The organism is Vannielia litorea, assembly GCF_900142295.1.
In the GTDB taxonomy this organism is placed as follows: domain Bacteria; phylum Pseudomonadota; class Alphaproteobacteria; order Rhodobacterales; family Rhodobacteraceae; genus Vannielia; species Vannielia litorea.
Map to the genome: position 1 here is coordinate 379,250 of NZ_FSRL01000002.1, position 52,935 is coordinate 432,184.

The 52,935-nt window shown below is 67.7% G+C and carries 63 protein-coding genes (2 of these 63 only partly in view); 12 read left to right on the plus strand and 51 right to left on the minus strand.

Going from position 1 to position 52,935, the window contains the following annotated elements:
- Nucleotides 1-573: the 5' portion of a GntR family transcriptional regulator gene (locus BUR94_RS19835; protein WP_074258156.1), read on the minus strand. The gene continues 177 nt to the left of window position 1, outside the view; 573 of the gene's 750 nt are visible here — the first part of the coding sequence; it begins with the start codon at nt 571-573; the stop codon falls past the left edge of the window.
- A 145-nt stretch (nt 574-718) separates the two neighbouring features.
- Here BUR94_RS19835 and BUR94_RS19840 point away from each other — a divergent pair, with 145 nt between their 5' ends.
- Complete coding sequence (locus BUR94_RS19840; RefSeq protein ID WP_074258157.1) at nt 719-1,921, plus strand: cytochrome P450; 1,203 nt, start codon at nt 719-721, stop codon at nt 1,919-1,921.
- Between the two features lie 24 nt (nt 1,922-1,945).
- On the opposite strand, the gene BUR94_RS19845 is transcribed toward BUR94_RS19840, so the two are convergent.
- The 6 genes from BUR94_RS19845 to dapA all read right to left on the minus strand — a co-directional run bounded on the left by BUR94_RS19845 (nt 1,946) and on the right by dapA (nt 6,661).
- Complete coding sequence (locus BUR94_RS19845; protein WP_074258158.1) at nt 1,946-3,130, minus strand: amino acid aminotransferase; 1,185 nt, start codon at nt 3,128-3,130, stop codon at nt 1,946-1,948.
- Between the two features lie 72 nt (nt 3,131-3,202).
- Nucleotides 3,203-4,051, minus strand: coding sequence for a 3-mercaptopyruvate sulfurtransferase (gene sseA, locus BUR94_RS19850; RefSeq protein ID WP_074258159.1), 849 nt, complete (start codon nt 4,049-4,051; stop codon nt 3,203-3,205).
- Nucleotides 4,052-4,120: 69 nt separating this feature from the next.
- Nucleotides 4,121-4,735 (minus strand): LysE family translocator, encoded by a 615-nt coding sequence (locus BUR94_RS19855; RefSeq protein WP_074258160.1) that lies wholly within the window; start codon nt 4,733-4,735, stop codon nt 4,121-4,123.
- Between the two features lie 46 nt (nt 4,736-4,781).
- Nucleotides 4,782-5,258: an SsrA-binding protein SmpB gene (smpB, locus tag BUR94_RS19860; protein ID WP_074258161.1), complete on the minus strand. Its 477-nt coding sequence runs from the start codon at nt 5,256-5,258 to the stop codon at nt 4,782-4,784.
- A gap of 63 nt (nt 5,259-5,321) precedes the next feature.
- On the minus strand, nt 5,322-5,792 hold the full coding sequence (tsaA, locus tag BUR94_RS19865; protein WP_074258162.1) for a tRNA (N6-threonylcarbamoyladenosine(37)-N6)-methyltransferase TrmO: 471 nt from the start codon (nt 5,790-5,792) through the stop codon (nt 5,322-5,324).
- Entirely contained in the window at nt 5,789-6,661 is an 873-nt protein-coding gene (gene dapA, locus BUR94_RS19870; protein WP_074258163.1) for a 4-hydroxy-tetrahydrodipicolinate synthase, read from the minus strand. Before dapA ends, tsaA begins: the two co-directional genes overlap by 4 nt.
- A gap of 152 nt (nt 6,662-6,813) precedes the next feature.
- Here dapA and BUR94_RS19875 point away from each other — a divergent pair, with 152 nt between their 5' ends.
- Nucleotides 6,814-8,958, plus strand: coding sequence for a lytic transglycosylase domain-containing protein (locus tag BUR94_RS19875; protein ID WP_074258164.1), 2,145 nt, complete (start codon nt 6,814-6,816; stop codon nt 8,956-8,958).
- Between the two features lie 150 nt (nt 8,959-9,108).
- Here the strand turns inward: BUR94_RS19875 and BUR94_RS19880 are convergent, their stop codons facing one another.
- Together BUR94_RS19880 and mnmC2 are read right to left on the minus strand one after the other, a co-directional pair.
- Nucleotides 9,109-9,972, minus strand: coding sequence for a DMT family transporter (locus BUR94_RS19880; RefSeq protein WP_074258165.1), 864 nt, complete (start codon nt 9,970-9,972; stop codon nt 9,109-9,111).
- Nucleotides 9,969-10,637: a tRNA (5-methylaminomethyl-2-thiouridine)(34)-methyltransferase MnmC2 gene (gene mnmC2, locus BUR94_RS19885; protein WP_074258166.1), complete on the minus strand. Its 669-nt coding sequence runs from the start codon at nt 10,635-10,637 to the stop codon at nt 9,969-9,971. The genes BUR94_RS19880 and mnmC2 overlap by 4 nt, the downstream gene beginning before the upstream one ends.
- A gap of 55 nt (nt 10,638-10,692) precedes the next feature.
- On the opposite strand from mnmC2, the gene BUR94_RS19890 reads away from it, so the two are divergent.
- Nucleotides 10,693-11,718 (plus strand): NAD(P)/FAD-dependent oxidoreductase, encoded by a 1,026-nt coding sequence (locus BUR94_RS19890; protein ID WP_074258167.1) that lies wholly within the window; start codon nt 10,693-10,695, stop codon nt 11,716-11,718.
- Nucleotides 11,719-11,733: 15 nt separating this feature from the next.
- Here BUR94_RS19890 and BUR94_RS19895 read toward each other — a convergent pair whose 3' ends face one another.
- The gene (locus BUR94_RS19895) at nt 11,734-12,723 is read right to left on the minus strand and encodes a glutathione S-transferase family protein (protein ID WP_074258168.1); all 990 of its coding nucleotides are present in this window, start codon (nt 12,721-12,723) and stop codon (nt 11,734-11,736) included.
- Between the two features lie 213 nt (nt 12,724-12,936).
- Between BUR94_RS19895 and BUR94_RS19900 the strand changes: the two genes are divergently transcribed.
- Nucleotides 12,937-13,287: a hypothetical protein gene (locus BUR94_RS19900; protein ID WP_074258169.1), complete on the plus strand. Its 351-nt coding sequence runs from the start codon at nt 12,937-12,939 to the stop codon at nt 13,285-13,287.
- A 6-nt stretch (nt 13,288-13,293) separates the two neighbouring features.
- Here BUR94_RS19900 and BUR94_RS19905 read toward each other — a convergent pair whose 3' ends face one another.
- Genes BUR94_RS19905 through def (BUR94_RS19925) form a run of 5 tightly spaced genes read right to left on the minus strand, consistent with a single transcriptional unit; the run spans nt 13,294 to nt 15,937 of the window.
- Nucleotides 13,294-13,530: a hypothetical protein gene (locus tag BUR94_RS19905; RefSeq protein WP_074258170.1), complete on the minus strand. Its 237-nt coding sequence runs from the start codon at nt 13,528-13,530 to the stop codon at nt 13,294-13,296.
- Nucleotides 13,530-14,432 carry a methionyl-tRNA formyltransferase gene (fmt, locus tag BUR94_RS19910; protein WP_074258171.1) on the minus strand — a complete coding sequence of 301 codons (903 nt, stop codon included), beginning with the start codon at nt 14,430-14,432 and terminating at the stop codon, nt 13,530-13,532. Before fmt ends, BUR94_RS19905 begins: the two co-directional genes overlap by 1 nt.
- A gap of 33 nt (nt 14,433-14,465) precedes the next feature.
- Nucleotides 14,466-14,957 (minus strand): peptide deformylase, encoded by a 492-nt coding sequence (def, locus tag BUR94_RS19915; RefSeq protein WP_074258172.1) that lies wholly within the window; start codon nt 14,955-14,957, stop codon nt 14,466-14,468.
- Entirely contained in the window at nt 14,954-15,406 is a 453-nt protein-coding gene (locus BUR94_RS19920; protein WP_074258173.1) for a peptide deformylase, read from the minus strand. The genes def (BUR94_RS19915) and BUR94_RS19920 overlap by 4 nt, the downstream gene beginning before the upstream one ends.
- 9 nt (nt 15,407-15,415) lie before the next feature.
- On the minus strand, nt 15,416-15,937 hold the full coding sequence (def, locus tag BUR94_RS19925; RefSeq protein WP_074258174.1) for a peptide deformylase: 522 nt from the start codon (nt 15,935-15,937) through the stop codon (nt 15,416-15,418).
- 93 nt (nt 15,938-16,030) lie between these two features.
- On the opposite strand from def (BUR94_RS19925), the gene BUR94_RS19930 reads away from it, so the two are divergent.
- A complete protein-coding gene (locus BUR94_RS19930; RefSeq protein WP_074258175.1) occupies nt 16,031-17,212 on the plus strand; it encodes a MalY/PatB family protein in 1,182 nt (393 codons plus the stop codon).
- Nucleotides 17,213-17,355: 143 nt separating this feature from the next.
- On the opposite strand, the gene rnhA is transcribed toward BUR94_RS19930, so the two are convergent.
- The 9 genes from rnhA to ispH form a co-directional block, all read right to left on the minus strand.
- Nucleotides 17,356-17,805, minus strand: coding sequence for a ribonuclease HI (rnhA, locus tag BUR94_RS19935; RefSeq protein ID WP_074258176.1), 450 nt, complete (start codon nt 17,803-17,805; stop codon nt 17,356-17,358).
- A gap of 5 nt (nt 17,806-17,810) precedes the next feature.
- On the minus strand, nt 17,811-18,458 hold the full coding sequence (locus BUR94_RS19940; RefSeq protein ID WP_074258177.1) for a CDP-alcohol phosphatidyltransferase family protein: 648 nt from the start codon (nt 18,456-18,458) through the stop codon (nt 17,811-17,813).
- Nucleotides 18,451-18,819, minus strand: a complete 369-nt coding sequence (locus BUR94_RS19945; RefSeq protein WP_074258178.1) for a hypothetical protein — start codon at nt 18,817-18,819, stop codon at nt 18,451-18,453. Before BUR94_RS19945 ends, BUR94_RS19940 begins: the two co-directional genes overlap by 8 nt.
- The gene (locus BUR94_RS19950) at nt 18,819-19,769 is read right to left on the minus strand and encodes a phosphatidate cytidylyltransferase (protein WP_074258179.1); all 951 of its coding nucleotides are present in this window, start codon (nt 19,767-19,769) and stop codon (nt 18,819-18,821) included. Before BUR94_RS19950 ends, BUR94_RS19945 begins: the two co-directional genes overlap by 1 nt.
- Complete coding sequence (locus BUR94_RS19955; protein ID WP_074258180.1) at nt 19,766-20,461, minus strand: lysophospholipid acyltransferase family protein; 696 nt, start codon at nt 20,459-20,461, stop codon at nt 19,766-19,768. The genes BUR94_RS19950 and BUR94_RS19955 overlap by 4 nt, the downstream gene beginning before the upstream one ends.
- 10 nt (nt 20,462-20,471) lie before the next feature.
- Complete coding sequence (locus BUR94_RS19960; RefSeq protein ID WP_074258181.1) at nt 20,472-21,080, minus strand: class I SAM-dependent DNA methyltransferase; 609 nt, start codon at nt 21,078-21,080, stop codon at nt 20,472-20,474.
- Nucleotides 21,077-21,682, minus strand: coding sequence for a LysE family translocator (locus BUR94_RS19965; protein WP_074258182.1), 606 nt, complete (start codon nt 21,680-21,682; stop codon nt 21,077-21,079). Before BUR94_RS19965 ends, BUR94_RS19960 begins: the two co-directional genes overlap by 4 nt.
- A 3-nt stretch (nt 21,683-21,685) precedes the next feature.
- Nucleotides 21,686-22,195 (minus strand): hypothetical protein, encoded by a 510-nt coding sequence (locus BUR94_RS19970; RefSeq protein ID WP_074258183.1) that lies wholly within the window; start codon nt 22,193-22,195, stop codon nt 21,686-21,688.
- A gap of 136 nt (nt 22,196-22,331) precedes the next feature.
- Complete coding sequence (ispH, locus tag BUR94_RS19975; RefSeq protein WP_074258184.1) at nt 22,332-23,282, minus strand: 4-hydroxy-3-methylbut-2-enyl diphosphate reductase; 951 nt, start codon at nt 23,280-23,282, stop codon at nt 22,332-22,334.
- A 134-nt stretch (nt 23,283-23,416) separates the two neighbouring features.
- Between ispH and BUR94_RS19980 the strand changes: the two genes are divergently transcribed.
- Nucleotides 23,417-23,890: a c-type cytochrome gene (locus tag BUR94_RS19980; protein ID WP_074258185.1), complete on the plus strand. Its 474-nt coding sequence runs from the start codon at nt 23,417-23,419 to the stop codon at nt 23,888-23,890.
- 25 nt (nt 23,891-23,915) lie between these two features.
- Here BUR94_RS19980 and BUR94_RS19985 read toward each other — a convergent pair whose 3' ends face one another.
- A complete protein-coding gene (locus BUR94_RS19985) occupies nt 23,916-24,515 on the minus strand; it encodes a hypothetical protein (RefSeq protein ID WP_074258186.1) in 600 nt (199 codons plus the stop codon).
- A 76-nt stretch (nt 24,516-24,591) separates the two neighbouring features.
- On the opposite strand from BUR94_RS19985, the gene BUR94_RS19990 reads away from it, so the two are divergent.
- Nucleotides 24,592-24,984 carry an META domain-containing protein gene (locus tag BUR94_RS19990; RefSeq protein WP_074258187.1) on the plus strand — a complete coding sequence of 131 codons (393 nt, stop codon included), beginning with the start codon at nt 24,592-24,594 and terminating at the stop codon, nt 24,982-24,984.
- An 18-nt stretch (nt 24,985-25,002) separates the two neighbouring features.
- On the opposite strand, the gene recO is transcribed toward BUR94_RS19990, so the two are convergent.
- The 11 genes from recO to BUR94_RS21080 all read right to left on the minus strand — a co-directional run bounded on the left by recO (nt 25,003) and on the right by BUR94_RS21080 (nt 31,650).
- A complete protein-coding gene (gene recO / locus BUR94_RS19995; RefSeq protein WP_074258188.1) occupies nt 25,003-25,728 on the minus strand; it encodes a DNA repair protein RecO in 726 nt (241 codons plus the stop codon).
- Nucleotides 25,728-26,054 (minus strand): DUF1491 family protein, encoded by a 327-nt coding sequence (locus BUR94_RS20000; protein WP_074258189.1) that lies wholly within the window; start codon nt 26,052-26,054, stop codon nt 25,728-25,730. The genes recO and BUR94_RS20000 overlap by 1 nt, the downstream gene beginning before the upstream one ends.
- On the minus strand, nt 26,051-26,962 hold the full coding sequence (era, locus tag BUR94_RS20005; protein WP_074258190.1) for a GTPase Era: 912 nt from the start codon (nt 26,960-26,962) through the stop codon (nt 26,051-26,053). Before era ends, BUR94_RS20000 begins: the two co-directional genes overlap by 4 nt.
- Nucleotides 26,963-27,020: 58 nt before the next feature.
- Complete coding sequence (locus BUR94_RS20010; protein ID WP_074258191.1) at nt 27,021-27,821, minus strand: endonuclease/exonuclease/phosphatase family protein; 801 nt, start codon at nt 27,819-27,821, stop codon at nt 27,021-27,023.
- Complete coding sequence (gene rnc, locus BUR94_RS20015; RefSeq protein WP_074258192.1) at nt 27,821-28,501, minus strand: ribonuclease III; 681 nt, start codon at nt 28,499-28,501, stop codon at nt 27,821-27,823. The genes BUR94_RS20010 and rnc overlap by 1 nt, the downstream gene beginning before the upstream one ends.
- On the minus strand, nt 28,498-29,220 hold the full coding sequence (lepB, locus tag BUR94_RS20020) for a signal peptidase I (protein ID WP_074258193.1): 723 nt from the start codon (nt 29,218-29,220) through the stop codon (nt 28,498-28,500). The genes rnc and lepB (BUR94_RS20020) overlap by 4 nt, the downstream gene beginning before the upstream one ends.
- 4 nt (nt 29,221-29,224) lie before the next feature.
- Nucleotides 29,225-30,019 (minus strand): signal peptidase I, encoded by a 795-nt coding sequence (lepB, locus tag BUR94_RS20025; protein ID WP_074258194.1) that lies wholly within the window; start codon nt 30,017-30,019, stop codon nt 29,225-29,227.
- A 196-nt stretch (nt 30,020-30,215) separates the two neighbouring features.
- On the minus strand, nt 30,216-30,626 hold the full coding sequence (gene acpS, locus BUR94_RS20030) for a holo-ACP synthase (protein WP_074258195.1): 411 nt from the start codon (nt 30,624-30,626) through the stop codon (nt 30,216-30,218).
- The gene (locus tag BUR94_RS20035; protein ID WP_139301369.1) at nt 30,623-31,078 is read right to left on the minus strand and encodes a hypothetical protein; all 456 of its coding nucleotides are present in this window, start codon (nt 31,076-31,078) and stop codon (nt 30,623-30,625) included. The genes acpS and BUR94_RS20035 overlap by 4 nt, the downstream gene beginning before the upstream one ends.
- The gene (locus BUR94_RS20040) at nt 31,075-31,494 is read right to left on the minus strand and encodes an ABZJ_00895 family protein (RefSeq protein WP_074258196.1); all 420 of its coding nucleotides are present in this window, start codon (nt 31,492-31,494) and stop codon (nt 31,075-31,077) included. The genes BUR94_RS20035 and BUR94_RS20040 overlap by 4 nt, the downstream gene beginning before the upstream one ends.
- Before the next feature lie 30 nt (nt 31,495-31,524).
- Nucleotides 31,525-31,650: a hypothetical protein gene (locus BUR94_RS21080; protein ID WP_281249232.1), complete on the minus strand. Its 126-nt coding sequence runs from the start codon at nt 31,648-31,650 to the stop codon at nt 31,525-31,527.
- A gap of 92 nt (nt 31,651-31,742) precedes the next feature.
- Between BUR94_RS21080 and BUR94_RS20045 the strand changes: the two genes are divergently transcribed.
- On the plus strand, nt 31,743-32,642 hold the full coding sequence (locus BUR94_RS20045) for a LysR substrate-binding domain-containing protein (RefSeq protein WP_074258197.1): 900 nt from the start codon (nt 31,743-31,745) through the stop codon (nt 32,640-32,642).
- A 101-nt stretch (nt 32,643-32,743) separates the two neighbouring features.
- On the opposite strand, the gene BUR94_RS20050 is transcribed toward BUR94_RS20045, so the two are convergent.
- From BUR94_RS20050 to folK, 5 genes are all read right to left on the minus strand, one after another.
- Nucleotides 32,744-33,487, minus strand: coding sequence for a pyridoxine 5'-phosphate synthase (locus BUR94_RS20050; protein ID WP_074258198.1), 744 nt, complete (start codon nt 33,485-33,487; stop codon nt 32,744-32,746).
- A gap of 106 nt (nt 33,488-33,593) precedes the next feature.
- Entirely contained in the window at nt 33,594-34,265 is a 672-nt protein-coding gene (locus tag BUR94_RS20055; protein ID WP_074258199.1) for a DUF2062 domain-containing protein, read from the minus strand.
- A 42-nt stretch (nt 34,266-34,307) separates the two neighbouring features.
- Nucleotides 34,308-36,425 carry a RelA/SpoT family protein gene (locus tag BUR94_RS20060; RefSeq protein WP_074258200.1) on the minus strand — a complete coding sequence of 706 codons (2,118 nt, stop codon included), beginning with the start codon at nt 36,423-36,425 and terminating at the stop codon, nt 34,308-34,310.
- Nucleotides 36,426-36,449: 24 nt separating this feature from the next.
- Nucleotides 36,450-36,803, minus strand: coding sequence for a DNA-directed RNA polymerase subunit omega (gene rpoZ / locus BUR94_RS20065; RefSeq protein ID WP_074258201.1), 354 nt, complete (start codon nt 36,801-36,803; stop codon nt 36,450-36,452).
- A 124-nt stretch (nt 36,804-36,927) separates the two neighbouring features.
- Complete coding sequence (gene folK / locus BUR94_RS20070; RefSeq protein WP_074258202.1) at nt 36,928-37,491, minus strand: 2-amino-4-hydroxy-6-hydroxymethyldihydropteridine diphosphokinase; 564 nt, start codon at nt 37,489-37,491, stop codon at nt 36,928-36,930.
- Nucleotides 37,492-37,628: 137 nt separating this feature from the next.
- On the opposite strand from folK, the gene BUR94_RS20075 reads away from it, so the two are divergent.
- Nucleotides 37,629-38,204, plus strand: coding sequence for a LabA-like NYN domain-containing protein (locus tag BUR94_RS20075; RefSeq protein ID WP_074258203.1), 576 nt, complete (start codon nt 37,629-37,631; stop codon nt 38,202-38,204).
- Nucleotides 38,205-38,247: 43 nt separating this feature from the next.
- Here BUR94_RS20075 and BUR94_RS20080 read toward each other — a convergent pair whose 3' ends face one another.
- Nucleotides 38,248-39,924, minus strand: a complete 1,677-nt coding sequence (locus tag BUR94_RS20080; protein WP_074258204.1) for an acyl-CoA dehydrogenase family protein — start codon at nt 39,922-39,924, stop codon at nt 38,248-38,250.
- 146 nt (nt 39,925-40,070) lie between these two features.
- Between BUR94_RS20080 and BUR94_RS20085 the strand changes: the two genes are divergently transcribed.
- Both BUR94_RS20085 and BUR94_RS20090 read left to right on the plus strand, forming a co-directional pair.
- Nucleotides 40,071-40,841 (plus strand): sulfite exporter TauE/SafE family protein, encoded by a 771-nt coding sequence (locus tag BUR94_RS20085; RefSeq protein WP_074258205.1) that lies wholly within the window; start codon nt 40,071-40,073, stop codon nt 40,839-40,841.
- 131 nt (nt 40,842-40,972) lie between these two features.
- On the plus strand, nt 40,973-41,989 hold the full coding sequence (locus tag BUR94_RS20090; RefSeq protein WP_074258206.1) for a PAS domain S-box protein: 1,017 nt from the start codon (nt 40,973-40,975) through the stop codon (nt 41,987-41,989).
- A 22-nt stretch (nt 41,990-42,011) separates the two neighbouring features.
- Here BUR94_RS20090 and mmsB read toward each other — a convergent pair whose 3' ends face one another.
- The 5 genes from mmsB to BUR94_RS21085 all read right to left on the minus strand — a co-directional run bounded on the left by mmsB (nt 42,012) and on the right by BUR94_RS21085 (nt 46,969).
- Entirely contained in the window at nt 42,012-42,884 is an 873-nt protein-coding gene (gene mmsB / locus BUR94_RS20095; RefSeq protein ID WP_074258207.1) for a 3-hydroxyisobutyrate dehydrogenase, read from the minus strand.
- The gene (locus tag BUR94_RS20100; protein WP_074258208.1) at nt 42,881-43,936 is read right to left on the minus strand and encodes an enoyl-CoA hydratase/isomerase family protein; all 1,056 of its coding nucleotides are present in this window, start codon (nt 43,934-43,936) and stop codon (nt 42,881-42,883) included. Before BUR94_RS20100 ends, mmsB begins: the two co-directional genes overlap by 4 nt.
- Nucleotides 43,933-45,072, minus strand: a complete 1,140-nt coding sequence (locus BUR94_RS20105) for an acyl-CoA dehydrogenase family protein (protein WP_074258209.1) — start codon at nt 45,070-45,072, stop codon at nt 43,933-43,935. The genes BUR94_RS20100 and BUR94_RS20105 overlap by 4 nt, the downstream gene beginning before the upstream one ends.
- A 189-nt stretch (nt 45,073-45,261) precedes the next feature.
- Nucleotides 45,262-46,488, minus strand: a complete 1,227-nt coding sequence (locus BUR94_RS20110) for a flavin monoamine oxidase family protein (protein WP_074258210.1) — start codon at nt 46,486-46,488, stop codon at nt 45,262-45,264.
- A 166-nt stretch (nt 46,489-46,654) separates the two neighbouring features.
- Nucleotides 46,655-46,969, minus strand: coding sequence for a hypothetical protein (locus tag BUR94_RS21085; RefSeq protein WP_074258211.1), 315 nt, complete (start codon nt 46,967-46,969; stop codon nt 46,655-46,657).
- Between the two features lie 306 nt (nt 46,970-47,275).
- Between BUR94_RS21085 and BUR94_RS20340 the strand changes: the two genes are divergently transcribed.
- On the plus strand, nt 47,276-48,994 hold the full coding sequence (locus BUR94_RS20340; RefSeq protein ID WP_139301370.1) for an AIPR family protein: 1,719 nt from the start codon (nt 47,276-47,278) through the stop codon (nt 48,992-48,994).
- 93 nt (nt 48,995-49,087) lie between these two features.
- Here the strand turns inward: BUR94_RS20340 and BUR94_RS20125 are convergent, their stop codons facing one another.
- From BUR94_RS20125 to BUR94_RS20140, 4 genes are all read right to left on the minus strand, one after another.
- Nucleotides 49,088-50,221, minus strand: a complete 1,134-nt coding sequence (locus tag BUR94_RS20125) for a carboxylate-amine ligase (protein ID WP_074258213.1) — start codon at nt 50,219-50,221, stop codon at nt 49,088-49,090.
- A gap of 101 nt (nt 50,222-50,322) precedes the next feature.
- Nucleotides 50,323-50,898, minus strand: a complete 576-nt coding sequence (locus BUR94_RS20130; protein WP_074258214.1) for a DUF3859 domain-containing protein — start codon at nt 50,896-50,898, stop codon at nt 50,323-50,325.
- A complete protein-coding gene (locus BUR94_RS20135) occupies nt 50,895-51,497 on the minus strand; it encodes a DUF3859 domain-containing protein (protein ID WP_084193230.1) in 603 nt (200 codons plus the stop codon). Before BUR94_RS20135 ends, BUR94_RS20130 begins: the two co-directional genes overlap by 4 nt.
- Before the next feature lie 12 nt (nt 51,498-51,509).
- Nucleotides 51,510-52,935, minus strand: the 3' portion of a protein-coding gene (locus tag BUR94_RS20140; RefSeq protein ID WP_074258216.1) for a phosphoenolpyruvate carboxykinase. 173 nt of this gene lie beyond the right edge of the window; 1,426 of the gene's 1,599 nt are visible here — the last part of the coding sequence; its start codon lies beyond the right edge, outside the window; the stop codon is at nt 51,510-51,512.

Consider the following 52,935-nt stretch of genomic DNA (forward strand, 5'->3'; position numbering starts at 1 on the left):
CTGGCTCTGGGCCACGATCAGGGATTGGCGGAAGGCGAGCTGCGCCGCCTGGCGGCCGAGAAAGGCGGAAGGTGACGCAAGCGGCAGGCGGTGGGCGCGCAGCAACTCGCGCGCGATGATCGGCGAGGCCGGCAGGCGGACGACGGCGGCATGGAAGGCCGCGTTCAGCTCGGCGTAGCGTTCGAAGTCGAGGGCCCGGGCGCCGGAGCTGATGACCAGCTCGATCGCGTCGACGCAGGCTTCGGCCTCGGCGAGGGCTTCGGGGCAGGGCCCGCGCTCGGCGGCGAGCCGGAGGGCGGTGCCTTCGAGCACGCCGCGCAGCTCGATCGCATCGGCCACATCCTCGCGCGTGAGGGCGCGCACGGTGCACCGGCCCGATGCGCTGCGCTCCAGCAAGCCCTCTTCCACCAGCTGCGCGAGGGCCTCGCGGATCGGCGTTCGGGACAGGCCCAGCATGTCTGCAGCTGCGGTTTCCGACAGGTGAGCGCCTTTGGCAAGGGCCCCGGAGAGGATCCGGTCGCGCAGGGCGCGGGTGGCGTGGTCGATCGTTCTGAGCTTTCCGTCATCCGGCATGGGCTTTCCTCCCGCTGTCGAAATGTATACCGTTAAGAGTGCGTGTCCAAGCATCAACGCGTTTGATATGGAGAAATTCTGCAAACAGTATACAATATGGAGCGAAACGGGCGAGTCGGAGGGGCGGCCCGGCAGGGAGGACAAGATGAGCGACGCTGCAATCGAAGTTAAGGCAGCCGGCAAGCCGGTGCCGGTGGATGACACGATCACCCTGGAGGCGCTGACCCGCGACCCCTATCCGATCTACAAGCGCCTGCGCGCCGAGACGCCGGTGGTGCGGGTGCCGAAGATGAACCGGATCCTGCTGACCAAGTGGGCCGACACGAAATATGTGAAGGACAATCCGCAGATCTTTTCGTCCAACGACCCGATCACGCCGATGCATCGCGCCTTCCGCGCCCATACGCTGATGCGCAAGGATGGCGAGGCCCACAAGTGCGAGCGGATGGCGATGCAGGGCGCTTTCAGCCCCAAGGTGATTACCCAAGACTGGGTGCCGCGCTACGAGCAGGTGGCCGAGGAATACCTCGACCGGTTGCCGCGCGACGAGGTGGTCGATCTCTTTCCGATGCTGGCCGCCCCCTATGCCGCCCGCGGGCTGGCGGTGCTGCTGGGCACCGAGGAGGCGAGCGACGAGGAGATGATCCGCTGGAGCCAGGCGCTGATCGACGGGGCCGGCAACTTCGGCGAGGACGAGGCGATCTTCGCCCGCTCCGAGGCCGCCAATGACGAGATGGACGCGCTCTTCACCCGCATCGAGGCACGGCACCGCGAGCACCCCAACAACTCCGCCTTTTCGGTCATGCTGAACGCCGAGAACCCGATTCCGCTCAGCCAGATCTGGGCTAACATCAAGATCGCCATCGGCGGCGGCATCAACGAGCCGCGCGACGCGCTCTGCACCATCCTCTACGGGCTGCTGAGCAACCCCGACCAGCTGGAGCGGGTGAAGGCGAATGGCGACTGGGTGAAGGCCTTCGAGGAGGGCGTGCGCTGGGTGGCGCCGATTTCCGTATCGGGGCGCTACGTGCTGGAGGATACCGAAATCCGCGGATACCACATTCCGGCGCATTCCACTGTGATGACGATCCAGGCCTCGGCCAACTGGGACGAGGAGGTGTTCGAGGATGGCCACCTTTTCAAGGTCTACCGTGAGAGCAACCCGCACCAGAGTTTCGGCAACGGGCCGCACTTCTGCCAGGGCACCCACGTCGCCCGCCGCGCGGTCGGCCAGGTGATGCTGCCCAGGATCTTCGAGAAGTTCCCCAACATCCGGTTGGCCGGAGACGTGGAATGGAAGGGTTGGGGTTTCCGCGGTCCGATCAATCTGCCGGTCCTGCTGGGGTAGCCGTGCGACGGGGCAGGCGCCGCCCTACAGAACGGCGGCGATGGCCTCGGCGGCGAGGGGCACGGTGGCATCGGTGAGGCCGGCGATGTTGATGCGGCTGTCTTCCACCATGTAGAGCCCGTGGTCGCGGCGCAGCGCCAGCACCTGATCGGTCGTGAGGCCGAGCAGGGTGAACATGCCGCGGTGGGATTGCAGGAAGCCGAAGCGGTCGGACCCGGTGAGGCGGCGCAACTCGCCCGCAAGCGCAGTGCGGTTGGCCTTCATCCGGCCCCGCATGCCGTCGAGTTCCTCCTGCCAGTCGGCGCGAAGCCCGGCATCGCTAAGGATGGTCGTTACCACCCGCGCGCCGTGGTCGGGCGGAAAGGCGTAGTTCTGGCGGTTCAGCCAGGCCAGCGCGGCATGGGTGAGGTCGCGTGCCCGGGCGTCGGTGCAGGGGGCCAGCACGCAGCCCACACGCTCGCGGTAGAGGCCGAAGTTCTTGGAGGCGGAAATGGTGATGATGGTCTCGGGCAGGGCGGCGACCATGTCGCGCAGGCCCGCCACATCGGCCTCCACCCCATCGCCGAAGCCTTGGTAGGCGAGGTCGACAAAAGGGGTCAGGTTGCGCTCGGCAAGGAGCCGCGTGAGGGCTGCCCAGTCCTGCGCCTTGAGGTCGGCCCCGGTGGGGTTGTGGCAGCATCCGTGGATCAGCACCACGTCCCCCGGAGCGGCCATGCCGATATCGGCCAGCATGCCCTCTAGGTCGATGCCCCCGGTCTCGGCGTCGTAGTAGCGGTAGTCGGCACGGGGAATGCCCAGGGTGTCGAGGATCGAGCCGTGGTTGATCCAGCTCGGATCGGGCAACCAGATGCGGCGTTGCGGGTTGCCTGCCAGCCTCATCAGCTCGAACCCCTGCCGCACGGCCCCGGTGCCGCCCGGGGTGCCGCAGGCGGCGTAGGGGATGGTCTCGGCCAGGTCACCGAGCACGAGCCCTGCCATGGCGCGGTGAAAGGCCGGGTCGCCCGCGAGCCCGACGTATCCCTTGCTCTCCTGGGTTTCCACCAGCCGCGTTTCGGCCTGCTTGACCGCCGAGAAGACCGGCGTGCGCCCGCCGGAATCGCGGTAGACGCCCACGCCGAGGTCGACCTTGCCCACGCGCGGGTCGTCGGCGAAGAGCTTCATCAGGCGAAGGATCTTGTCTTCCTCGCGGGGCGGGAGGGACTCGAGCATGGCGAACTCCGGTTTGGGTGCGCGGCGGTGGCGCAAGCGGCGGCGGGCGACGAGGGGGCGGGCAGGGGCCCCTCAGCCGGACTCGATCGCCAGCCCGTCGTAGAGGCCCCATTCGGCCCAGCTGCCATCGTAGAGCGCGTGGCGCGGGTGGCCCAGGATCTCGAGCCCGAGCGAGAGCACGGCCGCGGTCACACCGGACCCGCAGGAGGTGATGACGGGCTTCGACAGGTCCACGCCCGCATCCTCGAAGACTTCGCGCAGCTTCTGGCCGCGCTTCATGGTCCTGTCGGCGTTCAGCAGGTTGTCGAAGGGGAGGTTCAGGGAGCCGGGGATGTGCCCGGCGCGCAGCCCTTCGCGGGGCTCGGGCGCGGCACCGGCGAACCGCTCGGGCGAACGGGCGTCGACGATCTGCCAGTCGCCCAGCTTGGAGGCGGCGGCCACCTGGGTCACATCCTTAACCATGTCGGCCTGGCGCTGCACGGTCATGTGCCGGTCACGGGTGATCGGGGCCATGTCCTCGGTCTCGCGCTCCTCGGCCTGCCACTTGGGAAAGCCGCCGTCGAGCACGGCGACATCGCTCTTGCCCATCAGCCGGAAGAGCCACCAGACGCGCGCGGCCGAAAGCAGCCCCGCGCCGTCGTAGACAACCACCTGGTGGCCATCGCCCACGCCCATCGCGCGCATCCGGCTCATGAACTTTTCCACCGGCGGTGCCATGTGGGGCAGCTCGGAGCGGGCATCGGAAATCTCGTCGATGTCGAAGAAGCGGGCACCCGGGATATGTGCGGCACCGTACTCCGCCTTGGCGTCGCGGTTCATCGCCGGCAGGTACCAGGAGGCATCGAGCACCCGCAGGTCGGGGTCCTTCAGATGCTTGGCGAGCCAGTCGGTGGAAACCAGCGTCTTGGGGTCATCGGTCATGGGTGCCTCCGCTGTCGCGTCGCAGGCGTGGTTACCGCCGCGCGGGCCAACTGGCAAGGGCGGCGAGGGTCACGCTGCGGCCCGCGTCGGCGCGCGTGCGAGCAGCAGAAGCAGGCCGAAGCCCACCATGGTGCCGCCCGAGGCGCGTTGCAGCCAGTGCATCCGGGTAGAGGCCAGCCGCGCGGCGAAGCGCCCGGCGATGGCATAGGCTGTAACGGCGCAGCCCTCGAGCAGCAGGAAGGCGGCGCCGAGCAGGGCGTAGTCCGACCAGTAGCTCCCGGCCCGCACGAACTGGGGGAAGAAGGCAGCGAAGATCAGGATCGCCTTGGGGTTGCCCAGCGCCACCAGCGCCTCGCGGCGGGCGGCGCGGACGAGGTTGGGCGCGGGCGAGCCGAGCGCGTGGCTGTCGGGCCTGGTGCGGAGCAGTTTGAGGCCGATCCAGATCAGATAGGCCGCGCCGAGGATCTTCACGGCGGTAAAGGCGGTGGCCGAAACGGTGAGCAGCAGCCCGAGGCCAAGGGCCGAGGCCGCGATCATCGGCGCGAAGACGGCCAGCCGGGCCAGCGCGGCGGTAAAGGCGAAGCGGACACCGCTCTGCGCGCCGTGGGTCAGCGCCAGCAGGTTCGACGGCCCGAAGGTCAGGTTCAGCGCGAAGCAGGCGGGAAGAAAGAAGGCCAGGTCCATGGCGGCGAAGCTGGGCTGACGGCGCGGACGGCGCAAGCGGATTCGGTCAGCCGCCCTGCTTCAGCAGCCGTTGCTTCTGCCGGTTCCAGTCGCGCTTGGCCGCCGTATCGCGCTTGTCGGCCAGCTTCTTGCCCTTGGCGATGCCGATCTTCATCTTGGCGATGCCGCGATGGTTGAAGTAGAGCACCAGCGGCACGAGTGTCATGCCCTTGCGCTGGGTGTCGTTCCAGAGCCGGGCGAGCTCCTTCCTGGAGCAGAGCAGCTTGCGGCGGCGGCGCTCCTCATGGCCGAAGGTTTTGGCCTTGTCGTAGGGCGCGATGTAGCCGTTCACCAGCCAGAGCTCGCCGTTTTCCACGGCGGCGTAGCTCTCGGTGATCTGGGCGGTGTTCTCGCGCAGCGACTTCACCTCCGAGCCTTCGAGGATGATCCCCACCTCGAGGTCTTCCTCGATGGCATAGTCGTGCCGGGCACGCCGGTTCTCGGCGATCACCTTGTAGTTAGGATTGTCATCTTTCTTGGCCATGGGGGAGGGATATAGGGGCTCGCAGCCCTGCTGGAAAGGGCCGAACGGCGCGCCCGCCCCGGCTCAGGTCGCGGGGGCGTCCACGGTCGCGATCCAGGGCTTGATGTCGACCACCGGGGTGCCGTCGAAGGCATCGGTGGCGTCAATCCTCAGCGTGGTGCCCTCGATGCCCTCGATCCGCACGCAGCCCAGCGCCACCGGGTTGGGCCTTGCGGGCGAGCGGAGCGCAAAGGTGCCGCGCGGCTCCTCGGCGTGCCTGGGGTGCTGCACCAGCAGGTCGCGCCGGGCCTCGCCCGTCCAGTAGAGCAGCATCACCCAATCGCCTGCCTTCAGCCCGGCCAGGGCGGGCGCGAACTCGGGCTTCATCTCGATCCGCGCGTTGCCGCCGCCCTGCTCCCGCGAGAGCCGCAGGTTCTTGGGCGCCGTGCCCTCGGCCCAATCCGACCGGATCACGCCGACAAAATGCAGCCCCGCCTGCGGGTCCAGGGCCGGGTCGTAGCCCAGCCGGACCTCGCCCTCGCGGGGTGGCTTCAATTGATCAGCCCGGCAAACCGCATCGCGTCGCGGATCTGCCCCTTGACCGGTTCTGTCACGCCCACGTGGGGGCGGCGCACGTCTTCCGCGCATTTGCCCAGCACCGAGAGGCCATACTTGGCGCCGCAGAGCCCCGGCTCGGCGAAGATCGCGCGGTGCAGCGGGATCAGCTTGTCCTGGTAGGTCAGCGCCTTGGCGTAGTCGCCCGCGAGGCAGGCGGCCTGCATCTCGGCGCAGAGGCGCGGGGCCACGTTGGCGGTGACGGAGATGCAGCCCACGCCACCCATGGCGTTGTAGCCCACCGCCGTCGGGTCTTCGCCCGAGAGCTGGATGAAGTCGGGGCCGCACATCTGCCGGGTGATCGCCACGCGGGCGAGATCGGCGGTGGCGTCCTTCACCCCGATGATGTTGGGGTTTTTCGCCAGCTCGGCCATGGTGGCCGGGCTCATGTCAATGACCGAGCGCGGCGGGATGTTGTAGATGATGATCGGCAGGCCAACTTCGGCCGCGGCCTCGAAATGCGCGATCAGGCCCGCCTGTGTGGGCTTGTTGTAATAGGGCGTCACCACCAGCGCGGCGGCGGCGCCCGCGGCCTTGGCGGCCTCGACCAGGCGCACCGTCTCTCGGGTGGAGTTGCTGCCCGCGCCTGCCACCACCGGCACCCGGCCCGCGGCGGCCTTCACGCAGGCGGCGACCACGGCATCGTGCTCGTCATGGCTGAGGGTAGGGCTCTCGCCGGTGGTGCCCACGGGCACGAGACCGGAGGAGCCCTCCTCGATCTGCCAGTTCACCAGCGCTTCGAAGGCGGGCAGGTCGAGCTCGCCGTCCTTGAAAGGCGTCACCAGTGCTGGAAGCGATCCCTGGAACATCTCTGCGCCCTCCTCGTTTGCGGCCACATCCCTATGAGAGCGGTGCTATAGTGCCGACCGGGCGCAATGCCAAGTTGTTGTATTGTTCATTAACCATGTCGCGCTACACTTGAGCCAACCGCCCCTTGCCTGCTCCGGAGCTTGCCCGAGCCATGCATCGCTATGTCCTGTCGCTTCTTGCTGCCGCCTGCCTGATGGCCGGGCCGGTGGCGCTTGCGCAGGCCGAACCCGAGGCCGAGGACGGGCCGGAAGTGGTGCAGGACGCGGTGCTGGAGGTGGAGGAGGAGGCCACCGAGGCGGCGGCTGCTGCCGAGACGGAGGCTGCGCCCGACCCCGAGGAGGAGGCCGAGGCGGCGTTGCCCCGGGCAGAAGCCCTCGAAGGGGTCGCCCTTGCCGCCAAGCCACCGCCCGCCCGCCCGAAGCAGGCCACGGCCTTCACCCTCATGATGCGGGCGCTGGAGCGGGGCGACTGGGAGCAGGCTGCATTTTCTGCAGCGCTGGAAGGGCCCGCGATGGAGCGTTACGCACATTGGGCAAAGCTGCGGGGCGGGGGCGGAAGCTTCGACGACTATGTCGCCTTCACCGCCGATCACGCCGACTGGCCTTCGATGAGCTACATCCACGACAGAGGAGAGGCCTCGATCGGTCGGGGTGAAGACCCGGACAAGGTGGTGGCCTACTTCGGAAGCAAGGTGCCGGAGACGGCGCTGGGTGTGCTGCACCTCGTCGAGGCCCATGTGGCGCGCGGCGAGGACGGGGACGCGGCGGCGCTGGCGGTGCTGGCGTGGCGCACGCGCACGCTGAACGCGGAGGTCGAGCAGGCCTTGCTGGAGCGCTACCCGGCGATTCTCGCGCCCCACCACGAGGCCCGGCTCGACGACCTGCTCTGGCGCGACAGCCGGACCGCCGCGCTGCGCCAGATGGGTCGCGTGAGCGAAGACTGGCAGAAACTTGCCGAGGCCCGGATGGCCCTGCGCACCCGTGCTGCCGGTGTGGATGCCAAGATCGAGGCGGTGCCTGCCAGCCTGCAGTCGGATGCCGGGCTGGGCTGGGAGCGCTACAACTGGCGGGTTCGCAAGGGGCTGCACGAGGGCGCCGAGGAGCTGATGGTGGAGCGATCGACCTCCGCCGAGGCGCTGGGCCGGCCCGAACTGTGGTCGAACTATCGCCGCATCTACGCGCGCGGCCTCTTGCGCGACGGCAAGGTGGCCGACGCCTACGCGCTGGCCTCCCGCCATTTTCTGGCCGAGGGGTCCGATTTTGCCGATCTGGAGTGGCTCTCCGGCTGGATCGCCCTGCGGTTCCTGAAGGATCCCGAGCTGGCGCTCTGGCATTTCGAGCGGTTCGGCGAGGCGGTGGAAACCCCGATCAGCCTGGGCCGGGCGGGCTACTGGCTGGGACGGGCCTACGCCGATCTGGGCAATGCCGAAAAGGCCCGCGATGCCTATGCGATGGGCGCTCAGTATCAGACCAGCTACTACGGTCTGCTCGCCGCCGAGGCGGCAGGCCTGCCGATGGACGTGACGCTCACGGGGCGCGAGGTCTTTCCGCCGGTCGAGGACACCAGCCTTGCCGACTCGGATGTCTTTGCCGTCGGGCAGCGGATGATCGCTGAGGGCGAGACGAACGAGGCCGAGCGCTTTCTGACCCATCTCGCCGGGACCCTGCCACGCCGCGAGGCGGGCACGCTGGGCACGGTGATGATCGAGCAGGGCCGGGTGCATCTTGCGCTGAAGGTGGCCAAGGCGGCAGCTCAGAACGGCATCATGATTCCGGCGGCCTACTATCCGCTGCACGAGATGGCCGAGACCGACTGGCCCGTGCCGGCGGAACTGGCCCTTTCGATCGCCCGGCGCGAAAGCGAGTTTGACCCCGTTGTGGTCAGTCCCGCCGGCGCGCGCGGGCTGATGCAGCTGATGCCCGGCACCGCCAAGGACATGGCCGGTGAGCTGAAGGTGCGCTACGACGCGGCCAAGCTCACCGAGGATCCGGTGTACAACGCCACGCTGGGCACTGCCTATCTGGCCGGGCTGATCGAGATCTTCGGCGACGCGCCGGTGCTGGTGTCGGTCGGCTACAACGCCGGGCCGGGCCGGGCGGTGAACTGGGTCGGCGACCAGGGCGACCCGCGCTACCCCGGCGTCGACGTGGTGGACTGGATCGAGATGATCCCGTTTCGGGAAACCCGCAACTACGTGATGCGCGTGACCGAGAGCATCCCGGTGTATCGCGCAAGGCTGACCGGCCGGGTGGAGACGCTGGAGTTCACCAAGATGCTGCAAGGCGTGCCGAACTGAGGCCGCGGAGGCGGGCAGGTCCCGATCCGCGGACGCGGCGCCACTTCTGCGGACGCGGCCCGGTGGCGCGGTCAGGCATGTGTTCTTCAGCCAGGAAAATGAACCGGGGTCGTGCCGACCGGGCGGCAGGGCGGCTCTTGGCCGAGGGCCTCAGGCCTGCCGTTCACGCCAGAGGGTGAAGAGCCCGGCGCAGACCACGATGGCCGCGCCGATCACCGTTGCGGGGGGCAGGATGTCGCTCCAGAACAGCACGCCGATGATCGAGGAGAAGACCAGCTGGAAATAGGCAAAGGGTTGCACCGCGCTGGCCTCCGCCACCTCGTAGGTCTTGATCAGCAGCCAGTGGCCGGTGACGCCGGTCAGGCAGAGGCAGCCCATCCAGGCCCAATCGGCGGGGGCCATCGGGGTCCACTGCCAGAGCGCCGCGGCGGTCATCACCACGGCGCCGGAGATGCCGGTGTAGAAGAAGCTGGTGGCGGTGGTGTCGTAGCGCGAGGCGTAGCGGGTGAGCAGGCCGTAGAGGGCGAACATCAGCGCACTGGCAAGGGCGGCCAGCGAAGCCGGGGTAAAGACCCCGAAGCCGGGGCGCAGGATGACGAGGATGCCGAGAAAGCCCACGCCGATCGCGCTCCACCGCCGCCAGCCCACCCGCTCGCCCAGCACCGGACCGGAGAGCGCGGCGATCAGAAGCGGGTAGCAGGCGAAGATCGCATGGGCCTCGACCAGCCCGAGCCAGACGAAGCTCTGCACCGCGATGCAGATTTCGGCTGCGAGCAGCACGCCGCGAAAGATCTGGAGAAAGGGCCGGTTGGAGCGTGCTGCAGCGCGCAGCCCGCCCCTGGCGCGGGCGGCGATGGTCAGCACGAAGAGGGCGAAGAACCAGTAGCGGATCATCACCACCATCATCACCGGGTAGGTCTCGGAGAGGTAGCGCGACAGCCCGTCCTGCACCGCGAAGACGAAGGTGGTGGCGATCATCAGAAGGATGCCGAGCGACTGCGGTGTGCGGGTCATCCGAGGGTTCCGGTGGTCATGTGGCGTTTCCGGCCGTAGCCGGGCTCTCGCGTGACGACGAAGCCCGCTTCCGACAGCCCGCGGCGCACGTGCCCCGCCGCCGTGTAGGTGGCGAAGGTTCCGCCGGTTGCGGTGTGCCGGGCCACCTCCGCGAGCAGATCCGGCTCCCAGAGCTCGGGGTTCTTGGCGGGGGAGAAGCCGTCGAGAAACCAGGCATGGGCCTGCCCTTCCCAGGCGGGCAGGGTCGTTCGCGCATCGCCCGTTACAACCTCGGCCTCCAGCCCCGGTGCAATGATGCTGCCGCCGGCTTCGGGCCACTGGGCGGTGAGCTGTGCAACCAGGTCGGGGAAATGCGCCTCGAATGGCGCGAGCGCGCGGATGGCCTCCTCCGAGGTCATCGGGAAGGCCTCGAACCCCGTGTAGCGGATCGTGACGCCGGCCTCCTGCGCCAGATGCCACAGCGCAAGCAGGTTCAACCCCGTCCCGAACCCCAGCTCTGCCACGTGAAACCCGTCACGCAACCTCTCGGCCAGACGGTTGCCCGCGAGAAAGACATGGCGCGTTTCGGCCAGCCCGTTCTCCAGCGAGAAGTACGGGTCGTCGAAGCGGGTCGAGACAGGGGTGCCATTGTCGCGCCATGCGAGTCGGGCGGGATGGTGGTGCATCGGGGGATGGCCTATGAGTCTGGCCGGACAATGGCGGCGGCGCAGGGGGAAGTCCATGGCAGACGTGACGGTGCGCGGGGCCGGGGTATTCGGCCTTTCGGTGGCCTGGGAATGTGCCCGCCGCGGCGCAGCGGTGCGGGTGATCGACACGCGCGGAGTGGGTGCGGGGTCTTCGGGTGGCGTGGTCGGGGCGCTCGCGCCCCATGTGCCGGAAAACTGGAACCCCAAGAAGGCCTTCCAGCTCGAAAGCCTCCTGGCCGCAGAGGCCTTCTGGGCCGGGGTGCAGGCCGCTGGCGGGGTGGACCCGGGCTATGCCCGGACCGGGCGGGTCCAGCCGGTGGTGCCGGGCGGCGAGGCCCTGGCGCGGGCGCGGGAGGCCGGCGCGGAGGAGCTGTGGCAGGGCCGGGCAGAGTGGCGGGTCGTGACCGGCGCGCCCGAGTTCGCGCCCGTCTCGGAAACCAACCTCTGGGTCCATGACACGCTGACGGCGCGGCTCCACCCGGCGCGAGCCTGCGCCGCGCTGGCAGCCGCAGTGCAGGCGGCGGGCGGAGAGGTGCTGACGGGCGATGCCGAGCACCATGGGCCGGTGGTCTGGGCGACGGGCGCGGACGGCCTCGCCGATCTTTCCGCCGCGCTGGGCCGCAGCGTGGGCGTGCCGGTGAAGGGGCAGGCGGCGCTGCTGCACTTCAGCGCCCCCCGGGCGGCGCAGCTCTTTGCCGACGGGCTGCACATCGTGCCCCATGCCGACGGGACCGTGGCCATCGGCTCCACTTCGGAGCGCGCGTTCGAGGGGCTCGAAACCGATGCCCAACTCGATGCGCTGATCGACAAGGCGGCGACCCTTGTGCCTGTTCTCCACGGCGCTCCGGTGGTCAAACGTTGGGCCGGCCTGCGCCCGCGCGCCCGTTCGCGCGCGCCGATGCTCGGGCCCTGGCCGGGGCGCGCGGGCCATTACATCGCGAACGGCGGGTTCAAGATCGGGTTTGGCATGGCACCCAGGGTGGCCGAGGTCATGGCCGACCTCGTGCTGGAGGGGCACGACACCATACCCGAGGGCTTTCGGGTGGACGACAGCCTCTAGCGCTTTCGCCGGCCGTCACGCCGCCTGCAGAGCCTCGCGCCCGTGTGGCGCGGTCCAGTCGAGCACCGGGTTCAGAGGGATGATCCTGTGCGGGTTCACCGTCTCGTGGCTGTAGTGGTAGTGGCGGATGTAATGGGCCGGCACGCAGGTCGCCGCCACGCCGGGCACCTGGTAGAGCTCGCGGGCGTAGGCCCAGAGGTTGGGCATCTCGCGGAGGAAATTGCGGTTGCACTTGAAGTGCGTGTGATAGACCTCGTCGAAGCGCACCAGCGTGGTGAAGAGGCGCCAGTCGGCCTCGGTGATCTGCCCGCCCAGGAGGTAGCGCTGGCGCGAGAGGCGGTCTTCCAGCCAGTCGAGGCTTTCGAAGAGCGGATGCACGGCCGCGTCATAGGCCTCCTGGCTGGTGGCAAAACCGGCCTTGTAGACGCCGTTGTTCACCGTGTCGTACACCCGGGCGTTCACCGCTTCGATCTCGTCGCGCAGCGGCTCCGGCCAGTAGTCATCGCGGTTGCCGGTGATGCCGTCGAAGGCCGAGTTGAACATGCGGATGATCTCGGAGCTTTCGTTGCTCACGATCGTGTCGCGCTGGGTGTCATAAAGCACGGGCACCGTCACGCGGCCGCTCATTTCGGGGTCGACATGGGTGTAGACCTGCCAGAGGTACTCCTTGCCAAGGAGACTGTCGCCGGTGGTGCCGGCAAAATCGTTGCGGAACTCCCAGCCGTTATCCAGCATGTCGGGGTGGACGACGGAGATGGAGACATGTTCCTCCAGTCCTTTCAGCGCGCGGAAGATCAGCGTGCGATGCGCCCAGGGGCAGGCGAGGGACACGTAAAGGTGATAGCGCCCGCTCTCGGCCTTGAAACCGCCCTCGCCCGAGGGCCCGGCGGCGCCATCCGCGGTGATCCAGTTGCGGAAGCCGGAGGTCGAGCGGACGAAGTTTCCGCCGCTTTTCTTCGTGTCATACCATTCGTCTTTCCAGACGCCTTCCACCAGACGGCCCATGGCACTCTCCTTTTCGCAGGTAAGCCCCGACCTAACGGACGTGCGCACTCCGATAAACAGGTGCGGATGGAGGCTGGTCTGTGCAAATGCGCGCGGAACCCGAACCGTTGCAGCCGAGTTGCACCATCACGGCAGCACGCGACCGGTTTAAGGTTAACCTTGACGGAACCCGATTCGGTCACAATGCTCCGAAACAAGGGACGGAGCTGCCAAATGTCTGATTTCCTGCCACAATCGGTCCGAGAGGGGCTGGAGGCCGCGCGCCGCGAAGCGGAGCGCCGCAAGAGCCGTCTGAAGGTGCGCGACGGGGACGAGAGTTACCCAGTGCTGCGCTTCTGGTCCAAGGGGTTTGCCCTGGCCGCCGACCCCGCGCCCAACCTGCGTGGCCTGGTCGATCTGTTCGACGGCGAGCGCCACCTCTACCAGTGCCTGATCGTGAACAGCCGCGAGGAGGCGGGCGAGCGGATCTTCGAGTTCAAGCGCTCGACGGCTGCCTGCGATCGGCCCCCGATCGACTTCGAACGCCCGAGCCATGCGCCGATTGGGCTCATCACCAACGGCTGACAGGGCTCAGCGCTTCTTCACCACGAGGTAGAGCGCCGCCGCCGCCCCGGCGATGACGGCGAGGATGAGGGCGTATTTCACCAGGCCCAGGATCAGCGGCAGCATCCGCAGCCCGATCCAGCAAAGCGCCACAACGGCGGCACCCAGCACGGCGGCCACCTCGTCGTCGAAGCGGCGGTTGGTCGCACGGTTCACGGCGAAGCCGGCCGCAGCCCCGGCGATCAGGAGAAAGACAAAGAACATCAGGCCCCGAGCCTGCCCGGAAGCGTGAGCCCACGCAAGAGCTCGGCGGCGTCCATCGGGCGCTTGCCGGGGCGTTGGGCCTCGGTGATCTCCACCGCGCCGGAGCCGCAGGCCACGGTCAGACCGCCAAGAACCTCTCCGGGCGCACCGCGTCCGGGCGCGACCCGGGAGCGCAGCAGCTTGAGTCGCTCGCCGGCGACCTCCGTCCATGCGCCGGGAAAGGGAGACAGGCCGCGGATGTGTCGGTCGACCTGCTCCGCGGGGCGGCTCCAGTCCACCGCCGCCTCGGCCTTGTCGATCTTCTCGGCATAGGTCACGCCGGTTTCGGGCTGGGGCATCGGCTCCAGCGCCCCGGCGCGCTCGGCGGCGGTGACGATGAGCCGGGCTCCCATGGCAGAGAGCCTGTCGTGCAGGTCTCCGGTGGTTTCCTCCGGGCCGATCGCCGTGCTCTCGCGCAGCAGCACCGGGCCGGTGTCCAGCCCCGCCTCCATCTGCATGATGCAGACCCCGGTCTCGGCATCGCCCGCCATCACTGCGCGGTGGATCGGCGCGGCCCCGCGCCAGCGGGGCAGCAGGGAAGCGTGGATGTTCATGCAACCGAAGCGGGGGGCATCCAGCACCGGCTGGGGCAGGATGAGGCCATAGGCCACCACGACGGCGAGATCGGCGCCCAGAGCGACGAAGGCCTCCTGCTCTTCATGGGCCTTCAGCCGGGCGGGGTGGCGGACAGCAAGGCCGAGCGCCTCGGCGCGGGACTGCACGGGCGAGGGACGGTCTTTCTTGCCGCGGCCGGCGGGGCGGGGCGGCTGGGTGTAGACGCAGACAATCTCGTGGCCCGCGTCCTGAAGCGCGTCGAGCGCAGGCACCGAAAAATCGGGCGTTCCCATGAAGATGATGCGCATCGGGGGGCCTTTCGTTGGGTGTTCGGGCGAGCCCTACCTCCTGGACGCCTTCTTGAGAAGCATCTGCCGCCTGGTGCGGCTCAGCCGGTCGAAGAACATCCGGCCGTTCAGGTGGTCGATCTGGTGCTGCACCGACGTGGCCCAGAGATCCTCGAACTTCTTCTCGACCCTTGCGCCGGTCTCGTCGGTGTAGGCCACGGCCACACGAGCCGGGCGGGAAAGCCGGGCAGAGACACCGGGGATGTTGGGGCTGGCCTCTTCCCAGTCGAACATCTGCTCGCCCACCATGGTGATCTCGGGATCGGCCAGCCGCACGACCTGCCCGCGGGATTTGGAGCAATCCACCACCGCGAGGCGGAGCATGACGCCGATCTGAGGTGCGGCGAGCCCGTAGCCGGGCATTGCTTCCATCGTGTCGACCATGTCGGCCCAGAGGGCGCGGATCTCGTCGGTGATCTCGCCCACCGGTGCGGCGGCGGTTTGCAGGCGCTTGTCGGGCCAGCGGATCAGGGGCCGGGGGCTCATGCGTCTTCGCCGTCGATGATGAGCTTGCCATCGAGATGGTCGGCCTCATGCTGGGCGATGGCGGCTTCGGGGCCGGTCAGCACGACTGACCGGGCCATGCCGGCCTCGTCGGTGTAGTCGAGCCGGACGTGCGCGGGCCGGGTCACCTGCACCGGGTGGTCAGGGATGGACAGGCAGCCCTCTTCCATCGTTGCGGTCTCCGCGCCCAGCGGGGTCACCACCGGGTCGATGCAGATGCGGGGATCAGGGTGCCCCGCCTTCCAGCCGGCATCCATCACGAAGATCCGACGCAAGACGCCCACCTGCGGGCCGGCGAGGCCGCGGCCGGGCGCGGCATACATGGTGTCGAGCATGTCGGCGGCGAGCGTTCCGAGGTCCTCGCCGGCGACCGGCGCGCAGGTAGCCTTCAGCCGTGCATCCGGCCAGAGCACGATGGGCAGAACGCTCAAGCCAGAGCCTCAGGCACGGGCCTTCTCGCGCTTCAGCTTCTGCATCCTGCGGGTGATCATCTGGCGCTTCATGGGCCCCAGGTAGTCGATGAACAGCTTGCCGTTCAGGTGGTCGATCTCGTGCTGCACGCAGGTCGCCCAGAGGCCCGAGAACTGCTCTTCCTGCTCGGCGCCGTCGAGCCCTTGCCAGCGCACTTTCACCTCGGCCGGGCGGGTGACATCGGCGTATTGTTCGGGGATCGAGAGGCAGCCTTCCTCGTAGGTGCTGGTGGCCTCCGAAGACCATACCACCTGCGGATTGATCAGCACCATCGGGCGGGGCGCCTCGGCGTCGTCCTTGATGCAATCCATCACCAGCATCCGCTGCATCTCTCCGATCTGCGGCGCGGCCAGCCCGATGCCGGGGGCGTCATACATGGTTTCGAGCATGTCATCGGCCAGTCGCCGCAGGGCGGTGTCGAATTCGGACACCGGATCGGCGGGCTTTTTCAGCCGCGGGTCAGGATGGATGAGGATGTCACGCAATGCCATGGCAGGGGATTTAGGACAGAGCCGCGCGCGGCGCAACAAGGGTTGCACGTGCGGATAGCGAAGATAGGGTCGCCGGGCAGCAAGGAGCCTTCCATGAATTTTGACGAGATCATCGAACGCCGCGGCACGCATTCGGCCAAGTGGGACATGATGGAGCCGATTTACGGCGTGCCCGCGGAGGGCGGCCTGCCGATGTGGGTGGCCGACATGGATTTTCGCCCGCCTGCCTGCGTGCAGGGCGCGGTGGAGAAAATGGCAGCCCACGGGCTTTATGGCTATTACGGCGATGACGCGAGCTACAAGGCGGCGATCCGCTGGTGGCTGGCCGAGAGGCACGGCTGGCAGGTCGAGGACGGCTGGATCCAGACCACCCACGGGCTCGTGAACGGCACGGCGCTCTGCGTCGATGCCTATACCGCGCCAGGTGACGGGGTGGTGCTGATGACCCCGGTCTACCATGCCTTCGCACGGGTCATCAAAGCGGCGGGGCGCGAGGTGGTGGAGTGCCCGCTGGCGCTGGTGAATGGCCGCTACGAGATGGATTTCGACGCCTGGGATGGGCAGATGAGCGGCCCGGAGGGGGCGAAGGCGAAACTGCTGGTGCTCTGCTCGCCGCACAACCCGGGCGGGCGGGTCTGGACGCGGGCCGAGCTGGAGGGCGTTGCGGCCTTTGCCAAGCGGCACGACCTGGTGCTGGTGTCGGACGAGATCCACCACGACCTGCTGATGCCGGGCCAGACCCATGTGCCGATGGCGCTGGTGGAGGGTATCGAGGATCGGCTGGTGATGATGAGCTCCACCACCAAGACCTTCAACATCGCCGGGGCGCATACCGGCAATGTCATCATCCCCGATGCGGCGCTTCGGGCGCGGTTCACCACGCGGATGGCGGCGATGGGGCTCTCGCCCAACTCCTTCGGGCTCTTCATGGCGGAGGCCGCCTATTCACCCGAGGGTGCGGCCTGGGTCGATGCGCTTTGCGCCTATCTCGACGGCAACCGGCAAGTCTTTGACGATGGCATCAACGCGATCCCGGGGCTGGCGTCCATGCGACTGGAGGCGACCTATCTCAGCTGGGTGGATTTTGCCGGGACCGGGATGGAGAAGGCCGAGTTTACCGATCGAGTGGAAAAGAACGCCAGGATCGCCGTCAACCACGGCGAGACTTTCGGCAAGGGCGGCGAGAGCTTCCTGCGGTTCAATATCGCAACGCCGCGTGCGCGGGTGGTCGAGGCCGTAGAGCGGATGCAATCGGCCTTCGGGGATTTGCAGTAGGGCGCTCGGAGGCCGCGCTGCGCTCGGGCGGAGAGTCTCTTCGGCCCGGACGGCGGGGTCGCCGCCCGAACGGCCAAGCGCGCTCCTGGGCGGAGCCACCCCGCCCGGCAATCCGGGATACCGAGGCAGGATACGGCGCGGGCCTATTTGAAGGGCTTCATGCCGGCTCGGGCGAGTTCGTCGGCGCGCTCGTTCTCGGGGTGGCCGGCGTGGCCCTTGACCCATTTCCAGGTCACCCGGTGGCGGCGGTTGGCCTCGTCGAGACGCTGCCAGAGCTCCACGTTCTTTACCGGCTTGCGGTCGGCGGTTTTCCAGCCGTTGCGCTTCCAGCCGTGGATCCAGCCGGTGACGCCGTTCTTCACGTAGGCCGAATCCGTCACCACGGTGATCTCGGTGTCGCGCGAGAGCGATTCCAGCGCCGAGATGGCGGCCATCAGCTCCATCCGGTTGTTGGTGGTGGCCGGCTCGCCGCCCGAGAGCTCGCGCTCCTTGACGACCGCGTCGCCCTCCCTGGCCTGGAGCAGCACGCCCCAGCCGCCGGGGCCGGGATTTCCGGAGCAGGCTCCGTCGGTATAGGCATAGAGGTCTGGCATGGGCGCTATCTGCCCGGCTCGCGAGGCAGAGACAAGCCCCGGATCAGCCGCAGGGCGCGGCGCAGGCCGGTGGCCGCGGTTCCGAGTGCGACCAGCCAGAGGGTAATGGTAAGCGCGAGGGTCGAGCCCCAGAGAAGCGCCTCGACGGCGCCCGCCACACAGCCCGCCGTGACCGCCGCCATCCGGTGAGGCTTGGCCATGGGGCCGCAGAAATCGGCCGGCAGGCCCTCGGCCCGGCCCAGTTCGCGGATATAGGCGGTGCCCACCGCCAGCGCCCCGGCGAGGCAGCCGAGCCAGAGCGGCCCGGCCGCGAGGCCCAGGCCCGCGAGGATGAGCACATCGGCCACCCGGTCGGGTGCCTCGTTCCAGAACGGGCCAGTGGGCCCGCCCTTGCCGCCTTCGAGCGCGACCATGCCATCGAGCAGGTTGGCAACGAGCCGCAGCTGGCAGAACAGGGCCGCCCCGATCAGCAGGGCCGCGGCCACGCCGGGCGGAGCGGGGAAGGTGAGCCAGAAACAGCCAAGGGCCAGGGCCGCGAACAGCATCGAGCTCGCGGAGATCTGGTTGGGCGTGACCGAGGTGGTGGCCAGCCAGCGGGCGGCGGCCTGCGCCCAGCCCGACCCACGGGCGGCAATGGGGCGGCGCTCAGTCACGGGACCAGAGGCGCCACGTGTAGGCGCAGGCGTAGAGCGTGGCGACCGTGGTGGGCAGGGCGAGGGTGGCCAGCACCTCCGGCGTGCCGGCAAGGCTGTGGATGGTGAAGAGCAGGCCGAAGGACATGGCGCAGCAGACCAGCGGAGGCACCAGCAGGCCCGCCGGTCCGGGCAGGCGCGGCACCAGGGCCTCCTGCACCCGCTTGAGGCCATAGGTTATGACGGCAGTCATCGCGCCTTGCACCAATGCTGCCCAGAGCGAGGCAGGCATCGGGTGGGCGGCATTGGCAAAGAATGCCCAGCCGCCCATCAGCAGGGCGCCGCTCGCCGTGTGTGCAATCGACGAGTCCGCCAGTGCCATCAGACCGCCGACCAGAAGTAACGGGTGAGATGAAAGAAGATCGGCGCGGCAAAGACCACCGAATCCATCCGGTCGATGAACCCGCCGTGCCCGGCGATCAGGTGGCCCCAGTCCTTCACCCCGCGGTCGCGCTTGATGGCCGACATCACCAGCCCGCCGAAGAAGCCCATGAGCGTGACCGCCAGCGCCATGCCGAGCGCCTGCCAGGGCGTGAAGGGGGTGATCCAGTAGAGTGCCGTTCCGATGAGCGAGGCCGAGGCGACGCCGCCCACCAGCCCTTCCCATGTCTTGGAAGGCGAGACGGTCGGCGCCACCTTGCTCCGCCCGATCAGCTTGCCCCAGGTGTATTGCAGCACATCCGACATTTGCACCACGATCACCAGCCAGGCGATCAGCAGCACCTCGCGGCCCTCGAATCCCTCGATTCGCAGCGTCAGCAGCGCCGGGACATGGCTGACGCAATAGACGCAGATCATCAGCGCCCATTGCGTTTCGGCAATGCGGATGAAGGCATCTCGCGTGTCGCCCGAGAGCACGGAGAACACCGGCAGCAGCAGGAAGGCATAGACCGGCACGAAGATGGAATAGAAGCCATACCACTCGTCCCAGACCAGCCAGAACTGCACCGGCAGCACCACGAAGAAGGCGGCGAAGAGCGCCCAATGGTCGCCGGCGCGCTTGGTTGTCAGGGTCAGAACCTCGCGCAGAGCGGCGAAGGAGATGAAGCCGAAGAGCACGATGACGCCGGTCTTGCCGGCGAGAAAGGCGAGGCCCAGCAGCGCGGCCATGCCCCACCAGGCGTCGATCCGGGCATTCAGGTTCTCGATCACCGGATTGTTGCGCTCGGGGCCGTAGGCCGCGCGCAGGGCACGGCCCACCAGCGTGGCCACCACCAGCACGCCGAGCGTGGCGAGCAGCAGCTTTATCAGGTCGGTGTGGGCGGCGCTCATGCTCCCGCCTCCGGCGCGGTGCCTTCGGTCGGTTGCGGGCCGGATGTGGGCCTGAGGGCCAGCAGAGCCTGTGTGGCGCGGTCCAGAAAGGCCTCCCGGCTCTCTCCCTCTTTTACCCGCATCGGCGTGCCATAAGTCACGGTGCACAGAAGCGGCACCGGCACCAGCTTGCCCTTGGGCAGCACGCGGTTGAGGTTTTCGATCCAGACCGGGACCATCTCGATCTCCGATCGCTTGCTGGAGATGTTGAAGATCCCCGACTTCAGCGGCAGCAGCGGAACGTCGGGGTCCATGTTGCGCTTGCCCTCGGGAAAGATGATGAGGCTCGAGCCGCCGTCGATGGCTTCGAGGATCTTGTCCATCGGGTCCACGTCGCGCCCCTCTTCGCCGCGGTAGATCAGCACGGTGTTGAACACGTCACGCCCGATGAAGGCCCGGAGCGGTGACTTCAGCCAGTAGTCGGCCGCGGCCACGGCGCGGGTGCGGCGGCGCAGGCGCGAGGGCAGGGCTGTCCAGATCAGCACGAAATCCCCGTTGGAGGTGTGATTGGCAAAAAAGACCCGCTGCACCGGCACCGGCTCGCAGCCCTCCCAGATGCCGCGCACGGCGGTCACCAGCCATGCGAAGAACACGATGGCGTGGCCAAGGGTCTTGGCGGCAAAGGCGCGGGCGGCTCGGGCGAGGGTGCTCATGGACCGGAGGTTAACCCTTTGTCCCGCCCTCGGGAATGGCCTGCGAGAGGAGGCAGATGAAGGCCGATGCGTCGCCCGAGAGGCCCTTGCCCTGCGAGTGCCGCCGGGCCGTGACACGGAAGCCCGCCTCGGCGAGCCGCGCCTCCAGTTCGGCCTCGCTGTAGTAGGTGTAGAACCGTCCCAGGGAGTCCGGCCCCTCCCCCTCGCCCAGCTTCATGCCGAGGTGCAGCCAGCCGCCCGGCGTGAGCGCGCGGAGGATGCGCCCGAGATGGTCGGTGAAAGCCCTGCGGGTGGCGTGGAGCAGAGAGAAATTGGCCCAGACCCCGTCATAGACAGCCTCTCCGGTGATCTCCGAGAACCGAGCCTGCCGGGCCTCGACGCCCTGCGCGCGCGCATGAGCGACCATGGCGGCGGAGCCATCCACCGCATCCACGGAAAAGCCCATCTCGATGAGGCCTTTGGCATAGAAACCGGGCCCGCAGCCGAGGTCGAGAACCTGGCCGCCCGGCGGGAGGCGCTCGGCGAAGGCGAGGAGGTCGGGCCATTCGGGCATCCGCGCGGTGCGATCGGCGTAGGCCTGCACCTCGCGGTCGTAGATGGCGAGCGTCTCGTCGCTCATGCCCGTTCGAAGGCAAGCCGCAGGCCGAGGGCGGCGAAGCTGGCCGCGAAGGCGCGGCGCAGCCAGGCCATCGCCCGCTCTGACGACAGCACCCGCGCCCGCATGGTGCCGGCAAGCAGGGCATAGAGCGCGAAGACGGTGAATGTCATCGCCACGAAGGCAAGGCCGAGCGAGACCAGTTGCGCGGTGCCATCGGCGCCGGGGGTAATGAATTGGGGCAGGAAGGCCACGAAGAAGATCGGGATCTTCGGGTTGAGGATGTTCAGCGTGACCCCGCGCCAGACGATCCTGAGCGCCGCGCCGGGGGTTTCGGCGCGCACATCCAGCGTGCCCTTGCCGCGCAGCGTGCCCCAGGCCATCCAGAGCAGGTAGGCCACCCCGGCCCATTTGATCGCCTGGAAGAGCAGCGCGGAGGTGTGGAGCACGGCGGCGAGCCCGGCCATTGCCGCGGCGAGGTGAACCACGGTGGCCAGCGTGCAGCCGATCACAGCAAAGGCCCCGGCCCGCCAGCCGCCGCCCAGCGTCATCGAGAGTGTGTAGACCACGCCGATGCCCGGTGCGAGGCAGACGAGAAAGGTGGTGACGAGAAAGGCGAGGGTCATGGGTCAGTTTCCTTCTGACTTGCGATCTGCGGTGGCATTCACCTGGGCGCGGGCGGCATCGGGGATTTCGGCATCGAGAGCGGCCAGCAGGGCCTCCACCCGCGCGACATCTCCCTCGGCCGGAAGCGCGATGGCGTCGCAGGTCTGGCCGCCGTCGAGCACCACCTTGCCCCAGGCGAGCCCGCCGCCGATCGGAGGCTGCGGGTTCTTTCTGGCCGGCCGCTCGGCCAGGCCCGATGCCCGCGCGGACTGCTCGATTCGCAGCATGCCGCCGTCTTTCATGGGCGCCGTCATGCTCACGCAGCCTGAGTCGTCGTAGCCGCGGCAGGCGGTGAGCAGAACCATGCCCGATCTGCTGAACTCGGCCCGAAACTCCTCGCGGTAGGGAGGCGGCAGGGAGCCGTTGTCGTAGCCGTAGGTTGCAAAGGCATCGGGAAGGGGGCCATCAGGCTCGGCCTGCACGCAGGCGGCGGTGGCGCAGAGAAGGGCGATGGAGAGCAGGTGGCGGGTCATGGCGGGCAGACTGGCCGATCCGGAGCCGACTGTCACATGACATCTGGCCTGCCGGCCGGACGGAGCACCCTCGCGCGCCGGCGCAAAGCCTCTTTCTTCACTTCGTTTTGGTGATCCGCGAGTGCTGGCCAGACAGTCAGGCCGGCTCGCGCAGCACGCGGGGCACCTTGAACTCGACCCGCTCCTGCGCGGTTTCGACCAGCTCCACGGTAACTTCGTAGCGGGCGCGGAAGGCGTCAATGACCTCCTCGATCAGCACCTCGGGCGCCGAGGCCCCGGCGGTCACGCCGACAACACCGATCTCGCCAAGGGCGCGCCAGTCGATATCGCCCGCCCTTTGCACCAGCTGGGCATAGGCACAGCCCGCGCGGGAGGCGACCTCGACCAGCCGCCGGGAGTTCGACGAGTTGGGCGCGCCCACCACCAGCAGCGCATCGACGCGGGGCGCGATGACCTTCACCGCCTCCTGGCGATTGGTGGTGGCGTAGCAGATGTCTTCCTTGTGGGGGCCGACGATGGCGGGGAAGCGGGCCTGGAGCGCGGCCACGATCTCGGCGGTGTCATCGACCGAAAGGGTCGTCTGGGTCACGAAGGCGAGCCTCGCGGGGTCGCGCACGACGAGACTCGCTACATCATCCACCGTCTCTACCAGCAGCACCTCGCCGGGCGGAAGCTGCCCCATGGTGCCGATGGTCTCAGGGTGGCCGGCATGGCCGATCATCACCATCTGGAGCCCGTTCTCGGCATGGCGCTCGGCTTCGATGTGGACCTTGCTGACCAGCGGGCAGGTCGCATCGACAAAGACCATCTCGCGCCGGGCGGCCTCGGCGGGCACCGCCTTGGGCACCCCGTGCGCCGAAAAGATCACCGGACGGTCGTCCGGGCAGTCCTCCAGCTCCTCGACGAAGACCGCGCCCTTTGCGCGCAGCCCGTCGACCACGAACCTGTTGTGCACGATCTCGTGGCGCACGTAGACCGGCGCGCCCCACTTCTCGAGCGCCATCTCGACGATCTTGATTGCCCGGTCGACACCGGCGCAGAAGCCGCGCGGGGCAGCGAGGAGGAGAGTGAGTGGAGGCTTGCTCATGGAGCAGAGTTAGGATGTCGGGCGGGCAACGTAAAGCCGTGCACGTTGCCGCAGGCGTGATCGGGAGGGGGGCTTGCCTTCCCCCCGCTGGAACCTGCTAGACCCGTGCGACCCTGCGAGGAGACGCCGAAGAGATGAAGACCAGATGGTTCGCCCTAACCGCATGTGCCGGGGCCGCTGCCCTGTGGTTTGCCTGGCCCGGACAGGCCGAGAAGGCCGGGAGCCTGCTGCCCTACCAGGATGCCGAGGCCCTCGCGCTGGGCGAGGCGCTCTATGGCGAGCACTGTGCCGCCTGCCACGGTGCCGACCTGGAAGGGCAGGTGAGCAACTGGCGCGACCGTGATGCCGAGGGCATGATTCCCGCCCCTCCGCATGACGAGACAGGCCACACCTGGCATCACCCCGATGCGATGCTCTTCGCCATCACCAAGCTCGGCACCGAGGCGGTGGTCGGGCAGGGCTACCGGAGCAACATGGGTGGGTTCGAAGGGATCCTGACGGACGAGGAAATCCTGGCAACCCTGGCCTGGATCAAGAGCACCTGGCCGCAGGAGGTTGTCGAGGCGCATGACGAGATCAATGCGCGCTACGAGGCGACACGAAACTGATGGAAGCGGCAAGGCCCCGGAGAGATCAGCCGTCGGCCCAGACGAGCTTGCACGCGATGTCGGGGCCCAGGGCCGGGGTGCCGTCGGACTGAGCCTTGCGACATTCGGCCAGTGCCTTGATCTCGGCATCCGCGGCCGAGACGTAGCCCCAGGCCCTGCCCCAGTGGCCCCTTGCATCCACCGCAAAGGCCCGGTGTCCGCCATGGCCGCGTTGGAGGCCGATCAGGGCTTGGGCCTGCGGGCCGGACAGGGTGGGAGCTGCGGCGGGAAGCGGCGCGACGGGAAGGATCTCGGCGACGATGCGGCAGTCCTCTGCCCAAAGGGCGCAATGGGCCAGCGCGTCGGCCCGCGTCACCTTGCGGTCGGCGTAGCCCGAGACGGCGCCGAAAGCGCCCCCCGAGCCAACCGCGAAGGCACCATGCCATTGCGGGCCGGTGCCGAACTCGGTGTAGGCCTTGTGCATGCTCCACGCCTGCGGGTAAGCCGCCGCGAGCGCTTCGGGAGACGGCCCGACCAGCTCACCGGCCGGCACGGCCACCTCGCCGCGCACCAGGCCGCTCACCGCTGAAAAGCTCAGGGCGGCGATCGCGGCCACGGCGGCGAAGAGGCTGATCTGCTTGGTCATGGCGCGATGCTGCCGTCCGAGCATGGCGGGAACGTGGCAGCTTGGCGGCGGAGGTCGGGCAGCCTATGTGTACGGCATGAAACCCGTTGCGCTCTCCGCTCTCCTCGCCCTGACCCCGCTTGCCGCAGCTTGCGAGGATGAAACCCTCACCGGCTACGCTCCGGGCGTCTATCAGCTGGAGGAGATCGACGGAGAGCGGTTTGAATGGGGTGCCACGCTGGACCTGACCGAGCCGGGCCGGATCTCGGGGCAGGCGCCCTGCAACGGCTATTCGGCGGATCAGGCCGCGCCCTACCCCTGGTTCAAGCCCGGCCCGATCGTCTCGACCCGCCGGGCCTGCCTGCATCTGAATGGCGAGGCGGCCTTTTTCAAGGCCCTGGGCGAGGTGACCCTTGCCGAGGCTTCGGGGCCGGTGCTGATCCTCTCCAACGAGGCTGGCCGCGAGATGGTGTTCCGCCGCGCGGAGTAGGGCCCGTTCGCGCCGGCGTCAGACCTTGCCCAGCACCCGGACCAGCCGTGCCCGCGCGCCGGGAAGGGGCTTTTCGCCAAGCGAGGCCCTGAGCTGGTGCTCCAGGAAATAACCGGTGGTTTCAAACCCCTGCATCAGCTCGCCCGCGCTCTCGGGCGGTTCGCCCATCAGGCAGGGGGGCAGGGGCAGGAGGCGCGAGGCCCATTCGCCCGCGCCGGCGGCACTGACGGCCCGCCCCGTGCGGGGCGAGACGTAGACCAGCCCGTCGGTCGCCCCCGTGGCGGCGCAGCAGGTGAGGTCGAGGCCGAAGCCCATCTCGTCGAGCAGCGCCAGCTCCCAGCGGAGATAGGCGAGCGGCCAGTGCGGCGAGGCCTCCTCGATGAGGTCGAGCACGGTGAGGCTGCGAGCGTAGAGGCCCGGGTAGGAGGCGCGCTCGGGCAGGACGAAAGAGAGCAGTGCGGTGACTGCACCAAGCCCCGCCAGCGCCCGCCGGTCGCCCAGAACGCCCGCGGCCCTGGCGCGGATGGGCTCGACGGTGAAGGCGCCGAGGTGATCTTCGAGCCGGGCACGCCAGCTGAGGTCGAGCTGCGCGCCGGGTTGCAGAATGGGCGCCATGCGCCGCCCGGTGCCGCCGCGCACAACGCCGGCATGGCGGCCGTGGCCTTGGGTGAACACCTCGATGATGGCGGCGTTCTCGCCGTGGGGCCGGACGGTGAGCAGCACGCCCTCCTCGCGCCACTCCATCAGTCGAGCCCTTCCTCGTCGAGCAGGTGCCGCCCGGTGCGGTCTTCGACCTCGATCACCCAGATATCGGGGTCGAAGCGGCGCTGGTCGCGCAGGGTGGCATCGACCTCGGCCTCCGGCCCCTCGGCCAGCACGTCCCAGGGCCGCGAGCCGTCCATCGCCATGATGCGCTGGAAGGCACGGGCGGTGCCGTCGAGAGGGCTCTGCTTTACAAGGATATTCCCAGCCGTCTCGTCACCCCTGGCGACGACGTAGGCGGGGATGTCGGCCAGCCGCAGCCGGGTGAGGTAGGCCTGCACCCAGAACGCGCTGGTCAGGCGGGTCAAGCGTTGCCGTCCTTGAAATCAAGGCCCATCTCGTCGTAGCGCTCGCTCTCTTCGAGCCAGTTGGGCCGCACCTTCACTTGCAGGAAGAGGTGCACCTTGTGGCCGAGGAACTCTTCCAGCTCCTCGCGGGCCGCCTTGCCGATGGCCTTGATCGTCTCGCCGCGGTTGCCCAGCACGATGCCCTTGTGGCCGTCGCGCATGACATAGACGATCTGGTCGATCTTGGCCGAGCCGTCCTTGCGGTTTTCCCAGGCCTCGGTCTCGACGGTGAGCTGGTAGGGCAGCTCCTGGTGCAGCCTCAGCGTGAGCTTTTCGCGGGTCATCTCGGCGGCGATCATGCGCAGCGGCAGGTCGGCGATCTGGTCTTCGGGGTAGAGCCACGGACCTTCTGGAAGCTCGCCCGCAAGCCACTTGCGCAGGTCATCGACGCCATAGCCCTTCTCGGCGGAGATCATGAACGTCTCCGCAAAATCATGGGCTTCGTTGAGCCTGGCGGTCAGCTGGAGCAGCACCTCGGACTTGACTCGGTCGATCTTGTTGATCGCCAATGCCACCTTCTGGCCCTCGGTGCTGCGCTCCTTCAGGGCGTCGAGGATGGCCTGCACGCCCTCGGTCAGCCCGCGATGGGCCTCGACCAGCAGAACCACGACATCGGCATCGGCCGCGCCGCCCCAGGCCGCCGCCACCATCGCCCGGTCGAGCCGCCGCCGGGGCCGGAAGAGGCCCGGCGTGTCGACGAAGACGATCTGGCTCTCGCCCTCGATCGCCACGCCGCGGATGCGGGCGCGGGTGGTCTGGACCTTGTGGGTGACGATGCTCACCTTGGCGCCGACCATGCGGTTGGTCAGCGTCGACTTGCCCGCGTTGGGCTCACCGATCAGGGCGACGAAACCGGCGCGTGTGGTCATGGGGCGTGGCCTTTCATGGCGGCGAGTCTAGCCCGCCTCGGAAGGCGCTTCCATAGGGTCAGGCGAGGGTCAGCACAAGCGGGCAGTGGTCGGAGACCTCGGGATCGTGGATGACGTCGAACTGCGCCACGGCGAGGCCTGCGCTCACCATCATGTAATCGGCGTGGCGCTCGGGCTTGAGGTAGAGGCTGTTGCGGGTGCCGGGATGGCCGCCCTCGGTGACCAGCTCGCGGGGAGCGAGGCGGGAGAGGATTTGCAGGGTTTCGCTGCCAGGCAAGACGTTGAAATCGCCGCAGAGTATCACCTCGTCGCCGGGTTGCCGGACGGCCTCCACGAGTGCGGCGAAACGGGCGGCCTGGGCGGCGCGTTCGGGCGTGTCGGCCTTGCCCGCCTCGGGGTCGCGCAAGCCGTGCATATGGGCGACGACCACCGCGCCCTCGGGGCGCCAGAGGCGGAGCGCGTGGCCGGTGCGGGAGCGCGGGTGGGGGCCGAAGCCATCGGCCCCGAAGCTCCCGTGGACAAAGCCCTGCGCCTGATGGGTCACCGGGAGGCCGCGGCGGATGAGCGTGGCGAGGCCCCATTGGCTCCAGACCTGCGTGGCCCCCTGCCAGAGCGGGCCACGGGCGGCGGGGCAGAAGGTGATGTCGTGGGTCGGCAGGGCCTTGGCAAGATCGGCCAGCATGTCGGCCCGCTGGGGCAGGTTGCGGCCATCGTCGCGGTAGTCGAGCCAAGGGGCGGGCGCGTCGGGAACGTGGACAACCTCTTGAACACAAAGGATATCCGCGTCGTCTTGCGCGAGCCATGCGGAGAGTTCGGCGTGCATCCGGCCGCCCCAGGCGTTGAGGCAGGTGAGGTGCATCAGCCCTCGAGCCGGGCCAGCAGGGCGCGGGCGGCCTCGTGCTCGGCGAGCTTCTTGCGGCGGGCCTTGCCCGTGGCCTCCTTGCCATTGGCCAGCACGGCGGCCATGTGGAAGATGAACTCGTGGCCATCTCCCTCCTGCTTGCGCAGCTCATAGAGGGGCGGCGGCAGCCCGCGCGCCTGCGCCCACTCCTGCAGGGCGGTCTTGGCATCCTTCGCGTCGGCCTCCACGGCCTTCACCCGGCCCAGCCAGTGCCGGCGCACCACGGCGCGCGCGGCGTCGAAGCCGGCGTCGCGGTAGACGGCGGCAATGACCGCCTCCATCGCATCGCCCAGCAGCGCCTCCTTGCGGCGCCCGCCCGATTGCATCTCGCTGCGCCCGAGCTTGAGCACATCGCCCAGCCCGATCTCGCGGGCGACCTCGGCGCAGGTCTCCTTGTTGACCAGCACGTGAAACCGGGGCGAAAGCTGGCCCTCGGCTGCGTCAGGATCCGCCTCCATCAGCGATTCGGCGACGACGAGGCCAAGAACCCTGTCGCCCAGGAACTCCAGCCGCTGGTTGCTGGCCTGCCCCGCGGTCGAGAACGACGGGTGGGTCAGCGCGCGCAGGAGAAGCTCCGGATTGCCGAAGGCGTGCCCCAGTCGCGTGGAGAAGGCCTGAACATCCGCCGAGAGCTTCATTCGATCACTTTCCCGTATCTATCACTGCGCCAGTTACGAAAATCATAAAGCCACGACCCGGCGGCGGAAAAGAGCACCCTGTCGGCCTGGCCGCGGATGTTGGCGAGGGGCACCATGCCGATACCGCCGGCCGATTGCGGCACCCGGCTGTCGAGGCTGTTGTCGCGGTTGTCGCCCATCACGAAGATGTGGCGGGGCGGCACGGTGAACTCGGCCGTGTCGTCGAGCGGCCCGTTGGTTTGCGCGTTCAGGACGCGGTAGCTGCGCCCGCCCGGAAGATGCTCGCGCAGCAGGGATTTGAGGCAGGGCTGGCCGGGCCCGGGCTGGCCATTGGCGCAGCGAGGCAGGCTGCCGTGCGGCCCCTGGGGCGCCATGAGCTCTTCGAAATCGCCGAGAGGCTCCTGGGTGAGAGGCTCGCCGTTGAGGACAGGCACACCACCCCGCATGGCGATGGTGTCGCCCCCCAGAGCGACGACCCGCTTGACGAAATCGGCACCGCTCACGGGATGACGGAACACCACCACGTCGCCGCGCTCGATCGGGCGTGGCAGCCGCTCGTTGACGAAGAAGTAATCGCCCACCAGCAGTGTCGGCTTCATCGAGCCGGCCGGGATGTAGGAGGGCGCCCAGATCAGGCGCAGGGCAAGGGCGAGGGCGGGGAGGCCAAAGACGAGGGCTGCGCCCAGGCCGATGAAAAGCCAGTAGAAAACCCGCCGCAAGGGCTCACTCGACCTTCTTGAAAAAACGGTCGCTCCGCCATGTCCAGAAGTAGAAAAGCGAGCGCCCGGCAGAGGAGAACATGACCCGGTCGACGCGGCCGATGAGGTTTTCGTAGGGCACGTAGCCCACACCCATCAGCTGCTGCGACACGCGGCTGTCCTGGCTGTTGTCGCGGTTGTCGCCCATGAAGAAGTAATGGCCCTCGGGCACGTTGTAGACGTTGGTGCTGTCCTGGTGCCGGTTCGGGAAGTCGCTGACATTCAGCGTGGCGTAGCTGCGGCCCGAGAGGTCGGTTTCGATGAGGCGCTGCTTTTCGCAGATGCCGCCCTGTTCGACGGGCGCGTTGGAGCAGGCGGGCTCGGTGCCCTGACTGCCCTGCGGCTCCTTGATCTCGGTGAAGAGCCCGGCGTCCTGCTGGGGGTAGGGGGTGCCGTTGACGGTGAGCTGGCCGTTGGTGACCTGGATGGTGTCGCCCGGCATCCCTATGAGACGCTTGACGAAATCGGCCCCGGTGACCGGATGGCGGAAGACCACCACATCGCCCCGCTCGGGCTCGCCGGCCCAGATCCGGCCCGAGATCGGGCAGGCGGAGAAGGGGCAGGAATGGCGGGAGTAGCCGTAGGCCATCTTGTTGACGAAGAGGAAGTCGCCGATCAGCAGCGTGTCCTTCATCGAGCCGGTGGGGATCCAGAACGGCTGGAAGAACAGGGTGCGGAAGACGCCGGCGATGATCAGGGCCCAGAAGATGGTCTTGATCGTTTCCATCAAGCTGTCGCCGGCTTTGGTTTTTTCGGCCATGCGGCTCCCTCGCCTGTGTCTGCGCCCGGGTCGCTACATGGCTGCGGGGCGGGGGCGTGTCAAGCGGGGGTAACCGCATCGTCCGCCGGGGTTAACGGCGCCGTTAACCGCGAATAGCACTGATACACAACCCATGCACAATCCATGCACATCCCATACGCATGTCTTTTGACATGTCGCGGGTCGGTAACAGCTGTTAGCGGACCGCGCGCAGGGGCAGGGCCTCGATCACCACGAAGGCCTGCGCCCAGGGGTGGTCGTCGGTCAGCGTCACGTGGATCACCGCCTCGTGGCCCGGGGGGGTCATCGACGCCAGGCGCTCGGCGGCCCATCCGGTCACCTCCATCACCGGCTGCCCGCTGTGCAGGTTGCGCACCGACATGTCCTTCCAGGCGATGCCCATGCGCAACCCGGTGCCCAGCGCCTTGGAGCAGGCCTCCTTGGCGGCCCAGCGCTTGGCGTAGGTGCCGGGCGTGTCGGCGCGGCGCTCGGCCTTGCGCTGCTCCAGCTCGGTGAACACCCGGTTGCGAAACCTGTCGCCGAAGCGCTCGAGCGTGCCGGCGATCCGCTCGATGTTGCACAGGTCGGTGCCGATGCCGAGGATCATTCGTTGCCGAGTGTCTGGGTCACGCCGATCTCGCCGGTGGACTGGTTGAGGGTGATGGTCAACTCGGTCGAATTGACGAAGTTCTTCTCGGGCAGCCAGATCATTGCCGGCAGGGTGAAGGTGAGGCCCGCCGCCGGGTCGTAGCCCGCCTCCAGCAGCTCGAACTGGATGCCGGCCCAGCCGGAGGCGTTCTCGCGGGAGAGCACCTTGCACTGGCGGCCGCCGACCTCGTCGAAGGGCGGCGAGAGGATCATCAGGTGGTAGGGGGCGGCGGCGGGTTCGATGGTGTCGAGCAGTACCAGGCGCACGTCGCCATTGGCGAAGGTGCGGGTGCTGGCCTCCCAGGGTTCGGGGATGTTGCGGGCATCGCTGCGAAAGTCGCCGCAGTCGGAAAGCTCCTGCGCGGCCAGCGGCGTGGCGAGGAGGCACAGGAGGGCGAGTGCGCGGATCATGGGCGCCTTGCCTGCGCGCGCAGTTCCTGCCGGGCGCCCATGCCGAGGAACAAGCGGTTGACGAGGAAGGTGGCGACGAGCAGCGCCAAGGTGATGCCTGCCAGGAGGCCGGTGGGGAGCTGTGCGTACTCGGGCGTTCCGGCGGCGACGATCACCAGCATCAGCCCGGCGATGACGGCGGCGATGCCGGTCATCACCCCGGCGGCGCGCCAGGCCTCGCCCGGCGCGAGCGGCGCACGGGTGGCGCGAGCGTGGAACTGCCCCTCCAGCATGGCGGCCAGCATGGGGGGCAGGATGGTGCCGAGACCGGAGGGCAGGCTGTAGGAGGCAAAGGTCGCCAGCGCCCAGTTGAGCGCGGCGAGTGCCAGCATCGTGGCGACATAGACGCCCGTGTAGCGGAGATAGCTGATCTGCATGCCCTGATCTTCCTGCGGTTCGGGCGGAGGTTAACGCCCCGGGCGCGGCAGGGGAAGGTCGGCGAGGTCGCGCGGGCTGAGACGGCGCAGGGCGGGGTGGTCGATCGGGTCGGGGGCGGGGAGCGGCGGGAAGAGGCGCGCGAGGAGGCGTTTCATGCTGGGGCTCCTTGTTCAGATATCATGAACATAGAGGCTGCCAGAGGTCTGCCGTATTGCATGAGTTCTGCCACGGAGTTTAGATATGCTGAATGGCTGGCCTGAATGACATACCGCTCAACGCGCTTCGGGCCGCCGAAGCGGTGGCCCGGCTTGGCGCGCTTTCGAAGGCCGCGGCGGCGCTGGGGGTCTCGCCGGGAGCGGTGAGCCAGCAGGTGGCGCGGGCGGAGGCGGCGCTGGGGCGGGCGCTGTTTGACAGGCGGCCCGGCGGGATGGTGCCGCTGGCGGGCACCGAGGAGATCTTTGCCAACCTGGCCGACGGCTTTGCCCGGCTCACCCGCGCTGCCGAGGCCGCGCGGCGGGACCGGGCGCATGTGCTGACGATCGCGGTGGCGCCTGTCTTCGCCGCGCGCTGGCTGATCTGGCGGCTGCCGGAGTTCACCCGCGCGCATCCCGACATCCGGGTGCGGATGGACAATTCGCCCGCCCTCGTGGACTTCGCCACCACCGACGTGGACCTCGCCATTCGGGTCGGTCCCGGTGCCTACAGGGGCGTGGAGGCGGAGCGGTTGCATCCGCAGCGGATCGTGCCGGTTTGCTCGGCGGAGCGTGCGGCGCAGATCGCCTCGCCGCAGGACTTTGCCCGCCATCCGATCCTGAGGGACACTCTGGCGATGTACAGCTGGGACGACTGGCTGCGCCACGAGGGCGCGGAGGGGCTGGTGCTGCGCGATGGCCCCGAGTTCTCGGATGCCTCGCTCTGCCTCGATGCGGCGATGGCGGGGGAGGGCGTTTTTCTGGCCTTCGAGACCTTGGTGCATGACGCGCTGAAGCACGGGCGGATCGTGGCGCCGATCCCGAGGATGCACGCGACGCGCCATGCCTACTGGATGCTGCACGCCCAAGGCCGCAGCCTCTCGAACCCGGCACGGTTGTTCCGGCGGTGGATCAAGCGGGCGATGGCGGCGGAGGGGCTGGGCGGGGACCGGTGACGGCGCGGGGGCGTTGCACAGCTTCTGCGGGCTGAGACCTCTTCCGGAAGACGTCTCGGCGTGAAGGATTTTCCGGGTGGGGCGTGTCGGGCCGGGAGGGCTCAGGCGCGCGCTTCGTTCATCAGGCGGCGCATTTCGGCGATGGCGGGGACAAGGCCGCGGAAGATGGCCTCGCCGATGAGGAAGTGGCCGATGTTCAGCTCGCGGACCTCGGGGAAGGCGGCGACGGGCTGCACCGTGTCATAGGTCAGGCCATGGCCGGCGTGGACCTCGAGCCCGAGGGAGTGGGCGAAGGCCGACATCTCGCGGAGACGGTCAAGCTCCTCGTCGCGCTCCTTGACGCGCGCTTCGGCGTGGGCGTCGCAATAGGCGCCGGTGTGCAGCTCGACCACCGCCGCACCGATCCGGTGGGCGGCCTCGATCTGGCGGGCGTCGGCGGCGATGAAGATCGACACGCGGCATCCGGCCTCGGCCAGCGGGGCGATGAAATGGGCCAGCCGGTTTTCCTCGCGCGCGACCTCGAGCCCGCCCTCGGTGGTGCGCTCCTCGCGCTTTTCGGGAACGATGCAGACGGCATGGGGCTTGTGACGCAGGGCGATGGCCTGCATCTCGGCGGTGGCGGCCATCTCGAAGTTGAGCGGCACGGTGAGCGCCTCCATCAGCGCCTCGATGTCGGCGTCGGAGATGTGGCGGCGGTCTTCGCGCAGGTGCGCGGTGATGCCGTCGGCCCCGGCCTCCTCGGCCAGCTTTGCCGCGCGCAGCGGGTCGGGGTAGGCCGAGCCGCGCGCGTTGCGGACGGTGGCGACGTGGTCGATGTTGACGCCGAGGCGGAGATGGTCGGTCATTATGCGGTCCTCTTCGGGGCGGACCTTAGGGCGGGTTTGCGCCGGGTGGAAGGGGCCCGCGCCGCGCCGCAGCTAAGACGCCTCGAAGGGCGGATGAGCGGGCCCGCTACTCGCCCGCGACCTCGCCTTCCTGCTTCTTCCGTTTCGCGGCGATCTCCTGGAGCTTGGCCTTGAGCTGGCCCTTGCGGCGCTGCTGGTAGGCGGTGATCAGCGGAACCGAGACGTAGTAGCAGACCGTGGCGCAGATGATGCCGGGCACGATGCCGCCGACGAGGTAGGGCAGGAACACATCGTCGAAGAAGCCCGCGAGCTTGCCCCAATGGGCGCGCTCGGGGGTGAAGATGGCGAGAAAGTTGTTCCACAGGTCCGACATGGCGCCGGAGAAGGCCTGGATCAGCCCCTGGCTGTCTTCGGGCTTGGGGCCGCGCCCGAAGACCGGGCGGGTGCCCAGCATCCAGTGGCCCAGCCGCAGCGAGAGGGCCGCGATGATCGGAAAGGTGATCGGGTTGCCGAAGAAGGTGCCGAGGATCGCCGCGAGGATGTTGCCGCGCATGGCCTTGGCGACGATGAAGGCCGAGAGGAAGTGGAGACCGTAGAACGGGGTAAAGCTCACGAAGACCCCGGCCCAGATGCCGCGCGCGATGCGGTTGGGCGCGTCGGGCAGGCGGCGGAGGCGGTGGCGGACGTATTGCGCCGCACGATACCAGCCGCCACGCGGGTAGAAGAACTCGAGGACGATCCGCCCCCAGCTTCGCCTATCCCTGCGCCTGAATACCAATGCTCGCTCCCTCCTGTCGCGGCCCGCCGGGGGGCCGCGGGTTCATGGCTTGCGGTCCGTGTTCTTGACCCGCGCGATCTCGGCCACGTCGCTGTCGGCCTCCAGTGCGGTCTGCACCATGTGCAGGTGCTCCACGTCGCGCAAGTCAACATCTATCAGCAGACGATAAAAATCCTGTTTCCGGTCGATGAAGTGCAGGTCGGAGATATTGGCCTTCTGCTCGCCGATCAGGGTGCAGATGCGCCCCAGCACGCCGGCATCGTTGGAGATGGTCAGCTCGACGGTGACGGTGTTCACCGCACCGTGCTGGCCGGAGTGCCAGTGCAGGTCGACCCAGCGATCGGGCTCGTTCTCGAATTCGATCAGCACCGGGCAGTCGATGGCGTGCACCATCACGCCCTTGCCGCGGTAGGTAATGCCGACGATGCGCTCGCCCGGCACTGGCTGGCAGCATTGCGCGCGGGTCGAGATCTGGCCTTCGGGGAGGCCGACCACGGAGCGCGATTCGTCGACCACCTCGCCGCGGTGCGCCTCGGCGAGATCGGGGTAGAGGGTGCTGACCACGTCTCGGGCGGTCAGCTCGGCGGAGCCCAGCCGTGCCAGAAGCTCCTCGGGGCCGAGCAGGCCGAGGTTGCGGGCGGCGGTGGTCAGGGCCTTTTCGGTTGCCTTCTTGCCGATGTGCTCGAAGGCCACGCGGGCCAGCTCGCGCCCCAGCTTGATGAACCGCTCCCGGTCTTCCTCGCGGAGCGACCGGCGGATCGCCGACTTGGCCCGCCCGGTCACCACGATATCGAGCCAGGTGGGCTGCGGGCGCTGGCCCTCGGCGGTGATGATCTCGACCTGCTGGCCGTTCTTCAGCCGGGTCCAGAGCGGCACGCGCAGACCGTCGATCTTGGCGCCCACGCAGCTGTCGCCGATGCGGGTGTGGATGCCATAGGCATAGTCGATCGGCGTGGCCCCGCGCGGCAGCTTGATGACGTCGCCCTTGGGGGTGAAGCAGAACACCTGATCCTGGTACATCTCGAGCTTCACGTGCTCGAGAAACTCGTCGTGGTCTTCCTCGTCGAGCCGCTCGGTGAGCGCCCGGATCCAGAGGGCCGGATCCACCGCGAAGGGGTTTTCGGCGCGCACGCCGTCGCGGTAGCTCCAGTGCGCGGCCACCCCGGCCTCGGCGACCTCGTGCATCTGCCGGGTGCGGATCTGGACCTCGACCTGCTTGCCGTCGCGGCCCGCGACTGTGGTGTGGATCGAGCGGTAGCCGTTGTTCTTGGGGTTCGAGATGTAGTCCTTGAACCGGCCGGGCACCGCGGACCAGCGCGAGTGGATCGCGCCCAGCACGCGGTAGCAGTCGTCCTCGGTGCCGACGATCACCCGGAAGCCGTAGATGTCGGCCAGACGCGAGAAGCTCTTCTGCTTTTCCTGCATCTTGCGCCAGACCGAGAAGGGCTTCTTGGCGCGGCCGTAGACCTCGCCCTTGATCCGCGACTTCTTCAGCACCTTCTGGATGTCGCGGGTGATGCTGTCGATCACGTCGCCGCTCTCGCGCTGGAGCAGGATGAAGCGGCGGATAATGGAGTTGCGCGCCTCGGGGTTCAGCACCTTGAAGGCGAGATCCTCGAGCTCCTCGCGCATCCACTGCATGCCCATGCGGCCGGCGAGGGGGGCAAAGATATCCATCGTCTCGCGGGCCTTCTGGGCCTGCTTCTCGGGGCGCATCGACTTGATGGTGCGCATGTTGTGCAGCCGGTCGGCCAGCTTGACCAGCAGCACGCGCGGATCCTTGGACACCGCCATGAACAGCTTGCGGAAGTTCTCGGCCTGCTTGGTCTCGGTCGAGCTCAGCTGCAGGTTGGTCAGCTTGGTGACGCCATCCACCAGCTCGGCCACGTCGCGCCCGAAGCGGTCGGCCACGTCGGAGTAGCTGGCCATCGTGTCTTCGATGGTGTCGTGCAGCAGCGCGGTGATGATGGTGTCATCGTCGAGCATCTGGCGGGCCAGGAGCTCGGCCACGGCGACGGGATGGGTGAAGTAGGGCTCGCCCGACTGGCGGAGCTGGCCATCGTGCATCTTGGCGCCGAAGGCGTAGGCCTCGGCGATCCGCTTGGCATTGCAGTTCGGGTTGTAGGAAGAAACGAGGGCGACGAGACCGTCGGAGTCCATGCCTGCCGCCCTTTGCGCGTTCGTTTACTTCTGTTCCTGGGCTTCCATCAGCGCGCGGAGCAGCTTTTCTTCCGACATGTCGTCGTCGGCGGGGCGGTCCTGCTCGGCGCCCATGAGCAGCGCCATGGCGTCATCCTCGGGCTCGTCGACCTCGATCTGGGTCTGGTAGCTCTCGATCATGCGCTCGCGCAGATCCTCGGCCTGCTGGGTCTCCTCGGCGATCTCGCGGAGCGAGACGACCGGGTTCTTGTCGTTGTCGCGGTCGACGGTGATCGCGCCGCCGGCAGCGATCTCGCGGGCCCGGTGCGCGGCGAGCATGACCAGCTCGAAGCGGTTGGGGACTTTATCGACGCAATCTTCAACGGTGACGCGGGCCATTGGGGTCTCCTGCAGGGAGGGTTGGGCGGTGAAGGCCGGTATGTAACGGGGGCTTGCCGGGTTGGCAAGGGGTGCGGCCCCGGTTTTGCAGGCGCGGAGCCCGGTTTTGCAGGGTGTTGCGACCCTATGACAGAGGTTTGACCTCGGCGCGGGCGGATTCGGCCAGGGCGGCGGCCATCTCGGCCACAGTGAGCCCGGTGACGGGGTGGACCCAATCGGGGGCGACATCGAGCAGCGGCACCAGCACGAAGGCGCGCTCGGCGAGGCGCGGATGGGGCAGGATGAGCTCTTCCGGGGTCTCGCGTGCGGCACTTTCCGGCGAGAGCCGTGCCCAGCGCCGCCAGGTGGGCCGGTCGGGGCGCACGGCATCTCCCCAGCCGATCAGGTCGAGATCGAGCGTGCGCGGGCCCCAGCGCACCGATCGCTCCCGCCCGTGCGCCGCCTCGATGGCATGGAGATGCGCCAGGCACGCCTCGGGAGAGAGCGTGGTTTCGGCCACAACCGCCGCGTTCACGAAGGCCGGGCCGTTGCCGGGCGGAAAGGCGGGGGTCTCGAAGAGGCGGCTTTTTGCCAAGACGGCAAACGAATCATTATTCGCGGCGGAAAATGACGACAGGATCGTTAAGCTGGGTGAACCTGCGGGTGACGCCGCGTTTGACCCAACGGCAAAAAGTGCTTTTGTAACCATGATATGACATTCGGAGGGTTGCGACCCGATTTTATTACACTATTTTCCGCCACGCTCCGGGTGCAAGCCCACTCTTCCCCGCCGCGCCACCACCACAGACCGCAGGGGCCTCGGAGCACATAGAGAAAGGGTATTTGATGTTCTATCGCGACGAGCGCCTTGCGCTCTTCATTGACGGATCGAATTTGTACGCCGCCGCCAAGGCGCTTGGCTTCGACATTGACTACAAGCTGCTCCGCCAGGAGTTCATGCGCCGCGGCAAGCTGCTGCGCGCCTTCTACTACACCGCGCTGCTGGAAAACGACGAGTACTCGCCGATCCGCCCGCTGGTGGACTGGCTGCACTACAACGGCTTCTCGATGGTGACCAAGCCCGCCAAGGAATACGTGGACAGCCAGGGCCGCCGGAAGGTGAAGGGCAACATGGACATCGAGCTGACGGTCGATGCGATGGAGCTTGCCCCCCACGTCGATCACATCGTGCTGTTCTCCGGCGATGGCGACTTTCGCCCGCTGGTCGAGAGCCTGCAGCGGCAGGGCGTGCGGGTTTCGGTGGTGAGCACCATCCGCAGCCAGCCGCCGATGATCGCCGACGAGCTGCGCCGCCAGGCCGACAACTTCATCGAGCTGGACGAGCTGAAAGAGGTGATCGGACGTCCGCCGCGCGAGCCGCGACCGGAGCCTGCGGGCGCCGAGGAACTCACGCGCGACTGAGACAGGAGGGTGGGCCGGGGCCCACCCTTTTTGATTGGCGCGGTCAGGAGAGCAGGCGGCGGGCGATGACCTGGGCCTGGATCTCTGCGGCCCCTTCGAAGATGTTGAGGATCCGGGCGTCGCAGAGCACGCGGCTGATGGCATACTCCAGCGCGAAGCCGTTGCCGCCGTGGACCTGGAGCCCGTTGTCGGCTGCCGCCCAGGCCACGCGGGCGCCCAGCAGCTTGGCCATGCCGGCCTCGAGGTCGCAGCGCTGGCCGTGGTCCTTTTGCCAGGCCGAAAAATAGGTGAGCTGGCGGGCGATCATGATCTCGACCGCCATCATGGCGAGCTTGGAGGCCACGCGGGGGAAGGCGATGAGCGGCTTGCCGAACTGCTTGCGGTCCTGGGCGTAGCGCATGGAGATGTCGAGCGCCGACTGGGCCACGCCGATGGCACGGGCCGCTGTCTGGATGCGGGCGGATTCGAAGGTTTCCATCAGTTGCTTGAAGCCGCGGCCCTCCTCGCCGCCCAGCAGGTTCTCGGATTTCACCTCGAAGCCGTCGAAGCCAAGCTCGTATTCCTTCATGCCGCGGTAGCCCAGCACCTCGATCTCGCCGCCGGTCATGCCGGGCGTGGGAAACGGCTCGGCATCGGTGCCCGGGGTCTTCTCGGCCAGGAACATCGACAGGCCCCTGTAGTCGGAGGTCGACGGGTCGGTGCGGGCCAGCAGGGTCATCACATGGGTGCGGGCGGCGTGGGTGATCCAGGTCTTGTTGCCGGTGACCCTGTAGGTGTCGCCGTCCTTCACCGCGCGGGTGCGCAGCGCGCCGAGGTCGGAGCCGGTGTTGGGCTCGGTGAAGACGGCGGTGGGGAGGATCTCTCCGCTGGCGATGCGGGGGAGCCATTGCTGCTTTTGCGCATCGGTGCCGCCGCAGAGGATCAGCTCGGCGGCGATCTCGGAGCGGGTGCCGAGGCTGCCCACGCCGATATAGCCGCGCGACAGCTCCTCGGAGACCACGACCATGGAGGCCTTCGACAGCCCGAGGCCGCCGAACTCTTCGGGGATGGTGAGGCCGAAGACGCCCATTTCGGCCAGTTCCTCGATCACCTCCATCGGGATCAGCTCGTCCTTCAGGTGCCACCCATGCGCGTGCGGCTCGACGCGGTCGACCGAGAAGCGGCGGAATTGCTCGCGGATCATCTCCAGCTCGTCGTCGAGGCCGGAGGCGCCGACGGTGATTTCGGCGGCGCGCTCCTGCATCAGCTCGACGAGGCGCAGGCGGGCGGCCTGGCTGTTGCCGCGGGCGATCAGGGTGCGGACTTCCGGGGTGAGCAGCGGTTCGGCGCTCTCCACGCCCAGGTCGGAGAGGCGGACGATCTCGCCCTGGCTCATCGGGATGCCGCCCGCCATCTGGGCGAGATACTCGCCGAAGGCGATCTGGTGGATCAGCTGCTCGACTTCGCCGAAGGTGCCCTCGCCGGAGAGCTTTTGCGCCCAGGCCTGCATCTGGCGCAGCGACTGCACGTAGGTGGCGAACCAGGCCAGCGCATGGGCGGCGGTCTGGTTGGCCTCGATGGCGGCGCCGGACACGCGGCCCTCCTCGGCCAGCGCGCCCGAAAGCCCGGCCCTAGCGGCCTCGAGCAGCGCCTCGGCGGGCGGCACGGCGGCGCCGGTGAGGGTGAGAAGATCATCGAGAAGGATGGGCTGGGTGGGCATGGCCTGGCCGTCGTGGGGCATGGATTCGGTCCTCGCTGTCGTGCGGGGAAGGGATAATCCCTTCGCAGGTGCAGCGCAACTTAATTTCGCCAAGGCCTCGGTTCCTGCATAAAAATGTCGCGGTCGATTCGGCGTGCGGGCCGAACGGTGGCGCGATAAGAGGCAGCATGGACATGCTGCCCGATCTGCTGACCCCCGGCCTGCTGGCCTTTGCCCTCGGCGTCACCGTGCTTGCGGGCGTGGTGAAGGGCGCGGTGGGCTTTGCGATGCCGCTCATCATGATCTCGGGCATGGGGATCCTGCTCGACCCCAAGCTGGTGGTGGCGGGCATCATCCTGCCCATCGTGCTGTCGAACCTGCTGCAGGTCGCCCGCTGCGGCTGGGCCGAGGCCAAGGCGGCGGTGCGGGATTACAAGGCTTACATCATCATCGTCTGCGTGATGATCCTGCTTTCGGCGCAACTGGTGACGGTGATCTCCGACAAGGTGATGTATCTCGTGCTGGGCATCCCGGTGACGCTGCTCTGCGCGATCCAGCTTGCCGGGCTGAAGCTGGTGATCCCCGAGGCGCGGCGGCCGTTGGCCTCGGTGGTGGCGGGCCTCGTCTCGGGGCTGCTGGGCGGGCTGGCGGGCACCTGGGGCCCGACGACGGTGCTCTATCTGGTGGCGATCGAGACGCCCAAGGCGCGGCAGATCGTGGTGCAAGGCGTCATCTACGGGCTCGGCGCGGTGATGCTGCTGCTGGGCCACATGAAGAGCGGCGTGATGAACAGCGAGACGGTGTGGTTTTCGGCGCTGCTGCTGGTGCCCGCGGTGGCGGGGATGTGGCTGGGGTTCAGGATCCAGGACCGGATCGACCAGGCGACCTTTCGCAAGGCGACGCTGGCGGTGTTGCTGGTGGCCGGCCTCAACCTGGTGCGGCGCGGCCTGATGGGCTGAGCGCCGCCGAGCGCGGCGACCGGCGAAAGGGGGCGGGGGCTGACGGGCCCTTACGTAATGGCTGGTCCGGGCGCGGGTGGCCAGTTATCATCTCAGGCAGATACAAGTTATCGGCACAGGGGGGCGGCGGCGTGGACGAGAGCTTTGACCTGAAGGCCCACCTGGCGGCCATTGTCGAGAATTCGGATGATGCGATCATCACCAAGAACCTCGACAGCATCATCCAGAGCTGGAACCGAGGCGCCGAGGATCTGTTCGGCTATCGGGCCGAGGAGGTCGTGGGCCGTCCGATCACCCTGCTGATCCCCGAGGAGCGGCTGCACGAAGAGGAAGACATCATCGCCCGCCTGCGACGCGGCGAGCGGATCCGGCATTTCGAGACCATCCGCATGCGGAAGGACGGCAGCCTCGTGCCGATCTCGCTCACGGTTTCGCCGGTGCGCAATGCGGCGGGAGAGGTGGTGGGGGCCTCGAAGATCGCCCGTGACATCACCGAGCAGCACCGCGCGCGGGAGCTCGAACGGCAGCTGCTGGCCGAGATGCGGCATCGCGTGGGCAACTGCTTTTCGGTCGCCAGCGGGCTGCTCAACGTGTTCGGTCGCCAGGCCAGCACGCCCGAAGACCTGGTGACGATGATGCGCGAGCGGCTTCAGGCGCTGGCCCGCGCCCATGCGCTGGCGGTGGCCAACCCCGACGATCCGCAGGGCGGCTCGGGGGTGATGCTGGACGAGCTGGTGCACTCCATCGTGGCGCCCTTCACCGGGCAGGCCGCGCCCGAGATGAAGCTCGATGCAATCGAGCTGAAGCCCGGCGCGATCACCCCGATGAGCCTTGTCATCTACGAGCTTTGCACCGATGCGGTGAAATACGGCTGCCTCTCGCCTCTGGGCGGGCGGCTTTCGATCAGCAGCGCGCGGGAGGGCGACCGGCTGCGCATCACCTGGGCGGAGACCTGCCCACTGGGCGAGGCCGCCGACGAGCCGGCAAGCGATGGTTTCGGGACCAGGATGATCCGCAGCACGCTGGCGGGCTATTTCGAGGGCAGCATCAGCCGCGCGTTCAGCCCCGATGGCATGGTGGCGGTGCTCGACCTGGACTTCGACAGCCTGACCCACCGCGCGGCGGACCCGGCGCGCGCCGCCGAATGAGCCGGCGCCGCCTGCGCCGGGGTCAGCCGCCGCGGTGGCGAGCCTCGAAGCGCGGGAGCATGGCGGAGAAGTCCTTGTCGCCCGCGCCCTCCTGCTCGACGAAGGCCTCGTAGAGCCGCATCGCGGCGAGGCCCATCGGCGTGTCGGCATCGGCGGCCTCGGCGGCCTGCTGGCTGAGACGCAGATCCTTCAGCATCAGCGCAGAGGCGAAGCCGGGCTGGTAGCCGTTGTCGGCGGGCGACTTGGGGCCGACGCCGGGGGCGGGGCAGTAGGCGTTCATCGTCCAGCTGTAGCCGGAGGAGGTGGAGACCACGTCGAACATGGACTGGCGGTCGAGGCCGAGCTTGTCGGCGAGCGCGAAGGCCTCGCAGGTGGCGATCATGGTGACGCCGAGGATCATGTTGTTGCAGATCTTGGCGGCCTGCCCCATGCCTGCGCCGCCGCAGAGCACCGATTTCTGGCCCATGACCTCGAAGAGCGGCAGGGCGGTGGCATAGGCATCTTCGGGGCCGCCGACCATGAAGGTGAGCGTGCCGGCCGTGGCCCCGCCGGTGCCGCCGGAGACGGGCGCATCGAGGGCGGAGAGGCCGGCGGCCGTGGCGGCCTCGGCCACCTTCTGGGCGCTTTCCACGTCGACGGTGGAACAATCGAGATGGATGGCGCCGGGTTTCATCGCAGGGTGGATCTCGGCGGCGACGGCCTGGAGGATCGCGCCGTTGGGCAGCATGGTGATGACCACGTCGGCCCCCGCTGCGGCCTCGGCCGCGGAGGCGGCAAGGCCGATGCCCTCGGGCCGGGCCTGGGTGTCGAAGCCGCTGACGAGATGGCCTGCGGCGGAAAGGTTGCGGGCCATGGGTGCGCCCATGTTGCCCAGTCCGATGAAGCCGATTTTCATGGGGTGTCCTCCGGAAGTGTGAGTTCGTCCGCGCCCAGCGGCGCCAGCATGGCAGAGACCTCGGCGTCGGTGACATCGGACAGGGTCGCATGGCGCCACTTGGGCGTGCGGTCCTTGTCGATCACGGCGGCGCGGATGCCTTCGAGGAAGTTGCCCTGCTCCATGCAGCGGTGGGTGAAGCGGTATTCGAGGGCCAGCGCCTGCTCGATCGTGCTGCCGGGCCCGAGGCGGGAGAGGATCTCGATATGGCAGGCGGCGGCGAGCGGGTCGGCGCGGGTGAGGGCCTTGAGGGCCTGGGCGGCCAGATCTGAGGGGTCGGCGGCCAGCGAAGCGGCGATCTCGGTGCGGGGCCGGGCGAAATGGGCCGCCATCTGGCGCATCTCGATGTAGAAATCGGCCTGGGCGGCGAGGTCGGAGGCGCCGATGCCCGGCGGAATCTCGGCGCGGCCACTTTCCACCATGCGGGCCTTGAGCTCGGGCCAATGGTGCTCGGCCACGAAGTGATCGGCAAAGCCGAAGAGGCCGTGCATGCCGCGCAGCCGGTGGCCGGTGATTCCGAGCCAGGCACCCGCGCCGGGGTGGAGCGCGGAGAGCCTTGCGAGGATGTGGCTGCCGCCCACGTCGGGCACCAGGCCGATGCCGCACTCGGGCATGGCGAGCTGGGCGCTGTCACCGATGATGCGGACGGAGGCATGGCAGCCCAGCCCCACGCCGCCGCCCATGGTGAAGCCCTGCATGAAGGCCACGACCGGCTTGGGGAAGCGGGCGATGCGGGCGTTCATCGCGTATTCATCGCGCCAGAAGGTGCGGCCGTAGTCGAAGTTGCCTGCGGTGCCGGTCTGATACATCTCGACGATGTCGCCGCCGGCGCAGAAGGCCTTGTCGCCCTCGGCGTCGATCAGGACGAGGTCGGTGGCGGGGTCGGTGGCCCAGCCGATCAGCGCGGCGTCGATGGCGCGGCACATCTCGTAGGTGAGCGCGTTCAGCGCCTTGGGGCGGGTCAGGGTGATGCGGCCGGCGCGGCCTTCGGTGCGGATGTGGATATCGCTCATGAGGCCAGCATGGCACGGGCGACGATCATGCGCATGATCTCGTTTGTGCCTTCGAGGATCTGGTGGACGCGGAGGTCGCGGACCAGCTTTTCGATGCCATAGTCGGCGAGGTAGCCGTAGCCGCCGTGGAGCTGGAGGCATTGGTCGACGATGCGCGAGCCCGCCTCGGTGCAGAACTTCTTGGCCATGGCGCAGGCTTGCGTGGCGTCGGGGGCCTGGGTGTCGAGCTTCCAGGCGGCCTGGCGCAGGAAGACGCGGGCGGCCTGAAGCTCGATCTCCATGTCGGCGAGGCGGAACTGAAGGGCCTGGAACTGGTCGATCGAGCGCCCGAAGGCCTTGCGGTCGTGCATGTAGGCGAGGGTGGATGTGAGAGCCGTCTGGGCGGCGCCGAGGGAGCAGGCGGAGATGTTCAGCCGCCCGCCGTCGAGACCCATCATGGCGTATTTGAAGCCCTTGCCCTCCTCGCCCAGCAGGTTCTCGGGGGGGACGGGGCAGTTATCCATCTGGACCTGGCGGGTGGGCTGGGAGCGCCAGCCCATCTTGTCTTCGAGCCCGCCGAAGGAGAGGCCGGGTGTGTCGGCCTCGAGGACGAGGGCGGAGATGCCCTTGGGGGAGTCGTCGCCGGTGCGGGCCATGACGATATAGGCATCGGAGTAGCCGCCGCCGGAGATGAAGGCCTTGGTGCCGGTGAGCTGGTAGCCCGCGTTGGTTTTGGTGGCTTTCGTCTTCAGGGCCGCCGCGTCGGAGCCGGAGCCGGGCTCGGTGAGGGCGTAGGAGAAGACCGTCTCCATGGTGAGCGCCTTGGGGAGGTACTTGTCGCGGGTCTCCTCGGAGCCGAAGGCCGAGAGCATCTTGGCGCACATGTTGTGGATCGACAGGAAGGCCGCGACCGAGGGGCAGGCCATGGAAAGGGCCTCGAAGACCAGGGTGGCGTCGAGCCGGGTCAGGCCGGAGCCGCCGTGCTCTTCCGGCACGTAGAGGCCGGCGAGGCCGAGGGCCGCGAGTTCGGGCCAGAGGCTCTTGGGAATGGTGCCGTCCTTCTCCCATTGGGCGGCGTGGGGGGCGATGTTGTCTTGCCCGAAGCCCTGGGCCATGTCGAAGATGGCCTGCTGCTCCTCGGAGAGCGCGAAATCCATGATGTCCTCCCGTATGCGTTTATTGAACGCGGGTTCAATTTGGCCGCTGGCGTCCTGTTTGGCAAGTGTCGGAGTGGGGGCGCTGCCCCCACACCCCCGAGGTATTTGGGCCAAGAAGAGGGGGCGTGGCGGGAGGATTTTAGACGAATTGGAAGGGTTGGGGGCGGAGCCGGGCCGGACCCTTCGGGCTCAGAGGGTTTGCAGCAGGGCGCGGGCGGTGGACTCGCCGCTGAGGCGGGCGCCGCCGGCGGTTTGCATGAGGCTGCCGGCGAGGGCCTCGCCGGCGAAGAAGATGCGGTTGGCGACCGGGGTGGCGAGGGCGGCGCGGGCGGCGGCGCGACCGGGCCGGGCGGAGGCATAGGCGCCACGGGTGCGGCGCTCGCCGGCCCAGTTGGTCATCTGGCTGCGGCCGATGCGGGGGCGCAGCGAGGCGCCGAAGATGTCGACCAGGCGGTCGGTGATGAAATCGACGGCGGCGGCCTCTCCGGCGGCCTCCATCTCCCAGGCGAAATCGCCGCCGACGAAGCCGACCATCAGGGGCAGGGAGAAGGGGAAGCAGAGGAAGTAGAGGTCGTGTTGCGCCCGGCGTTCGATGAGGAGGTCGTCGAAGGGAGAGAGGCCGGGGAGGCCGCCCTCGATCTCGACGGGGATCTTGGTGAGCAGGCCCATCGGCAGGTCGAATATGGCCTCGAGGTGGGACTCGGGCAGGGCCGGGGTGAAGCGGATGTCTTCGAAGGCTAGAACGCCGGTGGAGACGGTGACGATGCAGGCCCGGGCGCGGAGCGTGCCGCGCGGGGTTTCGACGGCGACGCCCTGGCCGGACCAGTCGATGGCGGTGACGGGGGTGGAGAGCTCGACGGGCACATCGGCACCCCAGGCGTGGATCAGGGCGCCGAAGCCCTCCTTGGTGAAGTAATCGGGGTAGAGGTCGGCGGCGGCGTTGAAATCGGCTGCGGAGATCTCGTCGGCGTCCTTTCCGAAGTCCATCGGCCCGGCGTAGGTGGCGCTGGCGCGCATGGCACCGGTGTCGGCGAGCAGGGAGGACAACCTGTCATCCGGGGTGCCGGCGGCGAGCGCCTCGGCCACATGGTCGTCGGCGGAGGTGACGGCGGCCAGCTCCTCGGGGCTGGCCTTTCGGGCGCCGAAGTAGAGATGGTCGAGGCCCATGTCGTGGTGGTGGGTGGTCCAGCCGAGGCGGGCGGCATCGGCCATGAAGGGATTGCGGTCGCCGGCGTGGAGCCAGGCGCAGCCGATGTCGAAGGGCAGGCCGAAATCGCTGGAGCGGGTCCAGGCGCGGCCGCCGATGCGGTTCATCGCCTCCAGCACGGTGACGGACCTGCCGGCGGCCGTGAGGGTCTTGGCGGCGGCGAGACCGGCGGCACCTGCGCCGATGATGATGACGTCGGGATTGGGCATTGGTCGGGCCTCCGATCCGCGGATGGGGCGGAGCGGGGACAGGGCCCCCACTCCCCGGAGAAAGGTGTAGCAGAAAACGGGGCCGGGGCGGCGCGGATTTTGACCGATGCGGAGGGAGCTTGGGCGGGTGGCGCGCCCCGGGGAGGCGGGCGCGCCTGCTGGCCGGTCAGGGGCGCCTGGGCGCGGAGGCGGCGAGGGCGCTATCGACGGAATCGGCCGAAACCTTGTGGCCGGCCTCGGTGAGGCAGGAGGCGATGGCGCCGGCTTCGGGGCGGGGCGGGCGCTGGCCTTCGGCGGGGCGCTCGCCCTGGCCGGAGGGGCCCGGGCCCATGCAGCCCTCGAGCGCGGAAGTGGAGACGCCGATCTGGGAGGCGAGGGCCGCCAGATCAGGGCCGGGCCGGCGCTGCTGCTGCTGGGCGCTGGCCGAGAAGGCGATGGCCGAAAGGCTGAGAATGGCGAGGGCCAGGGTGAAACGCTTCATCTTTGTATCCTTGTCTGGTGCCGCGATCATGCGATGCCAGGGTGATACGGGGAGGATGCGGGGTTCCGTCGGGGGGCTCTTAGTGAAGGGCGATGACGTTCTGGCCGAAGCTGTGGGTCATGTCGAAGATGGCGGTTTGTTCTTCGGTGAGTTCGAAGTTCATGTGTGCTCCTCCCCGGGGACGTTATTGAACGCTGGGTCAATTTGGGGGAAGGGGGAGGGTTGGCAAGGGGGTGGGGGCGCCCTCTCGGAGAAGCGGGAACGAAAAGCAATCCCAATCGAGCTTAGTTCCAAGGCCGTCCTTGATTGGTTGATCAACTGCTTGACTTGGGTGAGGGCCAAAATGCACTCTGCCTCAAATCATATGATGAGAAATACATGAGAAACTTTAACGAAGAAGAGTTTAATAGACTGAACGAAAGAATTGATCAACTTCTTTCGTCTCGTGAGATTCAAAGCCGAAGTCAAGCGCTTATTCACATCTTTTTGTCACATCGGTTCTATTGTGAGAAGGTAGTAATAGACGAGGCGTGGACTGATGGTGGAAACGATTGCGGCATCGACGCCATTCATATTGATAGGCGAGGTGATGAGGCGGTCATCCATCTGATGCAGTCGAAGGTTTTTGAAAGTGTGCGAAAGGCTTCCAATCCATTCCCCTATAGTGGTGCTGAGAAGACAGTAAGGTTTTTCGAGATTTTGAAGGATAGACGGTGTGATCTATCCAAGATAGTTAATCCGAGGCTGGAACAAAAAATCTTAGAGATAAGAGATATTGTTAAGCGCGAGTTCCCGACCTTCAAGCTTTGGCTTTTGGGGAATGGGATGCCCTGCAACTCCGCTCAGATTGCACCGTGCCTAAAGGCTTTGGAGCGGGAAGATGTTCAAGTTGAAGAGTTCCACCTCGATGAAATAGTTGAGTTTTGCCTGAACACCCACAGCGCGAGATTGAATCATGTTTTCTACGCCAGGGATGTTGGTGTTCTTGAATCCGGAACTTCAGAACTTAGAAGTGTGGTGGGTTACATTTCCGGATTTGAGCTATACAAGCTTCTACGCGACATGCGGGATGAAAGTAAGATTGATTACACACTTTTTAGCATGAATGTTCGTGGCTTCCTTGGGTTGGATAATCCCGTTAATAAGGAGATCTTTAGAACGGCGGCTTCTAGCGAAAACATCAACTTTGCCTCGATGAACAACGGTATAACGATAGTTGGCTCCCAGTGCAGAGTTAACCGAACTGCATCTGATATGCCAAAAATTGGCGTCAAGAGAATGAGTATTGTAAATGGTGCGCAGACCTGTTCTGCCATCTTCGACGCGATCAAAGACTTCTATCCTGATATGAAGAAGTTTGAAAAATTGTCAGTCTTGTTCAGGGTTTTTGAGACGGAAGATCCGGACCTTATATCGAAGATTGCTGTTTCAACAAACAATCAGAGCCGAATTAATCCTCGTGACCTCAGGGCAAACGATGATATTCAAAGAAGACTGGAGATGGAGCTTCGCGAGCTTGGTATCACGTATAAGAGGAAGCGAGGGTTTCAGCCTGATGGCGATTTGGATGGGCGAGTGCTGGATGCCTTGAAAGCTGGGCAGATACTACTGAGTTACGTCCATCATGATCCTGTTAAGGCAAAGAGGGACTCAGACGTCATCTTTACAGAGCTATATCCAAAAGTCTTTGGGAGCGTCGATGCTAGCCAGCTTTTGGAAGCGGTCTCTTGGTTTGAGATCATCGAGGAGAGAAAAAGAATTGTACAAGATGATATTCGAATTCGTGGGCAGTCGAGAACGCAGAACACTTTTCTTACATATGGTGTGTTCCATGTTCTGATGCTCTGTAATCTACTAGGTCCAAATGTGGCCGAGCAAGAAAAGCCAAAGATAGTTGATCAAGCCATCAAGATAATTTCTGATCACATAGAGCTGGCAGGTAATCCTGCTCACTACGCATTTTTCAGGGACGCAAAGCAAGCCGAAGCAATTAGAACCGCGGCGATCGAACCAAAATTGCTTTGATTCTCTAACATGCTTTTGTCGAGGTGCCCGTCACTGTCGTCTGGTCGGGAGTGCGCATACGCCGCTCTAGTTGAGATTGATTACCTTCTCCTCTCAAACCCCCTCCGCAAACTCGTCCACCAGGCTCTCCACCACCCCCCGCATTGCGGCACCGTGGGAGGCGCCGGCCTTCATATGGCCCGCATAGACCGCCCGTTGGCGGTCGGCGGCGTTGCCCTTCGCCACGATCTCGGGCAGGCGGGCGATTTCGGCCTCCGAGCCGAGGGCCTGGGCGTCTTCGGCGAGGATGTCGACCAGTTCGGAGGCGAGGGTGGCCATGGGGATGATCTCTCGGGCGCCGAAGTCGATGAGGCCTTCGGACACGCCGTAGCGCTGGGCGCGCCAGCGGTTTTCCATGATCAGGAAGCGGTCGTAGCGGCGCCAGCGGAGGTTGCGGGTGCGCAGGCGCCAGAGCATGCGCAGCAGGGCCTGGGTGGTGGCGGCCAGCGTCAGGGTGTCTTCGAGCCTCGGCGACACGTCGCAGATGCGGGTCTCCAGAGTGGGAAAGCGGTGGGAGGGGCGCAGGTCCCACCAGATCTTGGTGCTGTCCTCGATCACGCCGAGGTCGATGAGCACCTGCACGGTGCGCTCGTACTCGGTGAAGCTCTCGAAGGTGGGCGGCAGGCCGGTGCGCGGCAGGTTGTCGAAGACCGTGAGGCGGTAGGACGACAGGCCCGTGTCCTGCCCCTGCCAGAAGGGCGAGGAGGCGGAGAGGGCGAGCAGGTGGGGCAGGAAGTAGCTGAGTTGCGGCAGCAGGTCGGCGCGCAGGTCATCGTCCTCGATGCCGACGTGGACATGCATGCCGCAGATCAGCATCCGCCGGACCACGCCGCCGAGATCCTGGCTGAGCGCATTGTAGCGCTCGCGGTCGGTGTGGGGCTGGTCCTTCCAGTCGGCGAAGGGGTGGCAGGACACGGCGATGGGGGCGAGGTTGAACGCGGCGGCGCAGCGGGCGACGGTGCCGCGCAGGCGCTTCAACTCCTCGCGGGCGGCGCCGATGTTCTCGCACACACGGGTGCCGATCTCGATCTGGCATTGCAGGAACTCGGGGCTGACCTGCTCGGAGAGCTCGGCGGTGCAGGCCTCCATCAGCGCCTCGGGGGCGCGGGCGAGGTCGAGCGTGTCGCGGTCGACCAGCAGGTATTCTTCCTCGATGCCCAGGGTGAAGCTGGGGGTGGTGACGGCCATGCGGTGCCCTCCCGTGTTTGGGCAAGACTGGCAGAGCCGGGCGGATCGGGGAAGAGAAAGACGTGTGCCGGGGGCACAGGAGTGCGGCCGGCGGGGCGCGGTCAGGCCGGGTGGCGCGGGAGGGCGTTGAGGCTCAGCAGGCCCTCGGGGTCGCAAAGCTCCCTGGCGCCGGGGTAGGCCTCGGGCGGGACCACGGTGAAGGGGATGCGGTAAAGCAGCTCGCCCTCGTGGACGGCCTCCATCACCCAGGTGCCGGTCATCGCCTCGTAGGGAAAGTCGAAGCGGTAGAGGTGGGTGGAGAGCGCCTTGTCGGTGTAGCTGGCCTGCCAGCTCTGCTCGGTGGTGCCGGTGCCGTCGAAGGGCGGGTGGATCACATGGAAGATGGCCCCCGAGATGCTGACCCCGTCGGCGGCGCGGGCGCGGACGCCGAAGCCGAGGCCCAGCAGCGCGGGCACCACCTGGCCCAGCGGGGAGAGCTCGGGCGGCGTGTCGAACACGTCGACCCGGCCGCGCTCGGTGCCGGGTGCATCGAGGGAGCCCACGATCTCGACGGCGCAGTTGAGGCCATAGCTGACCTCGGCCATCAGCGCGTGGTTGATGTAGAGATCGGCGCTGGTTTCCTGCGCGGCGGCGGGCAGGGCGAGGGCGGTGGTGGCGAGGAGGGCGGCGCGGATCATGCCGGGCCCCCGTTGCGGGGCGCTGGCGCGCGGCCGAGAACCGGCGGCGTGTCGCACGCCGGCAGAGGGCCGTCATACGCGGCCTCGGGCACCACCTGGAAGGGCACGGAATAGAGCAGCTTTCCCTCCGCCTCTGCCTCCAGCCGCCACAGGCCGGGGGCGGCCTCGTGGGGCATGTCGAAGGTGTAGATATGGGTCATCGGGCTGCCTGCCGCAATGGAGGACGCGAAGGTTTGAACGGAGGTGCCGGTGCCCGCGAAGGGCGGGTGCAGGCTTCGGATGGTGACGGAAAGCGCCGGTGCGCCCTCCTGCGCCCAGGCGCGGACGCCGAAGCTGATGCCCAGCGCGGCGGGCACCACCCCGCCGGTGTCGAGGAACTGCGGCGCGCCGTCGAAGATGTCGACCCGACCGTTCTCGGTGCCCGGCGCGGCTTCGGAGCCGACGATGCGGAGCGGGCAGGCGAGGCCGTATTCGAGCGCGGCGATGCGGCTGTTGTCGAGGGTGACGCCCGCCTCGGCGGCGGCGGTGGCGGCGGACAGCAAGAGGGCGGCGAGGGCCAGCCCGGCCCGCACCGCCCCTGATCTGGCAAGGACCCGCATCAGCGGCCCCTGTCAGCCAATGGCGACGGCTTTCACGTCGTCGTCGATATAGGGATCATACTGGGCGAAGTTCTCGGCGAACATCTCCACGAGCTTCCTGGCCTGTGCGTCGTAGGCCTCCTTGTCGGCCCAGGTCGAGCGCGGGTCGAGCAGGGCGGCATCGACGCCGGCGACGGTCACCGGCACCTGGAAGCCGAAGTTCTCGTCCTTGCGGAAGGTGGCCTCGTGCAGCGAGCCGTCGAGCGCGGCGGTGAGCAGGGCGCGGGTGGCCTTGATCGGCATCCGGTTGCCGGTGCCGTAGGCGCCGCCGGTCCAGCCGGTGTTGACCAGCCAGCAGGTGGCGCCGTGGGTGTCTATCTTGGCGCGCAGCAGGTTTCCGTAGACCTCGGGGCGGCGCGGCATGAAGGGGGCGCCGAAGCAGGTGGAGAAGGTGGGCTCGGGCTCGGTCACGCCGCGCTCGGTGCCCGCCACCTTGGAGGTGAACCCGGAGAGGAAGTGATACATCGCCTGCGCGGGCGTCAGCCGGGCAATCGGGGGAAGCACCCCGAAGGCATCGCAGGTGAGCATGATGATGTTCTTGGGGTGGCCGCCGAGGGCGCTTTGGGAGGCGTTGGAGATGTACTCCAGCGGGTAGGCGCAGCGCATGTTGGCGGTGAGGCTGTCATCGTCGAAGTCGAGCTCCTTGGTCTCGGGATCGTAGACCATGTTCTCGATGACGGTGCCGAACATCCGGGTGGTGGCGTAGATCTCGGGCTCGGCCTTGGGGCTGAGGTTGATCGTCTTCGCGTAGCAGCCGCCCTCGAAGTTGAAGGTGCCGCGATCCGACCAGCCGTGCTCGTCATCGCCGATCAGCACGCGGTTGGGGTCGGCCGAAAGGGTTGTCTTGCCGGTGCCGGAGAGGCCGAAGAACACGGCGGCATCCACCGGGTTGCCCTCGGCGTGGTTGGCGGAGCAGTGCATCGGCATGATGCCGCGCTCGGGCAGGATGTAGTTGAGCAGGGTGAAGACGGATTTCTTGTTCTCGCCGGCATATTCGGTGCCGCCGATCAGGATCAGCTTCTTGTCGAGGTTCAGCGCGATCACGGTGTCGGAGCGGCAGTCGTGCCGGGCCGGGTCTGCCTTGAAGCTGGGGCAGTTGATCACGGTGTACTCGGGCACGAAGCTGTCGAGCTCCTCGCGGGCCGGGCGGCGCAGCATGTGGCGGATGAAGAGCGAGTGCCAGGCCAGCTCGGTGACCATGCGCACGTCGAGCCGCTGGGCCGGATCGGCCCCGCCGAAGAGATCCTGCACGAAGTAGTCGCGGCCCTTCATGTGCTCGAGCATGTCGGCGTGGAGCGCATCGAAGCCGGCCTCCGACATCGGGCGGTTGTTGTCCCACCAGATGGTGTTTTCGGTCGCCGCGGAGCGGACCACGTGCTTGTCCTTGGGAGACCGGCCG

Bases quoted from the DNA above. Each gene is read 5' to 3' on its own strand.
- BUR94_RS19840 (WP_074258157.1), top strand. From the start codon at position 719: ATGAGCGACGCTGCAATCGAAGTTAAGGCAGCCGGCAAGCCGGTGCCG.
- BUR94_RS19845 (WP_074258158.1), bottom strand. From the start codon at position 3,130: ATGCTCGAGTCCCTCCCGCCCCGCGAGGAAGACAAGATCCTTCGCCTG.
- sseA (WP_074258159.1), bottom strand. From the start codon at position 4,051: ATGACCGATGACCCCAAGACGCTGGTTTCCACCGACTGGCTCGCCAAG.
- BUR94_RS19855 (WP_074258160.1), bottom strand. From the start codon at position 4,735: ATGGACCTGGCCTTCTTTCTTCCCGCCTGCTTCGCGCTGAACCTGACC.
- smpB (WP_074258161.1), bottom strand. From the start codon at position 5,258: ATGGCCAAGAAAGATGACAATCCTAACTACAAGGTGATCGCCGAGAAC.
- dapA (WP_074258163.1), bottom strand. From the start codon at position 6,661: ATGTTCCAGGGATCGCTTCCAGCACTGGTGACGCCTTTCAAGGACGGC.
- BUR94_RS19875 (WP_074258164.1), top strand. From the start codon at position 6,814: ATGCATCGCTATGTCCTGTCGCTTCTTGCTGCCGCCTGCCTGATGGCC.
- BUR94_RS19880 (WP_074258165.1), bottom strand. From the start codon at position 9,972: ATGACCCGCACACCGCAGTCGCTCGGCATCCTTCTGATGATCGCCACC.
- mnmC2 (WP_074258166.1), bottom strand. From the start codon at position 10,637: ATGCACCACCATCCCGCCCGACTCGCATGGCGCGACAATGGCACCCCT.
- BUR94_RS19890 (WP_074258167.1), top strand. From the start codon at position 10,693: ATGGCAGACGTGACGGTGCGCGGGGCCGGGGTATTCGGCCTTTCGGTG.
- BUR94_RS19895 (WP_074258168.1), bottom strand. From the start codon at position 12,723: ATGGGCCGTCTGGTGGAAGGCGTCTGGAAAGACGAATGGTATGACACG.
- BUR94_RS19900 (WP_074258169.1), top strand. From the start codon at position 12,937: ATGTCTGATTTCCTGCCACAATCGGTCCGAGAGGGGCTGGAGGCCGCG.
- BUR94_RS19905 (WP_074258170.1), bottom strand. From the start codon at position 13,530: ATGTTCTTTGTCTTTCTCCTGATCGCCGGGGCTGCGGCCGGCTTCGCC.
- fmt (WP_074258171.1), bottom strand. From the start codon at position 14,432: ATGCGCATCATCTTCATGGGAACGCCCGATTTTTCGGTGCCTGCGCTC.
- def (WP_074258172.1), bottom strand. From the start codon at position 14,957: ATGAGCCCCCGGCCCCTGATCCGCTGGCCCGACAAGCGCCTGCAAACC.
- def (WP_074258174.1), bottom strand. From the start codon at position 15,937: ATGGCATTGCGTGACATCCTCATCCATCCTGACCCGCGGCTGAAAAAG.
- BUR94_RS19930 (WP_074258175.1), top strand. From the start codon at position 16,031: ATGAATTTTGACGAGATCATCGAACGCCGCGGCACGCATTCGGCCAAG.
- rnhA (WP_074258176.1), bottom strand. From the start codon at position 17,805: ATGCCAGACCTCTATGCCTATACCGACGGAGCCTGCTCCGGAAATCCC.
- BUR94_RS19945 (WP_074258178.1), bottom strand. From the start codon at position 18,819: ATGGCACTGGCGGACTCGTCGATTGCACACACGGCGAGCGGCGCCCTG.
- BUR94_RS19950 (WP_074258179.1), bottom strand. From the start codon at position 19,769: ATGAGCGCCGCCCACACCGACCTGATAAAGCTGCTGCTCGCCACGCTC.
- BUR94_RS19955 (WP_074258180.1), bottom strand. From the start codon at position 20,461: ATGAGCACCCTCGCCCGAGCCGCCCGCGCCTTTGCCGCCAAGACCCTT.
- BUR94_RS19960 (WP_074258181.1), bottom strand. From the start codon at position 21,080: ATGAGCGACGAGACGCTCGCCATCTACGACCGCGAGGTGCAGGCCTAC.
- BUR94_RS19965 (WP_074258182.1), bottom strand. From the start codon at position 21,682: ATGACCCTCGCCTTTCTCGTCACCACCTTTCTCGTCTGCCTCGCACCG.
- BUR94_RS19970 (WP_074258183.1), bottom strand. From the start codon at position 22,195: ATGACCCGCCACCTGCTCTCCATCGCCCTTCTCTGCGCCACCGCCGCC.
- ispH (WP_074258184.1), bottom strand. From the start codon at position 23,282: ATGAGCAAGCCTCCACTCACTCTCCTCCTCGCTGCCCCGCGCGGCTTC.
- BUR94_RS19980 (WP_074258185.1), top strand. From the start codon at position 23,417: ATGAAGACCAGATGGTTCGCCCTAACCGCATGTGCCGGGGCCGCTGCC.
- BUR94_RS19985 (WP_074258186.1), bottom strand. From the start codon at position 24,515: ATGACCAAGCAGATCAGCCTCTTCGCCGCCGTGGCCGCGATCGCCGCC.
- BUR94_RS19990 (WP_074258187.1), top strand. From the start codon at position 24,592: ATGAAACCCGTTGCGCTCTCCGCTCTCCTCGCCCTGACCCCGCTTGCC.
- recO (WP_074258188.1), bottom strand. From the start codon at position 25,728: ATGGAGTGGCGCGAGGAGGGCGTGCTGCTCACCGTCCGGCCCCACGGC.
- era (WP_074258190.1), bottom strand. From the start codon at position 26,962: ATGACCACACGCGCCGGTTTCGTCGCCCTGATCGGTGAGCCCAACGCG.
- BUR94_RS20010 (WP_074258191.1), bottom strand. From the start codon at position 27,821: ATGCACCTCACCTGCCTCAACGCCTGGGGCGGCCGGATGCACGCCGAA.
- rnc (WP_074258192.1), bottom strand. From the start codon at position 28,501: ATGAAGCTCTCGGCGGATGTTCAGGCCTTCTCCACGCGACTGGGGCAC.
- lepB (WP_074258194.1), bottom strand. From the start codon at position 30,019: ATGGCCGAAAAAACCAAAGCCGGCGACAGCTTGATGGAAACGATCAAG.
- acpS (WP_074258195.1), bottom strand. From the start codon at position 30,626: ATGATCCTCGGCATCGGCACCGACCTGTGCAACATCGAGCGGATCGCC.
- BUR94_RS20035 (WP_139301369.1), bottom strand. From the start codon at position 31,078: ATGATCCGCGCACTCGCCCTCCTGTGCCTCCTCGCCACGCCGCTGGCC.
- BUR94_RS20040 (WP_074258196.1), bottom strand. From the start codon at position 31,494: ATGCAGATCAGCTATCTCCGCTACACGGGCGTCTATGTCGCCACGATG.
- BUR94_RS21080 (WP_281249232.1), bottom strand. From the start codon at position 31,650: ATGAAACGCCTCCTCGCGCGCCTCTTCCCGCCGCTCCCCGCCCCCGAC.
- BUR94_RS20045 (WP_074258197.1), top strand. From the start codon at position 31,743: ATGGCTGGCCTGAATGACATACCGCTCAACGCGCTTCGGGCCGCCGAA.
- BUR94_RS20050 (WP_074258198.1), bottom strand. From the start codon at position 33,487: ATGACCGACCATCTCCGCCTCGGCGTCAACATCGACCACGTCGCCACC.
- BUR94_RS20060 (WP_074258200.1), bottom strand. From the start codon at position 36,425: ATGGACTCCGACGGTCTCGTCGCCCTCGTTTCTTCCTACAACCCGAAC.
- rpoZ (WP_074258201.1), bottom strand. From the start codon at position 36,803: ATGGCCCGCGTCACCGTTGAAGATTGCGTCGATAAAGTCCCCAACCGC.
- folK (WP_074258202.1), bottom strand. From the start codon at position 37,491: ATGGTTACAAAAGCACTTTTTGCCGTTGGGTCAAACGCGGCGTCACCC.
- BUR94_RS20075 (WP_074258203.1), top strand. From the start codon at position 37,629: ATGTTCTATCGCGACGAGCGCCTTGCGCTCTTCATTGACGGATCGAAT.
- BUR94_RS20080 (WP_074258204.1), bottom strand. From the start codon at position 39,924: ATGCCCCACGACGGCCAGGCCATGCCCACCCAGCCCATCCTTCTCGAT.
- BUR94_RS20085 (WP_074258205.1), top strand. From the start codon at position 40,071: ATGGACATGCTGCCCGATCTGCTGACCCCCGGCCTGCTGGCCTTTGCC.
- mmsB (WP_074258207.1), bottom strand. From the start codon at position 42,884: ATGAAAATCGGCTTCATCGGACTGGGCAACATGGGCGCACCCATGGCC.
- BUR94_RS20100 (WP_074258208.1), bottom strand. From the start codon at position 43,936: ATGAGCGATATCCACATCCGCACCGAAGGCCGCGCCGGCCGCATCACC.
- BUR94_RS20105 (WP_074258209.1), bottom strand. From the start codon at position 45,072: ATGGATTTCGCGCTCTCCGAGGAGCAGCAGGCCATCTTCGACATGGCC.
- BUR94_RS20110 (WP_074258210.1), bottom strand. From the start codon at position 46,488: ATGCCCAATCCCGACGTCATCATCATCGGCGCAGGTGCCGCCGGTCTC.
- BUR94_RS21085 (WP_074258211.1), bottom strand. From the start codon at position 46,969: ATGAAGCGTTTCACCCTGGCCCTCGCCATTCTCAGCCTTTCGGCCATC.
- BUR94_RS20125 (WP_074258213.1), bottom strand. From the start codon at position 50,221: ATGGCCGTCACCACCCCCAGCTTCACCCTGGGCATCGAGGAAGAATAC.
- BUR94_RS20130 (WP_074258214.1), bottom strand. From the start codon at position 50,898: ATGATCCGCGCCGCCCTCCTCGCCACCACCGCCCTCGCCCTGCCCGCC.
- BUR94_RS20135 (WP_084193230.1), bottom strand. From the start codon at position 51,497: ATGCGGGTCCTTGCCAGATCAGGGGCGGTGCGGGCCGGGCTGGCCCTC.